The 41161-nt window shown below is 72.0% G+C and carries 45 protein-coding genes and 3 pseudogenes (1 of these 48 cut by a window edge); 21 read left to right on the top strand and 27 right to left on the bottom strand.

The window, feature by feature from the left end:
- The 3 genes from ACFQO7_RS04605 to ACFQO7_RS04615 all read right to left on the bottom strand — a co-directional run.
- Positions 1–416, bottom strand: the 5' end (the start) of a protein-coding gene (locus ACFQO7_RS04605; RefSeq protein ID WP_376805203.1) for a phosphotransferase family protein. 610 nt of this gene lie to the left of the window's left edge; 416 of the gene's 1026 nt are visible here — the first part of the coding sequence; its start codon is at positions 414–416; its stop codon lies beyond the left edge, outside the window.
- 67 nt (positions 417–483) lie between these two features.
- Positions 484–1479, bottom strand: coding sequence for an NADPH:quinone oxidoreductase family protein (locus ACFQO7_RS04610; RefSeq protein ID WP_376805204.1), 996 nt, complete (start codon positions 1477–1479; stop codon positions 484–486).
- Complete coding sequence (locus ACFQO7_RS04615) at positions 1479–1928, bottom strand: MaoC family dehydratase (protein WP_360527603.1); 450 nt, start codon at positions 1926–1928, stop codon at positions 1479–1481. Before ACFQO7_RS04615 ends, ACFQO7_RS04610 begins: the two co-directional genes overlap by 1 nt.
- A 109-nt stretch (positions 1929–2037) precedes the next feature.
- Here ACFQO7_RS04615 and ACFQO7_RS04620 point away from each other — a divergent pair, with 109 nt between their 5' ends.
- Positions 2038–2670 (top strand): TetR/AcrR family transcriptional regulator, encoded by a 633-nt coding sequence (locus ACFQO7_RS04620; protein ID WP_376805205.1) that lies wholly within the window; start codon positions 2038–2040, stop codon positions 2668–2670.
- A 108-nt stretch (positions 2671–2778) separates the two neighbouring features.
- Positions 2779–3048 carry a GlsB/YeaQ/YmgE family stress response membrane protein gene (locus ACFQO7_RS04625; protein ID WP_203699596.1) on the top strand — a complete coding sequence of 90 codons (270 nt, stop codon included), beginning with the start codon at positions 2779–2781 and terminating at the stop codon, positions 3046–3048.
- 86 nt (positions 3049–3134) lie between these two features.
- Here ACFQO7_RS04625 and ACFQO7_RS04630 read toward each other — a convergent pair whose 3' ends face one another.
- Entirely contained in the window at positions 3135–3332 is a 198-nt protein-coding gene (locus ACFQO7_RS04630) for a hypothetical protein (RefSeq protein ID WP_360527612.1), read from the bottom strand.
- Positions 3333–3596: 264 nt separating this feature from the next.
- Positions 3597–4022 carry an MmcQ/YjbR family DNA-binding protein gene (locus tag ACFQO7_RS04635; protein ID WP_361042600.1) on the bottom strand — a complete coding sequence of 142 codons (426 nt, stop codon included), beginning with the start codon at positions 4020–4022 and terminating at the stop codon, positions 3597–3599.
- A gap of 66 nt (positions 4023–4088) precedes the next feature.
- On the opposite strand from ACFQO7_RS04635, the gene ACFQO7_RS04640 reads away from it, so the two are divergent.
- Positions 4089–4472: a VOC family protein gene (locus ACFQO7_RS04640; protein ID WP_376805206.1), complete on the top strand. Its 384-nt coding sequence runs from the start codon at positions 4089–4091 to the stop codon at positions 4470–4472.
- 66 nt (positions 4473–4538) lie between these two features.
- Here the strand turns inward: ACFQO7_RS04640 and ACFQO7_RS04645 are convergent, their stop codons facing one another.
- From ACFQO7_RS04645 to ACFQO7_RS04655, 3 genes are all read right to left on the bottom strand, one after another.
- The gene (locus ACFQO7_RS04645; protein ID WP_376805207.1) at positions 4539–5111 is read right to left on the bottom strand and encodes a hypothetical protein; all 573 of its coding nucleotides are present in this window, start codon (positions 5109–5111) and stop codon (positions 4539–4541) included.
- A gap of 53 nt (positions 5112–5164) precedes the next feature.
- Positions 5165–5917, bottom strand: a complete 753-nt coding sequence (locus ACFQO7_RS04650) for an SDR family oxidoreductase (RefSeq protein WP_376805208.1) — start codon at positions 5915–5917, stop codon at positions 5165–5167.
- 150 nt (positions 5918–6067) lie between these two features.
- Positions 6068–8416 carry a family 20 glycosylhydrolase gene (locus ACFQO7_RS04655; RefSeq protein WP_376805209.1) on the bottom strand — a complete coding sequence of 783 codons (2349 nt, stop codon included), beginning with the start codon at positions 8414–8416 and terminating at the stop codon, positions 6068–6070.
- A gap of 218 nt (positions 8417–8634) precedes the next feature.
- Between ACFQO7_RS04655 and ACFQO7_RS04660 the strand changes: the two genes are divergently transcribed.
- Complete coding sequence (locus ACFQO7_RS04660; protein ID WP_376805210.1) at positions 8635–8832, top strand: hypothetical protein; 198 nt, start codon at positions 8635–8637, stop codon at positions 8830–8832.
- A gap of 7 nt (positions 8833–8839) precedes the next feature.
- Here the strand turns inward: ACFQO7_RS04660 and ACFQO7_RS04665 are convergent, their stop codons facing one another.
- A complete protein-coding gene (locus tag ACFQO7_RS04665) occupies positions 8840–9583 on the bottom strand; it encodes a maleate cis-trans isomerase family protein (RefSeq protein ID WP_376805211.1) in 744 nt (247 codons plus the stop codon).
- The gene (locus tag ACFQO7_RS04670; protein WP_376805212.1) at positions 9580–10125 is read right to left on the bottom strand and encodes a TetR family transcriptional regulator; all 546 of its coding nucleotides are present in this window, start codon (positions 10123–10125) and stop codon (positions 9580–9582) included. Before ACFQO7_RS04670 ends, ACFQO7_RS04665 begins: the two co-directional genes overlap by 4 nt.
- Before the next feature lie 81 nt (positions 10126–10206).
- Here ACFQO7_RS04670 and ACFQO7_RS04675 point away from each other — a divergent pair, with 81 nt between their 5' ends.
- The 8 genes from ACFQO7_RS04675 to ACFQO7_RS04710 all read left to right on the top strand — a co-directional run bounded on the left by ACFQO7_RS04675 (position 10207) and on the right by ACFQO7_RS04710 (position 18444).
- Positions 10207–11100, top strand: a complete 894-nt coding sequence (locus ACFQO7_RS04675) for a DUF4437 domain-containing protein (protein ID WP_376805213.1) — start codon at positions 10207–10209, stop codon at positions 11098–11100.
- Between the two features lie 96 nt (positions 11101–11196).
- Positions 11197–11853 carry an HAD family hydrolase gene (locus ACFQO7_RS04680; RefSeq protein WP_376805324.1) on the top strand — a complete coding sequence of 219 codons (657 nt, stop codon included), beginning with the start codon at positions 11197–11199 and terminating at the stop codon, positions 11851–11853.
- Between the two features lie 78 nt (positions 11854–11931).
- Complete coding sequence (locus ACFQO7_RS04685) at positions 11932–12702, top strand: CYTH domain-containing protein (RefSeq protein ID WP_376805214.1); 771 nt, start codon at positions 11932–11934, stop codon at positions 12700–12702.
- An 85-nt stretch (positions 12703–12787) separates the two neighbouring features.
- Positions 12788–13246 carry a hypothetical protein gene (locus tag ACFQO7_RS04690; RefSeq protein WP_376805215.1) on the top strand — a complete coding sequence of 153 codons (459 nt, stop codon included), beginning with the start codon at positions 12788–12790 and terminating at the stop codon, positions 13244–13246.
- 261 nt (positions 13247–13507) lie between these two features.
- Positions 13508–14860, top strand: coding sequence for a golvesin C-terminal-like domain-containing protein (locus tag ACFQO7_RS04695; protein WP_376805216.1), 1353 nt, complete (start codon positions 13508–13510; stop codon positions 14858–14860).
- A 96-nt stretch (positions 14861–14956) separates the two neighbouring features.
- Positions 14957–16201 carry a hypothetical protein gene (locus ACFQO7_RS04700; protein WP_376805217.1) on the top strand — a complete coding sequence of 415 codons (1245 nt, stop codon included), beginning with the start codon at positions 14957–14959 and terminating at the stop codon, positions 16199–16201.
- Positions 16202–16266: 65 nt separating this feature from the next.
- Complete coding sequence (locus ACFQO7_RS04705; RefSeq protein WP_376805218.1) at positions 16267–16839, top strand: hypothetical protein; 573 nt, start codon at positions 16267–16269, stop codon at positions 16837–16839.
- A gap of 57 nt (positions 16840–16896) precedes the next feature.
- Positions 16897–18444, top strand: a complete 1548-nt coding sequence (locus tag ACFQO7_RS04710) for a golvesin C-terminal-like domain-containing protein (RefSeq protein WP_376805219.1) — start codon at positions 16897–16899, stop codon at positions 18442–18444.
- Between the two features lie 28 nt (positions 18445–18472).
- On the opposite strand, the gene ACFQO7_RS04715 is transcribed toward ACFQO7_RS04710, so the two are convergent.
- From ACFQO7_RS04715 to ACFQO7_RS04730, 4 genes are all read right to left on the bottom strand, one after another.
- Positions 18473–19696 (bottom strand): RNA polymerase sigma factor, encoded by a 1224-nt coding sequence (locus ACFQO7_RS04715; protein WP_376805220.1) that lies wholly within the window; start codon positions 19694–19696, stop codon positions 18473–18475.
- The gene (locus ACFQO7_RS04720) at positions 19693–20025 is read right to left on the bottom strand and encodes a YciI family protein (RefSeq protein ID WP_376805221.1); all 333 of its coding nucleotides are present in this window, start codon (positions 20023–20025) and stop codon (positions 19693–19695) included. The genes ACFQO7_RS04715 and ACFQO7_RS04720 overlap by 4 nt, the downstream gene beginning before the upstream one ends.
- 87 nt (positions 20026–20112) lie before the next feature.
- Complete coding sequence (locus ACFQO7_RS04725) at positions 20113–20655, bottom strand: hypothetical protein (protein ID WP_376805222.1); 543 nt, start codon at positions 20653–20655, stop codon at positions 20113–20115.
- Positions 20656–20744: 89 nt separating this feature from the next.
- Complete coding sequence (locus ACFQO7_RS04730; RefSeq protein ID WP_376805223.1) at positions 20745–21725, bottom strand: ArsR/SmtB family transcription factor; 981 nt, start codon at positions 21723–21725, stop codon at positions 20745–20747.
- A 65-nt stretch (positions 21726–21790) separates the two neighbouring features.
- Between ACFQO7_RS04730 and ACFQO7_RS04735 the strand changes: the two genes are divergently transcribed.
- Positions 21791–22981, top strand: coding sequence for an MFS transporter (locus tag ACFQO7_RS04735; protein ID WP_376805224.1), 1191 nt, complete (start codon positions 21791–21793; stop codon positions 22979–22981).
- A 115-nt stretch (positions 22982–23096) separates the two neighbouring features.
- On the opposite strand, the gene ACFQO7_RS04740 is transcribed toward ACFQO7_RS04735, so the two are convergent.
- The 3 genes from ACFQO7_RS04740 to ACFQO7_RS04750 form a co-directional block, all read right to left on the bottom strand.
- Positions 23097–23756, bottom strand: a complete 660-nt coding sequence (locus tag ACFQO7_RS04740) for a DUF2306 domain-containing protein (RefSeq protein ID WP_376805225.1) — start codon at positions 23754–23756, stop codon at positions 23097–23099.
- A gap of 66 nt (positions 23757–23822) precedes the next feature.
- Complete coding sequence (locus ACFQO7_RS04745) at positions 23823–24491, bottom strand: response regulator (RefSeq protein ID WP_376805226.1); 669 nt, start codon at positions 24489–24491, stop codon at positions 23823–23825.
- Entirely contained in the window at positions 24488–25597 is a 1110-nt protein-coding gene (locus ACFQO7_RS04750; protein ID WP_376805227.1) for a sensor histidine kinase, read from the bottom strand. Before ACFQO7_RS04750 ends, ACFQO7_RS04745 begins: the two co-directional genes overlap by 4 nt.
- A gap of 93 nt (positions 25598–25690) precedes the next feature.
- On the opposite strand from ACFQO7_RS04750, the gene ACFQO7_RS04755 reads away from it, so the two are divergent.
- The 3 genes from ACFQO7_RS04755 (at position 25691) to ACFQO7_RS04765 (ending at position 29938) form a co-directional block, all read left to right on the top strand.
- Entirely contained in the window at positions 25691–27307 is a 1617-nt protein-coding gene (locus ACFQO7_RS04755; RefSeq protein ID WP_376805228.1) for an acyltransferase, read from the top strand.
- A 9-nt stretch (positions 27308–27316) separates the two neighbouring features.
- Entirely contained in the window at positions 27317–28432 is a 1116-nt protein-coding gene (locus tag ACFQO7_RS04760; RefSeq protein ID WP_376805229.1) for a DNA glycosylase AlkZ-like family protein, read from the top strand.
- A gap of 492 nt (positions 28433–28924) precedes the next feature.
- Positions 28925–29938, top strand: a complete 1014-nt coding sequence (locus ACFQO7_RS04765) for a hypothetical protein (RefSeq protein ID WP_376805325.1) — start codon at positions 28925–28927, stop codon at positions 29936–29938.
- Positions 29939–29972: 34 nt separating this feature from the next.
- On the opposite strand, the pseudogene ACFQO7_RS04770 reads toward ACFQO7_RS04765, so the two are convergent.
- From ACFQO7_RS04770 to ACFQO7_RS04790, 5 genes and pseudogenes are all read right to left on the bottom strand, one after another.
- Positions 29973–30221 (bottom strand): annotated as a pseudogene (locus tag ACFQO7_RS04770) (STAS domain-containing protein); the annotation flags it as partial.
- A gap of 1 nt (position 30222) precedes the next feature.
- Positions 30223–30546: a hypothetical protein gene (locus ACFQO7_RS04775; RefSeq protein ID WP_376805230.1), complete on the bottom strand. Its 324-nt coding sequence runs from the start codon at positions 30544–30546 to the stop codon at positions 30223–30225.
- Positions 30547–30722: 176 nt separating this feature from the next.
- Positions 30723–31145, bottom strand: a complete 423-nt coding sequence (locus ACFQO7_RS04780) for a hypothetical protein (RefSeq protein WP_376805231.1) — start codon at positions 31143–31145, stop codon at positions 30723–30725.
- A gap of 9 nt (positions 31146–31154) precedes the next feature.
- A complete protein-coding gene (locus tag ACFQO7_RS04785; RefSeq protein WP_376805232.1) occupies positions 31155–31754 on the bottom strand; it encodes a transcriptional regulator in 600 nt (199 codons plus the stop codon).
- Positions 31751–32080: a PEP-utilizing enzyme gene (locus ACFQO7_RS04790; protein ID WP_376805233.1), complete on the bottom strand. Its 330-nt coding sequence runs from the start codon at positions 32078–32080 to the stop codon at positions 31751–31753. Before ACFQO7_RS04790 ends, ACFQO7_RS04785 begins: the two co-directional genes overlap by 4 nt.
- Positions 32081–32224: 144 nt before the next feature.
- On the opposite strand from ACFQO7_RS04790, the gene ACFQO7_RS04795 reads away from it, so the two are divergent.
- Positions 32225–33007, top strand: coding sequence for a sterol desaturase family protein (locus ACFQO7_RS04795; protein ID WP_376805234.1), 783 nt, complete (start codon positions 32225–32227; stop codon positions 33005–33007).
- Positions 33008–33026: 19 nt separating this feature from the next.
- On the opposite strand, the gene ACFQO7_RS04800 is transcribed toward ACFQO7_RS04795, so the two are convergent.
- Together ACFQO7_RS04800 and ACFQO7_RS04805 are read right to left on the bottom strand one after the other, a co-directional pair.
- Positions 33027–34550, bottom strand: a complete 1524-nt coding sequence (locus tag ACFQO7_RS04800) for a catalase (protein WP_376805235.1) — start codon at positions 34548–34550, stop codon at positions 33027–33029.
- A 182-nt stretch (positions 34551–34732) separates the two neighbouring features.
- Positions 34733–35112, bottom strand: a pseudogene (locus tag ACFQO7_RS04805) (LysE/ArgO family amino acid transporter); the annotation flags it as partial.
- A 22-nt stretch (positions 35113–35134) separates the two neighbouring features.
- Here ACFQO7_RS04805 and ACFQO7_RS04810 point away from each other — a divergent pair.
- Positions 35135–35242: pseudogene (locus tag ACFQO7_RS04810) on the top strand (ArgP/LysG family DNA-binding transcriptional regulator); the annotation flags it as partial.
- A gap of 26 nt (positions 35243–35268) precedes the next feature.
- Positions 35269–35814 (top strand): SIMPL domain-containing protein, encoded by a 546-nt coding sequence (locus tag ACFQO7_RS04815; protein WP_376805326.1) that lies wholly within the window; start codon positions 35269–35271, stop codon positions 35812–35814.
- Between the two features lie 16 nt (positions 35815–35830).
- On the opposite strand, the gene ACFQO7_RS04820 is transcribed toward ACFQO7_RS04815, so the two are convergent.
- The gene (locus ACFQO7_RS04820; RefSeq protein ID WP_376805236.1) at positions 35831–36121 is read right to left on the bottom strand and encodes a hypothetical protein; all 291 of its coding nucleotides are present in this window, start codon (positions 36119–36121) and stop codon (positions 35831–35833) included.
- A 167-nt stretch (positions 36122–36288) separates the two neighbouring features.
- Between ACFQO7_RS04820 and ACFQO7_RS04825 the strand changes: the two genes are divergently transcribed.
- Positions 36289–36855 (top strand): dihydrofolate reductase family protein, encoded by a 567-nt coding sequence (locus ACFQO7_RS04825; RefSeq protein WP_376805237.1) that lies wholly within the window; start codon positions 36289–36291, stop codon positions 36853–36855.
- A gap of 35 nt (positions 36856–36890) precedes the next feature.
- Here ACFQO7_RS04825 and ACFQO7_RS04830 read toward each other — a convergent pair whose 3' ends face one another.
- Complete coding sequence (locus ACFQO7_RS04830) at positions 36891–37964, bottom strand: glycoside hydrolase family 19 protein (protein WP_376805238.1); 1074 nt, start codon at positions 37962–37964, stop codon at positions 36891–36893.
- Between the two features lie 207 nt (positions 37965–38171).
- Between ACFQO7_RS04830 and ACFQO7_RS04835 the strand changes: the two genes are divergently transcribed.
- Positions 38172–38774, top strand: a complete 603-nt coding sequence (locus ACFQO7_RS04835) for a GNAT family N-acetyltransferase (protein WP_376805239.1) — start codon at positions 38172–38174, stop codon at positions 38772–38774.
- 63 nt (positions 38775–38837) lie between these two features.
- On the opposite strand, the gene ACFQO7_RS04840 is transcribed toward ACFQO7_RS04835, so the two are convergent.
- On the bottom strand, positions 38838–41161 hold a 2324-nt coding region (locus ACFQO7_RS04840), incomplete at its 5' end, for an ATP-binding protein (protein WP_376805240.1).

The raw sequence follows: 41161 nt of genomic DNA on the forward strand, positions 1-41161 counted from the left end.
GCGAGCACGTCCATCAGCGCCAGCGACAGCGAGGCGACGCGCTCGGCCCCCAGCGTCGCGGTCTGCCCCGCGGTACGCCACACCGTCCCGTCCACGTGCTCCATCACGTAGAACGGCGCCCCGATCACCTCGGGGTCCTCGCACAGCGCGACGGTGCCCGGCACCGGCACCCGGGTCCCGCCCAGCGCCGAGATCACCCGGTACTCCCGGGACATGTCGTGGGCGGTGGACAGCACGTGCCCGAGCGGCGGGCGGCGGACCACCCAGCGCTGCGCGTCGTCGGCGACCCGGTAGGTCAGATTGGACTTACCGCCCGGGATCAGCTCGCCGGTCAGGTCCCCCCTGACCAGTCCCGGCCGCGCACGGTCCAGGAAGGACCGCAGTGCGGACAGGTCGAGACCTTTGGGATCCGTCACGCCGTCACCTCGCTGCGCTCGGCTCCGTCGTGACAGGCGGGGCCACTGGTTCGCTCGCTGCGCTCGCTCACGGTCGCACCACCAGGCGGCCGACGGTCTCGCCCGCGCCGAGGCGGGTCAGTCCGTCCACGGCCTCGGCGAGGCCGATTACGCCGCCGATCAGCGGCTGCACGACGCCGTCGGCGGCCAGGCCGCACAGCGTCTCGTGCGCCTGCACGACCAGCGCCGGATCGAGCTGCCGGTACAGGCCCCAGTGCACGCCGACGATCGAGTAGTTCTTCACCAGGGCGTGGTTGAGCCCCGGCGTCGGCACGGTGCCGCCGGCGAAGCCGACGACCAGGATGCGGCCCTCGAACGCGACGCACTTGGCCGAGCCCGTGTACGCGTCGCCGCCCACCGGGTCGAAGACCACGTCCGCGCCGCGGCCGCCGGTGGCCGCCTTCACCGCCGCGATGAAGTCCTGCTCGCGGCGGTCGATCACGAGGTCGGCCCCGAGCTTCGCGGCGACCTCGGCCTTCGCGGCCCCGCCGACGACCGCGATCACGGTCGCGCCCGCGGCCTTGCCGAGCTGGATCGCGGCACTGCCGACCCCGCCCGCGCCCGCGTGGATCAGCAGCGTCTCGCCCGGCTGCAGCCGCGCCCGGCGATGCAGGGAGAACCAGCCCGTCTGGTACGCGATGTGCATCGCCGAAGCCTGCACGTCGTCCAGCGCGGCCGGGGCGGGGAACGCGTCCGCGGCCTCGACCAGCGCATACTCGGCCAGCGCGCCGAAGGGAAGCGCGGTGGTGCCGATGATCCGGTCGCCCTCGGCGAACCCGGCGACCTCGGCCCCGACCGCGACGACCTCACCGCACAGCTCCACGCCGGGCGTGAACGGCAGCGGCGGGCGCACCTGGTACTGCCCCCGGACCAGCAGCACGTCCGGGAAGTTCAGCGCGGACGCGCGCACCCGTACCAGCAGCTGGTTCGCGCCCGGGGTGGGAACCGGGGTCTCGACCAGGCTCATCACGTCGGCCGGCTCGCCGTTGGCGGCGGCCTGCCAGGCCCGCATCGTCGCGGCCATCAGAGGTACATCCGCGACACGGTCTCGGCGACGCAGACCGGCTTGTCGCCGCCCTCGCGCTCGATGGTCACCTGCGAGGTCAGCTGCACGCCGCCCTCGACGTCGTCGACCGACAGCAGCTTCACCGTCGCCCGCACCCGCGAGCCGACCGGCACCGGCGCGGGGAAGCGCACCTTGTTGGTGCCGTAGTTGACGCCCATCTTCACGCCCGGCACCCGCAGCGCGTCACCGGCCAGGAACGGGATCAGCGACAGCGTCAGGTAGCCGTGCGCGATGGTGGTGCCGAACGGGCCCGCGGCGGCCCGGGCCGGGTCGGTGTGGATCCACTGCAGGTCGCCGGTGGCCTCGGCGAACATGTCGACCCGCTTCTGATCGATCTCCAACCATTCGCTGGTGTTGACGACGGTGCCGACGGCGGCACGCACGTCGTCCAGGGAGGCGAAGGCCATGATGTGAACCCTTCCACGGTGAAGGCTGGCGAACTAAGTAAGCGCTTGCTTAGGATGCCGGTATGGAAGGGTGCTGTCAACGCTTCACCCCGAACCGTGGAGGACCCCGATGAACACCGCCGCCGCCGACCTCGACGAGGTCGCGATGCTGGAACGGGCCTGGCACGACGTCAGCCCGGCGCCCGCCCGGCGGCTGCTCATCGCCGCCGTCCAGGCCTTCGCCGAACGCGGCTACCACGCCACCACCACCCGCGACATCGCCACCCGGGTCGGCATGAGCCCCGCCGGGGTGTACGTGCACTACCGCTCCAAGGAGGAGCTGCTGCACCGCATCTGCCTGGTCGGGCACCGGCACTCGCTGGTCGCCCTGCGCGCCGCCGCCGCCCGCAGCGACGACCCCGTGCGGCAGCTACGCGACGTCATCGGCGACTTCGCCGCCTGGCACGCCCTGTTCCACACCCCGGCCCGCGTCATCTCGTACGAGCTCAACGCCCTCGAACCGGCGCACCTCACCGAGATCACCGCGCTGCGGCACGAGATGGACCTGGTGGTCCGGGCGACCCTGGAACACGGCGTCGAGCAGGGCGTCTTCGACGTGCCCGACATCCCCGGCACCGGCCTGGCCCTGCTCTCCCTCACCGTCGACGTGGCCCGGTGGTACCGCACCTCCGGCCGCCGCGCCCCCGAGGACATCGGCGCCCTCTACGCCGACCTCGCCGTACGCATGGTCCAGGCCCGCTGACCCCGGCGGTCCCGGCCTCGCCGCTGCAAAGCAGACGGTGCGGTGGTTTGCCGGGCCGAGTGGGCGGGCAGACAGGCGGCAGTGGATGTCATGCGCAAAGGAGGAATCATGACTGTCGCCGGAATCATCTCGGCTCTCATCGTGGGTCTGATCATCGGCGCGCTCGGCCGGCTGGTCGTGCCGGGCCGTCAGGGCCTGCCGATCTGGCTGACCATCGTGGTGGGCATCGTCGCCGCACTGATCGGCACCGCGCTCGCGCAGGCCGTGGGCGTGGCCGTCACCGATGGCGTCGACTGGATCGAGCTGCTCTTCCAGGTGGGTCTGGCCGCGCTGGGTGTCGCGCTGCTCGCCGGTGTCCGCGGTCGCAGCACCGTGTAAGGCACAGCTGGGTGGACGCGGGGGCCGGGACGGCGATGTCCCGGCCCCCGCGTCGTGACAACCGAGTGCCGTCGAATCCTGCGAAGTCAGTCGCGGCTGGCGCGGCGGGAGGTGCGCTCGTGGTCGTCGGCGATCAGCACGGTGGCGACCAGGCCCGCGACGACGATGCTCAGGAACCAGGTGTCGTCATCGGACAGCCACGCGGTGAACGGCGCATACGCTGCCATCAGCAGGAACGCGGCCCACATGCCGCGCCGCTGCGCGCGGCTCAGAAATCCAGTCATCCGAAAAGGGTGCCATCGTCGTATTACGAGCACGGACACTCTTTCGGATGAATCTGCCCCCGAACAGGTTTACCGCCCCGGCTCGACGGCAACAGACGATGGCAACCCGGTCAGGCGTCGATAGCCGGAACGGCCCCGGTGAACCCGCTGTGGCTCAGGGGCGCGCGGCGTCGGCGTGGTCGAACGGCCGGACCAGGAGCCGCTCGGTGCGCAAGACGGTGGTGGACACCGGGGAAGAGTACGGCCACAGCCGCCGGTGATTGTTCAGGCCGGCGGGTTCTCGGCGAGCCACACGGACGCCCGGCGGGCCGAAGCGCGCGACAGCCACGCGTCCTGGACCAGCTCGGCCAGCTCCCGGCGGCTGATCTCACCGATCCGGCAGGCCCGCAGCAGCACCGACGGGTGGCCGTTGAAGTGCGCGGTGGTGAAGTACGGCGAGGACTCGTCCTGGACCATCGCCTGCTTGTCGGCGTCGGAGCCGACCCAGAAGACGATCACGTCGGGGTAGCGCTCGCCGGTGTCGGGGTCGACGGCGTCGGGCCGCGGATTGCGGAAGAAGATGAACGACTTGCCGCCCACCTGGTAGACGGGGTTCTCGCCGGTCCCGTACTCGACGGTCACGTGCGGCATGGCCAGGGCCAGCTCGTGCACGTCGTCGACCCGGGCGGGCCGCTCGTCAGCGTCGGACACGCCCTTGAGCATATGCCGCGGCCTGCCGGTTGGACGGCCGCACGACCGCGGCGACAGGATGGGAGGATGCGTTCTCGAACTGCCGGCATGTGGTGGGGCACCGCGATCGAAGCTCCCGACCCCGCGGCGCTGGCACGGTTCTACGCCGAGCTGCTCGGCTGGCCCATCGTCCACGAGGAGCCGGGCACGACGGTCGTCGCGCCGCCACAGGGAGCCGTCTACCTGGTGTTCCAGCAGGCCACCGACTACCGGGCACCGGTGTGGCCGCCGGTCGAGGGTGCGCAGCGGCCGATGATGCACTTCGACTTCCAGGTCGGCGACCTCGACTCCGCGGTCGCCGACGCGCTCGCGCTGGGCGCCTCGCTCGGCGCGGCGTCGCCGCGGGCGAACGTACGCGTGTTGCTCGACCCGGCCGGGCATCCGTTCTGCCTCTGCCTCGATGAGGGCTGACGGCGACGAGGGCGGTAGGCGTGCACGGACGTGACGGCGGGGCTGTCGGCGGGTGGTGCGGATGCGTCAGCGGTCGCCGTCCCCGTGGGCAGGCTCAGCCGCCGCGCGTCGTCGGCGGCGCAGGACGAGCGCCCATCCGGCCGCGGTCAGCAGCAGTGCCGTGCCGAGCGGCCAGGGAAAGCCGACCAGCAGCGTGAGCCAGCTGCCGACCGGGTCCGTGCGCTGCCAGGTCGTCTCGACCGTGTGCCCACCGTCCGGGCCGCCCGGATACATCGGCGGGGTCATCGGGGTGTAGACCAGGCCCACCGTGTCGCCGCCGAAGCGGTCGCCCAGCTCGTGGAACAGGGCAGCGCTCAACCGGGTGGTCTCGATCTGGACGCGGCCGTCCGTGCCCGTGTAGAGGGCGGTCCACCCACGGTATTCCGTGGCGATCAGTTCCTCCGTGATCGCGTCGAGCGCCGCGACGCGGGTGCCCGATGATGTCGGGCGCGCGTCGAGCAACGGGAGCGCCACCCCAGTCAGCGGCACGCCGGACCAGTGGCGCGGACCGAACCCGGCGGCAGCCGTCGACAGCACCAGCAACGGGGTCAGTACCGCCACGCAGAGCGCGGCGAGCACGGCGTCGCGAACGCGAGTCATGCACCGTAGACGCCAGTGGTGGGGTCGGCGGTTGCCGATAGGTCTCGCGCCGGTCAGGTCGCGTCCCGTTGCCCCAGCAGCCATTCGTCGAAGGTGGTCGGGGCGATGCGGGCGTTCTTCTCGGGCAGCAGCACGTCGCCGGCCATCTCGACGGTGAGCGCCGTCGACCAGGTGGGTACCAGTTTCACGGTGCGCCCGCGTGCCTCGTTGGTGCGCCGGGCCATGTCCACGAGGTCCTGCGGTTCGGGTCCGGCGACGTCCCGGTGCCGGCCCTGGGGCTCGTCGACGGCGACCTCGGCGAGCACGTCGGCGATGTCGGCGGGGGCGATCGGCTGCATCAGCAGGGGCGGGACCGGTGCGACCCCGTCCTTCTCGGTCCAGCCCACGACCGTCGCGGCGAAGTCGTGGAACTGCGTGGCCGGGACGATCGTCCACGGGACCGGACCGGTCTCGACGAGGCGTTCCTGCTCGCGTTTGCCGGCGTAGTGCGCGTTGCCCTCGATGCGGCCGACGCCGACGATCGAGAGCAGGACGTGGTGGCGGACTCCGGCGCGTTGCTCGGCGGCGAGCAGGTTGCCGGTGGTCGTGTGGAAGAAGTCCACTGTCTCGGTGCGGTCGCGCGCCGGTCCGTTGGTGGTGTCGATGACGGCTTCGACGCCGGTCAGCGCGTCGTCCAGTCCTTCGCCGGTCGACAGGTCGACACCGAGCGAGCGGCTTATTCGAACCACGTCGTGACCTGCGCGCTCCAGCGCGGCGACGGTGAGCGAGCCGATGTTCCCGGTGGCCCCGGCGACGGCGATACGCATGACGTCCGGTCCTCACCTCGTCGGAGACCTCATGGACATGGGCCATCGTATGACGGTGCGCTCGCCGCGTCCGGGATTCGCCCGCAGCAGCACGTCACCGGTCTGCGGCCCCGGTGACGCGCTGCTGGGGTGACGAGGTGCTCAGGCGGCTCAGGTGAGCGCGAAGCTGTCGATGTCGAAGAGGCTGCCGGTGCCGGTGAAGACGAGGTACTGCGGTCCGGAGCCGGTGCCGATGGTGGTGGTGACGTCGGTGTAGTTGCCCCAGCCGCCGGTGTTGGCGACGGTGACCGAGCCGAGCAGTGGGCCGGTGGCTGAGCCGGTGCGGATCTGGAGGGTGCCGCCGTTTCCGCCGGAGGAGACGCGTGCGGTGAAGCCGGTCTTGCCTGCGGGGTTGACGCCGGAGAATCCGATCCAGTCGCCGTTTTCGAGGTAGCCGACGCGGTTGCCGCCGTGGGCGTTGGCGTCGGCGACGATCTGCACCCCGGACTGCGAGGTGTACGACTCCGCCTCGACGCGGGTCGCCGGTGGCGCGGTGCCGGTCAGGGCGAAGCTGTCGATGTCGAAGAGGCTGCCGGTGCCGGTGAAGACGAGGTACAGCGGTCCGGAGCCGGTGCCGATGGTGGTGGTGACGTCGGTGTAGTTGCCCCAGCCGCCGGTGTTGGCGACGGTGACCGAGCCGAGCAGTGGGCCGGTGGCTGAGCCGGTGCGGATCTGGAGGGTGCCGCCGTTTCCGCCGGAGGAGACGCGTGCGGTGAAGCCGGTCTTGCCTGCGGGGTTGACGCCGGAGAATCCGATCCAGTCGCCGTTTTCGAGGTAGCCGACGCGGTTGCCGCCGTGGGCGTTGGCGTCGGCGACGATCTGCACACCCGACTGTGCGGTGTAGGACTCGGCCTCGATGCGGCCGGTCGCGGGCGGGGTCGTCCAGGGGACCTGCGGTGAGCGGTAGAAGTTGATGTTCTGAGCTGTCCAGCGGGGGCCCTGCGCGCCCAGGCGCGTCTTGAACGTGTCCCAGTTGCGGGCCGACTGCGGCGACCAGGCCAGCTCGGCGAGAGCGGGCAGGCGGGGGAAGGCCATGTACTCGATGTCGGCGAGTTTGGTGATGGTCTCGCTCCACAGCGGGGCTTCGACGCCGAGGATGGCGCCGGCCGGCACGCCGGGCAGCAGGGTGGCGGGGTCCCAGTTGTAGGCGGTCTGCACCTCGATCAGACCGGCCCAGGTGAGGCCGAGCGGGGTCTGGTTGGTGTACTTCATGTCGAGGTACGCCTTGTTGGCGGGCGACATCACGACCTTGGCGCCCTTGCTCACCGCGGCGCTCAGGTCGGCGTCGGAGGTGCTGGTGCCCCAGTACTGGGCGATCCGGCCGGGGGAGTGGTCGGCCTGGCCGACCTGGTGCCAGCCCATCACGGTCTTGCCGAGGGCGTCGACGTACGGCTGGACGCGGTTCATGAAGGTGCGGTAGTCGGCGTCGGAGGTGCTGTTGGCCTCGTCGCCGCCGAGGTGCAGGTAGGGGCCGGGGGTGAGGGCTGCCAGTTCGGTGAGGACCTGCTGCACGAAGGTGTAGGTGACCTCCTTGCCGACGCACAGCGAGCTGAACCCGACGCTGGTGCCGGTGTACAGCGGCGGGGCGGTGTCGTTGCAGTTGAGTTCGGCGTACGAGGCCTGGGCGGCGTTGACGTGCCCGGGCATGTCGATCTCCGGGACGATGGTGATGTGCCGGGCGGCGGCGTAGTTGACGAGGTCGGTGTACTGCGCCTTGGTGTAGTAGCCGCCCGCGCCGCCGCCGACCTGGGTGCTGCCGCCGACGGTGGCCAGGCGCGGCCAGGCGTCGATGACGATGCGCCAGCCCTGGTCGTCGGACAGGTGCAGGTGCAGCGTGTTGATTTTGTACTGGCTGATCTCGTCGAGATACCTCTTGACGACGTCGACGCCGAAGAAGTGCCGTGACACGTCGAGCATCGCTCCGCGGTAGCCGTAGCGCGGGTAGTCGACGATCCTGCCGCCGGCGACCTCCCATGGTCCGGGCTGGACGGTGCGCGCCTCGACGGCGGCGGGCAGCAGTTGCCGCAGGGTCTGCGCGCCGTGGAACAGCCCGGCCGGGGTCTGCGCCCGGATGGTGATCAGTGCCGCGGTCACGTCCAGCTGGTAGCCCTCGGTGCCGACGCTGGGGTCGGCGCCGGTCAGCAGCAGCGCGATGCCGCTGGTGGGGGTGCCGCTGGTGGTGGTGACGGGCAGCGCGTACCCGGTGGAGGGGCGCAGGAGGTCGGCGAGGTGGGTGCCGACGGCGGTGGCGGCCGGCGAGCCCGTCGGGGTCTGGATCGTGGCGGCGGCCGGCAGCGTGTAGGTGACGCCGGTGGCAGGCTGCACCGACACCGGTGCGGGCACGACGCTCTGGAGGCTCAGGGCGGCGGCGTGGGCCGCGGGGGCCTGGATGATGCCGACGAGCCCGGAGGCGGCGGCGACGGCGGAGACGAGCAGAACTTGCCGGACACGACGATGCACGACACCCTCCAACGGAACGGTAAAGTTACCTTCCAGTTAGACGGCAGGCTATGTCCGGCGGTCGGCGCTGTCAAGCAACGGTCGCGATGTCCGGATCGGCCGGTCGCACCTCGGCGACCCGACCGGACCTACCGGGCGATCGGTGATGTCTGACCGCAGTTCACCGGCTGGGGCCGCCCGGCCTGGCTGATCGAATAGCCTGGTCATGGGAGGTTCAGATGCGCCGGATCGTGCTGGTGGTGGTCCTGGCGTGGTTGGCCGCCGGGGTGATGGCGGGGGCGAAGCGCGACTACTTCACCGGCGGCGCCGCCGACTGCGACCAGGTCTCGACGATCGCGGCCACGATCCTGGCCGGCCCGTTCAACTACACGGGCGCGGACCCGACCGTCAGCTGTCAGGGTGCGGGTGGCGGCTGACGGCCGGTCAGTGCTCGCGTAGCAGCCGACCGCACCCGGTGACCTGGTCGGACAGCCCGTGCTCGCGCAGCGCGTGCCACAGCGTGGCCGCGTTGATGGCGATCACGGGTTTGTTCAGCTCGGCTTCGAGCCGGTCGGCCTGGGCGACGAAGGACAGGTTCGTGCCGACCTGGACGACCGCGTCGACGTCGGGCCCGTCGAGCGAGGCCACGACCTCGTCCAGCCGCTGCGCAGGGACCCGGGCGATGGCCATGGCGGTGGGGCAGCGCAGCCCGGTGATCGCGGTGACGTCGAAGCCCGCCTCGGTGAAGAATCGGCCGACCTCCTTGTCGGCGATCGGCTGGTACGGCGAGAAGACCGCGATCCGGCGGCAGCCCAGCTCGGTCAGCGCGGCCCGGCACGAGCTCGCCCCGGTGGTGACCGGCAGCCCGCTGCGGTCCCGCAGGCGCTGCTCGAAGGCGGCGTTTCCGGCCACGCCGCCCCAGAACGTCTCGGCGGACATGCCCATGACGAGCCGGTCGGGTTCGGCGGTGAGCACGTCGCGCACGGCGGTGTCGATCGACGCGCGGATCTGGCCCAGCAGCGCCTGGAAGTCCTCGTCGCCGCCCATGACGGGGTTGGGGATGTGCATGGAACCGGCCCGGTAGGCGATTCCGGTGACCCCGGCGGTCCAGTAGTCGTGCTCGACGACGGTGTTCGTGCTGGGCACGATCACCCCGAAGACCGCGCGGGGGCCCACGTTGTTGGTCATGCGTGGGCCAGCCGGGTGGCGAGCTCGTCGACGGTGCGGTGCGCCCGGGTGCGGGCCGTCGGCCGGTCCAGCAGCAGGGCGTCGACCAGCAGCGGGGACACGATCGCGGCGACCGCGTCGTCGCGCTGTGCGGTGGCGACCCCGGCGGCGCGCAGCACGTCGTGGAACGGGGCGAGCAGGTCGCCGACGTAGCGATGGCGCAGCTCGGCCTCGGCCGCGGCGGTCAGGGCCTGCAGCAGGGCCGCGACGGGCCGGTCGCGCAGGCGGTTGCACAGCAGGTCGACCTCGGCGTGCAGGTCGTGGGCCAGGTCGCCGGAGCGTTCGGCCGGGCCGAGCGGGGCCACGGCGATGAGGGCGGCGAGCACGTCGTGCGGGGTCGGCCAGTGCCGGTAGATCGTCGAGCGGGACACCCCGGTGACCGTGTGCAGCCGCTGCGGGGTCAGCGCGGCGGCTCCTTCGGCCAGCAGCAGTTGGAGCGCCGCGGTCAGCACGACCGTGGTCGTCTCCGTAGCCGGCCCCGCGGGGCGTCCGGTTCGCGTCATGGTCTTAACGATACACCTTGTCTCGGAAACGGGTAACCGCTACATTCCGTACTGGAAACAGTTCCGGGAAGGGAGACCACGGTGCGGCCCCACGTAGAACTCATCGACGAACGCGACCTGATTTGGCACATCGCCGAGTTCCAGCACGCGCAGGGCGCTGCCGAGCAGCGCAACCTCAGCTACGACGAGGAGGACGGCTCGGCGTCGCTGAAGGTCAGGTTCACCGGCGACTGGTCCCGGCCGGCCGGCATCCACCGCGCCGACACCGAGTGGTACGTCCTGTCGGGACAGGTGACCATCGGGGAGACGGTGCTCGGCCCCGAGGGCTACTGGACCGCGCCCGCGGGCGTGCTGACCCCGCCGCTGACCGTCGCCGCGGGCACCGAGATCCTGCTGTTCCGCGAGCACGGCGACTGGAGCTTCGAGCCCGCGGACAGCTCGCTCGACACGGTCCGCGCCGACCAGGAACTGATCGTCCTGGACACCGCGCAGATGCCGTGGATCGACGTCAAGGACGGCAGCCCGATGCGCTTCGACCTCGGCGGCACGCCCGTGCCCGGCCTCTACATCAAACTCCTGCACCGCGACGCGAAGACCGGCTTCTACACGCGCCTCATCAAGGCCAAGCCGGGCTGGCGCGAGGTGCCGATGGCCCACCACCCGTGCAGCGAGGAGGCGTACTGCCTGGACGGCGGGTTCGACTACAACTACGGCAAGATGTGGCCCGGCGCCTACTTCTGGCGGCCGCCGCTGATCCGCCACGGCGACTTCACCGCCGACGCCGAGACCGGCTGCACCTGGATCGTGCGCTCCGACAGCGACCTCGTCGACTGGTACACCGACAACGCCCGCGTGGTGATGCAGGGCGACGCCACGAACTGGGGCGAGGGCTACCCGCACAGCGCCGCGCCCCGCTTCGTCGAGCCCGTGCGCTCGCGCTCCATCGGACGGTGGGCCGACCCCAGCTACCAGTGACCGCGGCCGCCGGGTCGCGCCACAGTGATCACGAATGAGGCATTGACGGCCCATTCTATGATCCACTGTCGGCGCGACCCGGACGGAGGCACGTTGGTGATCGACGTGGTGTTCTTCGACGTCGGCGGAACGATCCTCGACGAGTCGTACGAGTTCCACACCTGGGCGGACTGGCTCGGCGTGCCACGGCACACCATGTCGGCGGTGCTCGGCGCGGTGATCGCCCGAGGGCTCGACTATCAGGAGACGTTCCGGGCCTTCCGGACCGACTTCGACATCGTGGCCGAACGCGAGCGCCGCGCGGCCGCCGGCGTGCCCGAATCGTTCGGGGAGGACGACCTCTACCCCGACGCGCGGTCGTGCCTGGCCGCCTTGAAGGACCAGGGCCTGCTCGTCGGCCTGGCGGGCAACCAGCCGGCCCAGGCCGAGACGCTCCTGCACGATCTCGGTCTGCCCGTGGACGTGATCGGCACGTCGGAGGGCTGGGGCGTGGCGAAACCGGCGCCGGCCTTCTTCGAGCACGTCGTACGCGCAGGCGGCGGCGACGCCTCGACGATCCTGTACGTCGGCGACCGGCCCGACAACGATGTGCGCCCGGCCGTGGCCGTGGGCCTGAAGACCTGCCTGATCCGGCGCGGCCCGTGGGGGCACATCCTCGACCTCCCGGCCGTGGCCGAGCAGGCCCTGTTCCGCATCGACGCGCTGGACGAGCCTCCGGGCCTGGTCGCGAAGCACAACGCGGCGCACGGATAGGCCCCGGGCGGTGCGCCGAAAGTGGGACCGGCCGGATGCGCGGTAACCGGGATCGGGGCGCGCTCGTTGCGATCACACGTGACCCCTGAAATCCGACTGCCCCTGAGTGGTCGTTACGCCGTCCCGGACGTCCCGGCGTACCTCGACGCGTGCGACACGGTCGAGCTGAAGGCCGTGCTGACCGAGGCGGAGGGCCGGGCGGCCGCGCGCTCGCTCGGCTTCGACCTCGCCGACGCGTCGACCCGGCACGTCTACTACCTGGACACGCCCGCTCTGGCGCTGGAGGCGGCCGGGGTGATCGTCCGGATCCGCCGGACGGGCGACGCCGGAGCCGACACGACGGTGCGTATCCGCCCGGCCGATCCGGCCGCGCTCGATCCGGAACTGCGCCGCCGCAAGGGCTTCAACGTGGAGCTGGACATGGCCTCCCACGGATTCGTCTGCTCGGCGTCGCTGAAGACGCGACTCGCCGGGGCTACCGTCGCCGCTGCCGTGTCCGGGCGTACCGCGCCGGGCGGGCTGTTCACGCCACGGCAGCGGCGGTTGTTCCAGGCGTACGCGCCCTGCGGGGTGAGCCTGGACGGGCTGTCGCTGTTCGGCCCCGTGCGGGTGCGGCGGCTGGCCGGCACGGCGCGCGGCTGGCAGCAGCCGCTGGCGCTGCAGCTGTGGGAGTTCCCGGCCGAACCGGTCCTGGAACTGTCGAGCAAAGTCGCCGCCTCGGATGCCGCGACGGCCGTGACGCGCTGGCCGACCTTCCTGGACCTGCACCGGGTGATCCCGAGACTCTTCCGGCACACGAAGTCGCAGACCGCGCTGCGCGTGTCGGCGTCGCGGCCCGCCTACGGCTGAGCCGCGACGGTCACGCCGGTGAGGCGCGCATGATCAACCGAAAGTGGGGGAGACGGGCCGGCCGGTGACCGGGCAGAATGCGCCGGTGCCCTCCGTCTCCGTACGCCGCTCGAAGCGCCTCACCCCGCTGCCCGCCCTCGGTCCGCTCTACCTCGTCCTGGTCGTGATCTGCGGGGCGCTGGTCGTCGAGGCGCTCGCCGCGGGTCGCTACGCCGAACCGCGGCTGATCCCGCTACTGATCATCTTCGGTGCCGCCTACGCGGGGACGCGCCAGGGCATCTACCTGGTGGGCGACCAGCTGGTGCTGCGGCTCGGGCTGGGCAGCTCGGTCGTCCCCCTGAACCGGGTGCGCGAGTTCACCCTGCGCCCGGAGCCCGGCAAGGCCGGTAAGCGGCTGCTCTGGGTGGAGCTGCTGGACGGCACCCAGATTCCCACCAGCGTCGGCGTCAGTCGCAACCTGTTCAGCCCCGTGGTCAGGATGCCGTTCGAGAAGCTGGTCGCGCTGGTGGAGCAGCTCGACACCCACCGCAGACAGGCGAGCTGAGCAACTGACGTAGCCGAACCGGGCCGGACGCCACGCGCGTCCGGCCCGGTTCGCCGCGTCCGGCGGGGAACCGCCCGCCTGCGCGGAGGCAAATCTTAGATGACAATCTATGAAGATATCTTTCCATCTAGACGCATCATTGGTTGAATAGCTTCGCTCGGCCCCCAGCGGCACGAGTGGGGCACGGCATGTTCCATCGACGTTCGTTCCTGCCGGTGCCTCGGTTCCGCTTCACCGACCGAGGAAGGAAGGAAGGAAGGAATGAGGATCACCAAGATCACCCGTGGGCTCGGCGCCACCCTCGCCGCGCTCATGGTCACGGTCTTGCCCGGCCCCGCGGTGCCGGCGCAGGCGCTGGCCGCGGAGACCTTCACCATCGTGATGCTGCCGGACACCCAGTACGCCTCCGAGTACTGGCCGGAGGTGTTCCGGGCGCAGATGCAGTGGGTGGCCGCCCAGCAGACCGCCCGGAACATCAAGTACGTGCTGCACGTCGGCGACGTGATCGACAACTCCGACCAGCTCGCCCAGTGGACCAACAGCAAGAGCGCGATGGGCCTGCCCACCGACGACGTGCCGTACATCATCGGGCCGGGCAACCACGACCTGGACCCGGGCACCGCTTCGACGACGCGCACCACGACCCGGTACAACACCCACTACCCGCGGTCGACCTTCACCCCGCTGCCGTCGTTCGGCGGGACCTACCCCGCCACCGCGAACGACAACACCTACCACACGTTCAGCGCCGGCGGCGTGGACTGGCTGGTCGTGGCGATGAAGTACGCGCCCAGCGCCGCCGAGATCACCTGGGCGAACTCGGTGGTGGCCGCGCACCCGAACCACAACTCCATCCTGGTCACCCACGCCTACCAGAACGGCGTCACCAAGGACAGCAACGGCAACAACCTGTGGACCAACCTGGTCAGCAAGCAGAAGAACTTCCGGTTCACCTTCTCCGGCCACTACGTCAACGCCGGGGTGATCACGCAGGCGGGGGTGAACGGCAACACCGTCCACCAGATCCAGGCCGACTACCAGAACTCCTCGCAGCGCGACCCGAACAGCTTCCTGCGCATCATGACGTTCGATCCGAACAACAAGACCCTGGACGTCAAGACGTACTCGCCGTTCCTCAACACGTACAAGACCGACGCGGCGAACCAGTTCGTGCTCAGCAACATCAACCTGATCCCGCCGGCGTGGAGCACCGTCGTCGACAACACGACCGCGGGCCGGTTCACCGCGAGCGCGAACTGGGGGACGTCGACCTACTCGACGCAGCGGTACGGCGCGGACTACCGCTTCGCCGACCCCCTGTCCGTCAGCGATCCCGCCTGGTACAAGGTGAACATCCCGGAGACGGGCACCTACCAGGTCGCGGTCTGGTATTCGGCGAACTCGGGCTACAACGACGCGACGCCGTACATCGTCGTGACGCCGAGCGGCAACCAGACCGTCCACGTCAACCAGCGCGCCAACGGCGGCAAATGGGTGTCCCTGGGCAACTTCACCCTGTCCGCCGGTGACGAGAACAAGGTGGGCGTCAGCCGCTGGACGGCGGGGACGGGATACGTCATCGCCGACGCAGTGAAGGTCACCCGCATCAGCTGAGTCAAGCGCAGTTCCGAGTGCGGAGGTGCGGCCGTCGGGCCGTGCCTCCGCCCTCCCGCCGACCGCGTGCGCCACCAACCGCCCGGAGTGTGTCTCGTGATCCCCGCTCTCCTGCTCGGTGCGGCCCTCGCCGCCCACCCGCTGACCCCGTTCTCGGTCGACCAGCGCGTCGAGGTGACGCTGCGCCAGGACCGCGTCGACGTCGTCGCCGTGCTCGAGGTCGGCGAGGTGGCGGCAAAGCAGCTCACGCCCGACTGCGCGGCCTTCGCCGCCGCCCTCGAAGCCCGCGCCGGATCGGCCCCTCTGCAGTGGACCGTCCAATCCAGCGAACTGAAGCGGCTCGGCGCGGCAGGCGTCGAAACCATCCGGCTCACCTGCCGGCTCTCGGCCCCGACCGAGGTCGGCGCTTCGGCGACCGTCGCGGTGACGAACCGGTACCTGACCGACCGGGTCGGCGCCAACCAGATCGTCATGGCCGGTGACGGCGTCGCCCTGCCGGAGAGCCTTCCACCGTACGAGCGCTCGGCGGAGCTGACCCTGCAGGCCGGAACCGAGGCGAGCCCCTCGGCGGCTGCCGCCGCGCCGCAGCAGGGCTGGCTGGAGCGCGGCGAGGCCTGGCTGGCCGGTGTGCTCGGTGACCCGTCCCCGGGCGTGCTGCTGCTGGCCGTGCTGATGGCCGCGCTGCTGGGCGCGGCGCACGCGGCGCTTCCCGGTCACGGCAAGACCGTGATGGCGCTGTACATGGCGGGACGGCAGGGGCGGCGGCGCGACGCGGTCATCGTCGGCGGCACCGTCACACTCACCCACACCGCCGGTGTGCTGGTCCTCGGCATCGCCACCACCGTGTTCGCCGGCCTGGCCGCCGAGTCGGTGCTCCAGTGGCTCGGCGTGGCCAGCGGCATCGTGATCACCGCCGTGGGAGCGGGCATCCTCGTCAACGCACTGCGCCACCGGCACGCCCATCACCATCACGGGCCGGACCACCACCACGATCACGGCCACGATCACGGCCACGGCCATCACCACCACCATCATCACCACAAAGGCCGCCGCGGCAGTCTCGCCGCCCTCGGGATCGCGGGTGGTCTCGTGCCCAGCCCCACGGCACTGGTGGTGCTGCTCGGCGCGGCGGCGCTCGGCCGCCTCTGGCTGGGCATCGTCCTGATCGTCGTCTACGGACTGGGCATGGCGGGGATGCTGACCGCCGCGGGGCTGTTGCTGCTGCGCGTACGCGATCGCTGGACCTGGCTCGGCCGGCTCACCGTGCCGGCGGAAGCGACGGCCTCGGTGATCATCGTGATGGGATTCGGCCTGGCCGCCCGAGCCGCGTTCGCCTTCTGAGCATGCCGCGCTCCGACCCGAACCCCGCCCCGCCCGGTTCACCGGGCGGCCAGAAAGGACCTGCCATGCGACCCGAAACGGTACGTCTGCTCGGCACCGCGGCCGCGGCTCTCGCCCTGGCGGCCGTGACCGCCTGCGGCCAGCTGCCACCCGCCGCGGCACCACTGCCGCCGGGCGCGACGGCGTCCGCGGGCACCGCCTCGCCGGGCCCCGAGCCGTCCACCGCAGCCTCCGCCGGGCCCACCGCACCTGCCGGGTCGGCCGCGCCCGCCGGAACGCCCGCCTCGAAAACCGTCCCGGCCTGCGACGCCGTGCTGAAGGCCCGCCAGGCCGCCGTCGCCGCGATCGCTCCCGTGGCAGCGGTCCTCGCTCAGCCCGGACGGCCCCACGACGTGCTCGCCAAGGCGACCAACGACCTGAACACGGCCTACACCGCCATGCACGTCGGGGTGGCCGGCGCAGCCGAACTCACCGCCGACCCGAAGCTCAAGGCGCAGATCTCCGCGTACCAGCTGGCGGTGGAGCAGGCGATCGTCGCCGTCGAAGGATCCGACGGCGATCAGTCGAAGCTGGCCGCCGTGATCGAGCTGCCCGCGACGCGCAGCGCCGAGAAAGCGGTCGTGGCCGCCTGCGCCTGACCGGCATACCGCGAAATCCCCTGCCAGCGAACCACACCCCTCCGACCGGGAGCCGCCATGCGCCGACCAGCCGTAACCGTCCTGCTCGCCACACTGCTCGCCTTCACAGGCCTGGGTGCGCCGCCCGCCCCGGCGCTGGCCGTCGCCAACGCTGCGGACGCCGGCACCTTGGCCGTCACCTCCCTCGCGCCCGGCCTCACCCTCACGAACACCTCCATCAGCGGCCCCAACCAGGTCAACATCTTGACCGCCGACCTCGCCGAACCGACGCTCAAACCCAGATACCTCAGTCCCGGCACCGTCGGCGCGACCGCCGCGCTGACCACGCAGGCCAACCGGGTCGGTGCGATCGCCGCCGTCAACGGCGACTTCTTCGACATCGGCGCGACCGGCGCGCCCCGCGGCGTCGGCGTCGACGGAGGTTCACTGCTGCACGGCCCGGCCTCCGGCTGGAACAACGTCGCGGCGCTGTACACGAACGGGGCGGGCAGCCGCGGCGGCCTGGCCCAGATCTTCCTCGACGCCACGGTCACCCTGCCCGGCGGCGCCCGGCTCACCGCCTCGAACCTGAACTCGCCGGACATCGCGGCCAACGGCATCGGCGTCTACAACCCGCTCTGGGGTGACGAGCCGCGCAGCCAGGTGCTCGACGGCGCGACCCGGTCCCGCGAGATCGAGGTGACCGCCGGCAAGGTGAGCAAGGTGAGCACCACCCCGGGCGGCAAGGTCGCCAACGGCACGGTCGCCGTGCTCGGCGTGAACACCGGCGCGGACGCCCTGGCCGGGCTCGCGGTCGGCGACGCGGTCACGGTGAACTACGCGCCCCGTGGCGGCGACGGAGCGGCCCAGGTCGCCATCGGCGGAAACCTGGTGCTGGTCAAGGACGGCGTGGCCACCACGGTCTCGCACCCGAAGAATCCGCGTACCGCGGTCGGGTTCTCCGCCGACGGCCTGAAGATGTGGCTGGTCGTGGTGGACGGCCGGTCCACGGCGAGCGTCGGCATGACCTATGTGGAGCTGGCCGCCTACATGAAGTCGCTGGGCGCCGACGACGCGATCAACCTCGACGGCGGCGGTTCGAGCACCCTGGTGGCGCGGATGCCCGGGGCCACCTCGGTGTCCGTGCGCAACACCCCGTCCGACGGCGCGCAGCGTGCGGTGCCCAACGGCATCGGCTTCGTCTCCACCGCGCAGGCGTGGACCACGACCGTGGACAACACGACCGCGGGCCGGTTCACGGCGAGCGCCAACTGGGGCACCTCGACGTACTCCAGTGAGCGGTTCGGGGCCGACTACCGGTTCGCCGATCCGGTGCTGGCCAGCGACTCCGCCTGGTACAAGGTCAACATTCCGCAGACGGCGGCGTACGAGGTCTCCGTCTGGTACCCGGCCAACGCCGGCTACAACGACTCGACGCCGTACATCGTGGCGACGACCAGCGGCAACCAGACGGTGCGGGTGAACCAGCGCGTCAACGGCGGGCGGTGGGTCTCGCTCGGCGTGTTCAACCTGGCCGCGGGCGACGCCAACGTCGTCGGCGTCAGCCGCTGGACCGCCGGCACCGGCTACGTGATCGCCGACGCGGTACGCATCACCCGCGCCTGACCGTCGCCGGCTGAGCGGAGCATCCCCGTCAGGACGCTCCGCTCAGCTGGTCGCGGCGGCGGACGAGGTAGGCCGCCTCGCCGCTGTTGCCGGCCAGCTCGACGGCCCGGTCGTACGCCGCGCGGGCCTGCTCGCTGCGGCCCAGGCGGCGCAGCAGCTCGGCGCGGGTGGCGTGGAAGACGTGGTAGCCCGCCAGCGGTAGGCGGTCGATCTCGGCGAGCGCGACCTGCGGGCCGTCGAGTTCGGCGACCGCGATCGCCCGGTTGAGCCGCACGATCGGCGACGAGTCCAGGCGGACCAGCTGGTCGTAGAGCGCGACGACCTGCGACCAATCGGTGTCGCGGATGTCCGGGGCGTCGGTGTGCACAGCGTTGATCGCCGCCAGGATCTGATAACGTCCCGGTGCCTGTCCGGCGGCCAGCCGGGTGCGGACCAGGGCATGCCCTTCGGTGATAAGCGCGCGATCCCACGCGGCGCGGTCCTGCTCGCCGAGGGCGACGAGGTCACCGCTCGCCGACACCCGCGCGGCCCGGCGGGCCTCGGTGAGCAGCATCAGTGCCAGAAGTCCGGTGGTCTCACCGTCATCGGGCATCAGGTCGCGGACCAGCCGGGTGAGCCGGATCGCCTCGGCGGTCAGCTCGGCGCGGATCGGCTCCTTTGCGGGGTTCGAGGCCAGATAGCCCTCATTGAAGATCAGGTAGAGGACGGCGAGGACGCCGCCGACCCGGGCGGGGAGATCGTCGCGCAGCGGCACGCCGTACGGGATGCGCGCCTCTTTGATCTTCGTCTTCGCGCGGGTGATCCGCCGGCTCATGGCGCTCTCCTCGACCAGGAACGCGCGGGCGATCTCAGGCACGGTGAGCCCGCCGACCATGCGCAGAGTCAGCGCGATCCGGGCCTCCATCGCCAGCGCCGGGTGGCAGCAGGTGAACACGAGACGCAGCCGGTCGTCGTCGATGGCGCCGAGCGGCTCAGGCGAGTCGAACAGCATCAGCGCCTCCCGGTGCCTCTCCTCGCGCCTGACCTCGCGCCGGAGCCGGTCGACGGCCCTGCGGTAGGCGGTCGTCGTCAGCCACGCGCCAGGGTTCGGTGGCACGCCGTCGACCGGCCAGCGTTCGACGGCGGTCGCGAACGCCTCGGCGGCCATCTCCTCGGCGACGTCGAGGTCGCCCAGACGCCTGGCCAGGGTCGCGACCAGCCGGGCCCACTCCTCGCGGTGGACCCGGCCGATCACCTCGTCGAGGTCGGTCATTCGCCGAGGAACGGCCGGAGTTCGACCTTCCGGTTGCAGCTCTTCGACCCCTGGGCCGCGAGCCGCAGCGCGACGTCGAGATGCGGTGCCTCGACGATCCAGAAGCCGATGATGTGCTCCTTCGACTCCAGGTACGGTCCGTCGGTGAACACCGGCTCCCCGTCCCGGCCGTCGACGACGGTCGCCGAAGCGGGCGAGGCGAGGCCGCCGGCGAACACCCAGTGGCCGTCGGCCTGGAGCTTCTCGTTGAAGACGTCGATCGCGGCCATCTCCTCCGCGGTGGCCAGGCCGCCCTTCTCGTCGAGCACTGACATCAGGTACTGCGCCATCGGGACCATCTCCTGTCGTGGTGTGGCCGCTCCCGCGAGCGGCCTCTCACCCCTGCTACGAACGAGACTGCTCGGGTCCGACACGCTTCATGGGTTTTTCTTCGAGAAGCTTCGGGCGTCTCGGATCCGGACGCGAACGTCCAGCATCCGGTGGCACAGCCCACTCAATCCATATGTGATCCACTGCAGCGGGTTCAGCAGGGGAAGCATCGACCGTCGGAAGCTGTCGACCTTCTCAAGGTATGCCTCCTGCTCCTCGACGGTCGCGATCTTGCGAGGCGGCGCGTAGCCGAAGATGCCGACCAGGTCCCAGGGCATGGCGGCCCGCCACCTGTGGTGCCGGTACACGGCGATGGCTCCGAGGCTGCTGCCGTAGAAGCCCGACGGTCTCGCGTTCCTCCTGGCGCCGTTGCAGCAGAGCAGGACGCCGGTCGGCTCCGTCTGCCGCCGGATCTGCTTCAAGCAGTCGTACAGATCCACGCCGAAGGCGTCGAATCTGACCCCTTCGGGACCGACGAGCGACAGCCGCCACGGCGCGTCGGGGCTCTGCGCGGCGAGGTCGTGTTCCACCCGCCATGTGGCGGACTTCCCATCGGCTGTGCGGACGCGGAGCGGACTGTACTCGATCATCAGCGAGACTCCGGTTTCACTCGAACCTCGATGGGGTGTACCTCGGCGACCCCGTACAGGATGGCGCACGGATGAGGGAGAGGCGAGGCTCAGAGAGACGCGGTGGCGGCGAGGGCGTCGCCGAGCGGGGTGCGCCGGTAGAGCACGGATCGGCCGGAGCGGGCGCGGTCGACCAGGCCCGCGCGCAGGAGCACCGCCAGGTGGTCGCCGACCGCGCCGGGCGCGAAGCCGAGTGAGCGCGCGAGCTGCGTGGTGCTTCCCGGCTCGGACAGCGCCTCCAGCAGGCGTGCCCGTGCCTTGCCGACCAGTGCGGCGAGCGCCTCGGCCGGTGGCGGGTCGGGTTCCCACAGCGCGGCGACGCCGCGGGCGGCGTAGATGATCGAAGGGTGCCAGGGCTGCTCGCTGTGGGCGGCCACGGCCGGCCAGATGAACACCGACGGCACCAGCAGCAGGCCCCGGCCCGCCACGTCGACGCGGGCGTCGAGCAGCCGGGGGATCTCGATGCCGCCGTCACGCCAGCGTACGCGGGGCAGCCCGTCGAACGCGGCAGCCCAGCCGGAGCGGCCGAGGTCGGCGGAGCGGTGGAGCACGTCGCGTTCGCAGATCACCCGCAGCCGGAGCCAGTCTGCGGCGAGCAGGTCGTGCCACGCCCGTTCCAGCACGTCGGCGAGCAGCCTGGTGACGGCCGGGTCGTGCAGGACGGCCAGCGCGGCCGGATCACGGCAGTCCCGCCGGGCGAGGCAGTCCCGGATGTCCCGGCGGGCAAGGGCGAGCGGGGTGGCGCGTACGGCGGCGAGGTCGTCGTCGATGGTCTGGGCCAGACCCGCCGGGGGTGGGGCCAGGAAGCCCGGTCCGCGGCGGGGGGAGTGCAGCGCCACCACGGCCCGCATCGCCGGGTCCGCAGCCAGCTGCTCGTACGCGGGCCGCAGCCGTGCCGCCCAGCCGGGCGGGAGCCGCTGCTCCCGGGACAGGCCGGCCAGGATGCGGATCAGGCTGTCCAGCTCGAACAGCGGGGAGATCGCGAACCGGCTGTGCAGCAGGTCGTCGGCGGTGACCTCGAACCGGAGCATGGCTCGACCTTACGTCGCCCGACGAAACATTCGCCGGTCGGCCGCCCGTCCGCGACGCTCAGCGCGTGATCGAGACTAAGCAGGCGACCTACCGGGATGTGCTGTCCGAGCCGGTGTTCCGCACCCTGTTCCTGACCCGGACGCTGTCCATCGCGGCCGGTTCGCTGCGCATCCTGGCCCTGTCCGTGCTCGTCTTCGACCGCACCGGCTCGCCCGTGCTGACCGCGCTGACGTTCGCGATCGGCTTCGTGCCGCAGGTCGTCGGCGGGACGCTGCTCGCGGCGCTGGCCGACCGGCTGCGGCCCCGGCCGCTGATCGTGACCGGGTTCCTGCTGGACGCGGCGGCTGCGGCGACGCTGGCGCTGCTGCCGCTGCCGGTCGGCGCGAGCCTGGCCCTGCTCGCGGCGGTGGCCGTGTTCGGCCCGGTGTTCAACGGGGCGTCCAACCGGTTGATCGCCGAGCAGCTGACCGGCGACGCGTACGTGCTGGGCCGCGCCCTGTCCAGTGTGGCCGCCGGTGGCGCCCAGCTGCTCGGGCTCGCGTTCGGCGGCGCGGTCGTCGCCGCGCTGTCGGCCGGCTGGGCGCTGCTCGGGGCGGCCGCGGGCGGCCTGGTCTCGGCGGTCTGGGTGCGGCTGCGGCTGCCCGACTTCGCGGCCCCGCCCGCTGCGGACGGCTCGGCGGTGGGACGCAGTTGGCAGGTCACGGCCCTGCTGCTGCGGGACCGTCCGGTGCGCCGCCTGCTGCTGGTGCAGTGGCTGCCGCCGGCGTTCATCGTGGGCGCGGAGGCGCTGGTGGTGCCGTACGCGGCCGAGCGGGGCCACGGGTCCGGCGCGGCCGGCCTGATCCTGGCGTGCGCGCCGCTCGGCATGGTCGTCGGCAACCTCGTCTACAGCCGCCTGCTCCGGCCGGTGACGCGGGAACGGCTGACCGCCGCGGTGATCAGCGGGCTGGGCGGGCCGCTGGTGCTGCTGGCCCTGCCGGTGCCGATCTCGGTCGCGATGGCCGTCATGTTCCTGGCCGGGGCGGCGTTCTGCTACTCGCTGGGCGTGCAGCGCCCGTTCCTGGACGCGCTGTCCCCGGAGGTTCGCGGGCAGGCGTTCGCGTTGCAGTTTACGGGCCTGATGACGATGCAGGGCGTCGGTCCCGTGCTGCTCGGCGTGCTCGCGGAGCGCACCTCGACCGGCCTGGCGATGGTCGTCGCCGGGGCCGGGGCGGCGGCGGTCGGCTGCTGGTGGTGGCTTCGTGCCAACCGATGAGCATGCATTGCCAACAGTCCGAACATCCATCGTGTCGGACCTCGTGTGTTAGGAAGGGCACCTGCTACATCGCATAGCGATGTGAAGGTGCCCTTCCTTTGCTTCAAGCGGGCAGTCAGCCTACGGGCACGGCCGCGGGTGCGGCGGTGCTGCGCGTGGGGCGGCGGGAGCGGTGGATGAACCACTCCGCGACCGCCAGGTTGATCAGCCAGCCGGCGGCCATGGCGGCGAACCTGCCCAGCATGTCGGGGGTGTCGCCGGTCAGCAGCCAGGGCACGTGGGTGAACGCCTGGGTGCCGGCGGCCAGGCCGATCGCGTAGCCGCGCATCATCCAGGCCCGGTGGGCGGTGAGGTCGCGCCGCCGCACGGCGAGGAAGCCGAGCACGATCGACACGGCCATGGCACTGCCGAACACCAGCCGCAGCAGCATCACCCCCAGGCCGTCGATCGGCGGCACGTCGTAGGCGACCGCCATCCAGACCCCGGACAGCGCGGCGACCAGGCCGCACGGGACGAGCACCCGCCCGGCGATCCGGTGCCACCCAGGCCGTCGCCGGCGCAGCACGGCGTCGAACTGGAACGCGCCGACCAGGCAGTACACCGTCGCGCCGACGATGTGCAGGACCACCGGCACCGGGTCGGCGAAGAACCGGGCGTTGCCGTCGTCGATCGGGGCTCCGGCGGCGAGTTCGGTCACCCGGAACGCCCCGGCCACGACCGGGATCAGGCTCAGGGCGACCAGGGAGTACGGGACGAGGCGAGCGCGAATGGTCACGGGTCGATGGTGCGGCCGCGCCGGGCACGGATCATCGCCCGTCAGGCTCGCGAAGGGAGGCTCGGCTCATCCCTTGGTACTAGGACCCGCCCGGCCCGTCTCGTATGCCCAGATCGCCGCTTCCACCCGGTTGCGCACCCCGAGCTTGGTCATCAGGCTGCCGACGTGTGTCTTCACCGTGCTGAGGCTGATGAACAGGTCGGCGGCGATCTCGGTGTTGGTGCGCCCGGCGGCCAGCTCCCGCAGCACCTGCTCCTCCCGGTCGGTCAGCGGCTCCAGCGGCTGCCGGCGCGGCAACGCGGGGTCGTGCCGGGCGAACGCGTTCAGCAGCCGGGTGGTGACACTCGGGGCGATCAGCGCGTCGCCCCGGGCGGCGGCGTGCACGGCCTGGCTGAGCAGAGCGGGCCCGGCGTCCTTGAACAGGAAGCCGCGGGCGCCGGCGCGCAGCGCGCCGTAGACGTATTCGTCGAGGTCGAAGGTGGTGATGACGACGACCGCCGTCGGCTGGGCGACCCCGGGTCCGGCGAGCCGCCGGGTCGCGGCGATCCCGTCGAGCACCGGCATGCGCACGTCGAGCAGGCACACGTCGGGGCGCAGCCGCTCGGCCAGCCGCACCGCCTCCAGCCCGTCGGCGGCGGTGGCGACCACGTCGATGCCCGGCTGCGCGTCGAGGATCATCGCCAGCCCGGTGCGCACCAGCTCCTGGTCGTCGGCGACCAGCACCCGGACGCTCATCGGGCCAGCGGCAGTTCGACCGCCACGGTCCAGCCGCCGGCCGGATCAGGCCCGGCCCGCAGCACCCCGTCCAGCAGCCGCGCCCGCTCGTCCATGCCCGTCAACCCGTACCCCCTGCCGGTGTCCCTGGCCGGTGCGCCGTCGTCGCCGACCCGCAACCGCACCACGTCTTCGTCCACACTGACCCGCACCTCGACCCGGGTCGCCTGCCGCGCGTGCCGCTGCGCGTTGGTCACCGACTCCTGCGCCATCCGGAACAGCGCGCCGCCCAGCGCGGTGGGCAGCGCCGACAGATCACCGTCCACGCGCACCTGCACCGGGAGACCGGCACCGGCCGGGCGGGCCAGCCCGCGCAGGTCACCGGCGCCCTGGTCGGGCGTGTACTCGGCCGGTTCGCCCTCGCGCAGCACCCGGACCATGGCGCGCATCTCCGCCAGCGCCCGCGACGCCTCCGCCTCGATCACCCGCAGCGCCTCGATCGCCGCCTCGGGCCGGGTCGGCGCGATCGCCAGCCCGGCCTGGGCGCGGATCGCCATCGCCGACACGTGGTGCGCGACGGTGTCGTGCAGGTCACGGGCCAGCCGCTCCCGCTCCAGCAGCCGCACCTGGTCCAGCTCGCGGGCGCGGGCCCGCACCCGGTAGCGCCGCGCCAGCCCGGCCGCGGCCACCGCCGACACGACGGCCAGGCCGCCCAGCGAGTCGGCGGCGCCGGTGCTCCCGGCCAGCGCCGACAGCCCCAGGCAGCCGAGCACCGCGACCGCGGCGAGCACGATCTCGCGCCCCGAACCCCACCGCGCCACCGAGTACGGCAGCAGCAGCAGGTAGATCATCGTGTACGTCTCGGGCACGGCGTCCCGGGTGAGCAGCGGCACGAGTGCGCCCACGCCGAACGACAGCAGCACCATCGCCAGCGGCCACCGGCGGCGCCACACCAGGGTCGCCGTGAATCCGGCGCTGAGCAGCAGCGAGGCGATCGGAAGCGCGGGGCGGAGCAGGCCCTCGACCGCGGTGAGCACGACCAGCGCGGCGGCGAGCAGGTAGTCGCGCCGGCCGTGGCGCGGGACGGGCGCGGGACGCGGCTCGCGCCAGAAGGACAGTCCGAGCACGACCCGATGCTACGGGTCGCCGCGGCGCGATCCGTTGGCCTGAACGGCTTCCACCGTCGCCACGAGACGGCGAAATACGAGATGATCTCCGCCATGAGCGAGTTCGACTTCTGCCCGTGGCTGTTCGCCGACAACGCCACCCAGGACGAACGCGAGGCGCAAATGGCCTTCCAACACGGGCTGGCCGGATTGCGGACCGCGGGCGACAGGTCGTTCGTGTCCCCGCTCGCCGCGATCCACCAGGCCGATCTCACGGTCGGCGCGAATTCCTACATCGCCGCGCACGTCTACCTCACCGGCGAGGTCGAGCTCGGCGACAACACCAGCCTCAACCCGTACGCGGTGGTACGCGGCCCGGTGCGCCTCGGGTCCGGGGTGCGCGTCGGCGCGCACGCCTCGCTGGTCGGCTTCAACCACTCCACCGAACCCGGGACGCCGATTCATCAGCAGCCCGTCGTGGCCAAGGGGATCGTCGTCGGCGACGACGTGTGGATCGGCTCGAACGCGATCGTGCTCGACGGCGTCACCGTCGGCGCGCACAGCATCATCGGCGCGGGCTCGGTCGTCACCAAGAACGTCCCCGCCTGGTCGGTGATGGTCGGTAACCCGGCCCGCCGCATCCGCGACCGCCGTGACCAGGCCCGCCCCGACAGTCTGGCGGCGAAGCTGGCCGGCTTCGCGGCACAGTCCCGTGATCAGGCTGAGCGGCTGCTCGACCGGTGCTGGACGGGGGAGACGTTCACCGACCAGCCCTCGGCCGCGCCCACCGTGCGCGCCGTGTGCGACGCGGTCGAGATCGCCGACCTGCTGCTGGACGCGCCCCCACCGCAGCTTGGCCGGGACGAGCTGGTCCGTCGGCTCGCCGCGCTCCAGGATCCGGCCACCGGGCTCATTCCCGAGCTGGGCGAGACCGGGCGGCCCAGGCTCGACAGCGGCTCGGCGTACCACGTGCTGTCGGTGGGGTATGCCCTGGACCTGCTCGGCGCGCGGCTGCCGCACCCGGTCGAGGCCGTGCGCCTGGACCCGGCCCGGCTGGTGGCGGAGCTGGACGGGCTGCCGTGGGCGCGGCAGGCCTGGAGCGCGGGGGACTGGGTCGACATCCTCGCCACCGGCCTGCACTGGAACCGTCGGCTGTTCGACCCGGACGAGCCGGTGGAGGCGCTGTTCGGCTGGCTGCTGACGCGGCAGGACGCCTTCTCCGGGCTGTGGGGCGGCCCGAGCGCGGCGCAGGGCTGGCGGCAGCCGGTCAACGGCTACTACCGGCTCACCCGCGGCACGTTCGCGCAGTTCGGGCTGCCGGTGCCGCGTCCGGAGCAGACGATCGACACCGTGCTGGCCCACGCCCGCGACGACCGGTTCTTCGGCGACGGGCGCGGCACCGCCTGCGACGTGCTCGATGTGATCCACCCGTTGTGGCTGTGCGGGCGGCAGACCCGCCACCGGCGGGCCGAGGTGCAGGCCTGGGCCCGCGACCGGCTCGCCGCGACGCTCACACGCTGGCACGCCGGCGCGGGATTCGCGTTCAGCCCCGCGCCGACCACCGGCACCGAACACCTGCCGGGCCTGCAGGGCACGGAGATGTGGCTGGCGATCGTCTGGCTGCTCGCGGACGTGCTGGGGGAGAGCGGTGCGCTGGGCTACCGCCCGCGCGGGGTCCACCGGCCCGAACCCGCGCCCGAGTCCGGGAGCGGTGTCGGTGCCGTGGCCTAGTCTCGGCGGGTGCGGATCCACGAGCTCACCCGCGCCCAGGCGCGCGCCATCGCCGTACGCGCCCAGCTGCTCGACCGGCCCCGGCCGCCGTCACTGCTCGACGTCGTACGGCAGCTGACCCTGCTGCAGGCCGACCAGACCGCGGCCGTCGCGCCGAACGCGGACCTGGTGCTGTGGTCGCGCCTCGGCTCGGCGTACCGGCCCGCCGACCTGGAGGCCGCGGTCGGCAACCAATCCCTGCTGGAGGTGCAGGGCATGATCCGGCCTGCGGAGGACCTGGCGCTGTACCGTGCGGACATGGCGGACTGGCCCGGCCGCGGCGAGCTGCCGGACTGGCAGGAGTACCGGCGCGACTGGGTCGAGGCCAACCGCGGCTGCCGACTGGACATCCTGCGCCGGCTGCGTTCGGACGGCCCGCTGCCGGCGCGCGAGCTGCCGGACTCGTGCGAGCTGCGGTGGCCGTCGAGCGGTTGGAGCAACGACCGCAACGTGCTCAAGATGCTGGAGCTGATGGAGGCGCGTGGCGAGGTCGCCGTGGCGGGACGCGACGGCCGCGAGCGCCTGTGGGACCTGGCCGAGCGCATCTTCCCCGACGACCATGTGGTCCCGGCCGCTGAGGCCGCGCTGATCCGCTCGCAGCGGCGGCTGCGTTCGCTGGGAGTCGCCCGTGCCCGCGGGGCGCAGCAGGCCGCCGAGCCGGTCGACGTGGCCGACGCCGGTGAGCCTGCCGTGGTCGAAGGGCTCCGGGGCCGGTGGCGGGTCGATCCCGCGCAGGTGGAGGCATTGGAGCGGCCGTTCGCCGGACGGGCGGTGCTGCTGTCGCCGCTGGACCGGCTGGTGTTCGACCGCAAGCGCATGGCGGAGCTGTTCGAGTTCGAGTACCAGCTGGAGATGTACAAACCCGCCGCCAAGCGCCGGTGGGGCTACTGGGCGATGCCGATCCTGTACGGCGACCGCCTGGTCGGCAAGCTCGACGCCACCGCCGACCGGCGGGCCGGGGTGCTGCGGGTGGATGCGGTGCACCGGGACGTGCCGTTCACGAAGGCGATGACGGCGGCGGTCGACCGGGAGATCGCGGAACTGGCGGCCTGGCTGGGGCTGAACCTGGATATGCCCGGCGATTGACGGGCAGACAGCGGCCGGCGGTCGCTCACCCCCGTTAGCGACCGCCGGCCTTCACTGTCCGGGTGAACGCCGTCCCCCAACGGCATCTGTCCACCCATCCCCCTGTGCACTTCGCTCGGCGCCGCCAACCGGAAACGGATTCCCGGCCGGGCCGGCCCGCTGGGACCCTGGGGCCTTCATCGAGCGTCGCGCCACTGGTGCAAACGTTATGCCGCCTGACCTGCGGTCGTCCAGGGTGCCACCAAGATTTTTTCACGCAATGTAGTCACATATCTACGGTGAGTGGCCTGATGAGGTCGGTGAGCGCCCCGGTCGGAGGCACAGGAGTGACCGGTGGGCCCATTGATGCCCGCGTTACCCCCGTGCACCGGACCGCCGGGGGGTGACCCCCGCACAGACCCGGGGGTCGGCCGCATGGTTCGGCGCCACCGGTTCCACGAGGCTCGTGGCGTGGAAGATTCCAGGAACATCCTCACCTCGGCCGTCGGCGCGATGCGCGGCTGGCACCGCCCGCTGACGGCCAACGCCGCGGCCATGTTCGCCCTGGCCCTGGCGAGTGCCGTGGGTCTGTTCGCCGACGACCGTCTGCTGCTGGGTGAGTCGGTGTGGCTGAAACCGCTGAAGTTCGGCTTCGCCATGGGGGTGTACGGCCTCACGCTGGCCTGGCTGCTCAGCAGGCTGCGCGAGGGCAGGCGCCTCGGCTGGTGGTTGGGCACCGTCTTCGCCGTCGCCGGGCTGCTCGATGTCGGCGCGGTCGTCTACGCCGCCGCCCACGGCACCGTCAGCCACTTCAACGCCAACGCCGACCCGGTCGCCCGGACCGTGCGGACGGCGTTCAACATCGGCGTCCTGCCGCTCCTGCTGACCACGCTGGTCATCGCGGTCCTGGTGCTGATCCAGCGCACCGGCGACCGCGCGCTGACCGTCGCGCTGCGGGCCGGGCTCGGACTCGCCGTCGCCGGCATGGTCGTCGCCGTCTGGCTCAGCAACGGGGCCGGGCCCCGTACGGTGGCCGACGCCGACGGCCACCCGGTGGCGATGACCGGCGGCCACGGCATCGGCGACCCCGACGGCAACGGCATGGCCGTCACCCACTGGAGCACGACCGGCGGCGACCTGCGTGTGCCGCACTTCGTCGGCCTGCACGGCATCCAGGTCCTGCTGCTCGTCGCGGCCGTGCTGGGCCTGCTCGCCGCCCGCCGCGGCCGGTTGCGCGACGAACGGGTCCGCGCCCGGCTCACGGGCGTCGCCGCCCTCGGTTACACGGGTGTGTTCGCGCTGCTCACCTGGCAGGCCGCGCGGGGCCAGTCGGTGGTCCACCCCGACGGGCAGACGGTGCTGGCTTTCGCGGTGCTGGCGTCGCTCATCGTGGTGGCTGTGCCGGTGGCCGTGAGCCCTCGGTGGTCTGCGGCAGGTTCAGCCGCAGGTCGTCGTCGTACGTCCACGCCGCCACCGGCTCGTCCAGTTCAAGAGCTTCCCCGGTCAGCAGTTCCAGGACGCCGGTGACTGCCAGCACCCGCTGGACCAGGCCGGTGACTCCGACGACGCGGAAGCCGACGCCCGAACTGACCGCCCGCTCCCGGGCGGTCAGCAGGACGTGCAACCCGGTCGAATCCATGAACGAGACCCGGGAAAGGTCCACGACGACCTTCGTGATGCCTGGCTCGTGGATCGTCGCGGACAGCGTGTCCTGCAGCTCGTCGCGGACCGTCAGATCGATCTCGCCGGCAACGGCCACGACCGCCTCGCCCGGGTCGTGGCCGTGCACGTCGACGTCGGCGGCGCCCACGTCAACTCTCCTCCGTCTCTGAGGGCACCGGCTCCAGCCCGGTCGCCGCCGCGACCTTGGCGACGTCCTGGGGCCCGTAGGCCGTGCGCACGCCCGAAACCGACATGCCGGCCGCCGAGGCCAGTTCGCCGAGTGTGTACGGGTGCGGATACACGAACTGGCGACCGTACGCCAGCAGCAGGCGGATCTCCTCGTCGGCGCGCATCCGCCGGGCGTGCGCGTCGGCCAGCGCCGACAGCACCGCGTCGCTGCTGGCGGCCACGAGCGGGTCCGGGACCGCTGCCAGCACGGCCTTCACATCGGCGATCACCCTGCGTGTACTCACGTGACGAGATTCGCACGATCCTGCGATGGTCGCAAGGCACGACGGTCCTTGGAAGTCAGGTCGTTCGTCGGCGAATCGGTTGTGGAGCAACGATGTGGGCGCGAACCGCGACCGGCTCCGCACTCCGCCCTGTTAAACGGTAAACAATCACAACAGTCAATCCGCCGACCGCTCGATCAGTCCGACTGGGCGGTCACCCGATAATTGATCTCGACCTGGTCGTGGGAGTAGATCGGCGTCCGGAACGTCAACCGCAGCCAGCGGTGCTCGCCGCCGCGCGGGTCGTCGGCGACCTCGATGCGCTCGTCGCACGCGCCGACGTGGACCGCGCCGATGTTGCCGGTGCTGCGGAACCGGCGCACGCTCAGCTCCACCGCCAGCACCTGCGGCGGCTGCGGGTACGGCAGGCTGTCCGGCAGGAACACCGCGAACTCCTGCAAGTCCTCCAGGCGCACCGCGCCACGGAAACCGGCGCGCCGGGCCAGGCAGAGGTGTCCGCTGTAGACGGTCGAGCGCACGGGCCGGCCGGTCGTGGGGTCGACGCCGTCGAAGAACAGGCGCGGGCCGGGCACGACGGCGCGCAGCTCCAGGAAGTCCACGCCGGAAGACTATCGGGCGATGCCCAGCGACGCGATGAGGTCCTCGTGCAGCTCGAACCAGACGCGGTGGCACGACTCGACGTCCATGCCGGTGATCCAGGCCGGATCGTCGGCGGCCCGCGCGAGCGCCTCGGTGAAGCGCTGGTGGTATCCGCCGAACCGGGTCAGGTGCTCGGTAAGCCGTCCTTCGAGCGGGTGCAGCCGCTGCGCGAGGTCGGCGAGCTGCCCGAGCAGGTCGCCGGGCACTGCCTTCTGGGGGCTGTCCATGGATCCGAGCTGCCAGTCCGTGAACGTCCGGGTCGCCTGCGCGTTGAGCGGGAGGAAGTCGTCGTGCATCGCGGCGACGGCGTCGCGGGCATGGTGGGCGACGAGCTCCGCCCGCAGGTCGGCCTCGTTGTGGCGGCGGCCGGCCTCGGTGAGCGACCAGCCGGTCAGCCCGGCGAACGAGGCGCGGGTGACCCTGCCGTACGCCTCGGCGTCGAGCAGGTCCTCCTGGGTCTGCGCGGCGTCGAGATCGAAGCGGGCGGCCACGGCATCGGTCCCGGCGAACCCCTTGAGCCGTACGGCGTGCAGCACCAGCAGTTCGGCGGGCGACGTGTGGGCCGTCAACGCGTCACCCCCGTGACCGTGCCCAGCGCGCCGTCGACGAGGACCTGTGCTCCGTCCGCCAGCAAGGCCATCGCGTCGGCGGCTCCGACGACGGCGGGGATGCGGCACTCGCGGGCGACGATCGCGGCGTGGCTGAGCAGCCCGCCGGTCTCGGTGACGACGGCGGCGGCGACGTGGAACAGGGGTGTCCAGGCCGGGTCCGTGGTCCGGCAGACGAGCACGTCGCCGGGCCGCAGGCGGCCGAAGTCGTCTACGGAGCGCACCAGCCTCGCCGGTCCCAGCGCCCGGCCGGGGCTCGCGGGCACGCCGGTGACCGCGCCGGTCACGAGCCGTCCTCGCGGAGCCGGGCTGCGTCGGCGGTCTGCGCCCCGGTCGATGATCGACTCATGCGGCCAGCATCGCCTGGGACGCAGTGGCTGTCAACAATCCAGGGGAGCGCGCGATGCGTCCGCGGCTCGTATCCTCCTGGCATGCATGAGGTCGCCGCGTACCTTCGAGACCTGCCGATGTGGGCGGCGGCGCTGCTGTTCATCGCCGAGAACGCGCTGATCCTGCTGGCCGGCGTCGGCCTGGGCACAGCCGTGCTGCGGCTCTCGCGCGCGGTGCGGCTGATGCCGGACACGGGGCGCGCCGAGCTGCTGCAGCTGTGGCTGGCCGCCGGAGCGGTCGTGCTCAACACCGCGGTCACGCTGGCCGGGTGGAAGCTGTGGACCCTCGGCATGATCGAGCTCGACCTCGACACGACCTGGTGGATCGCCGCCGACCTGCTGGTGCTGCTGCTCATCATGGACTTCGCGTCGTATGTGGGCCACGCCCTGGCCCACCTGCCGCTGCTCTATCCGCTGGGGCACCGGCTGCACCACCGGTTCGTCGACGCCCGGCCGATCACCCTGTTCGCGCTGCACCCCGGTGAGGTGATCGCCTTCGGGGCGCTGTGGCTGCTGGTGCTCGCCGCAGGGTCGTTCAGCGTGTGGGCGCTGGCGGGATACACCGTGGTGAACCTGGTCTTCGGCGTCTTCGGCCACCTAGGCGTGGAGCCGCTGCCGGTACGCTGGCGCCGTTCCCGGTTCTTCGCGATCGTGGCGACGCCGACCATGCACACCATGCACCACGTCAACCCTGCCCGTAACCTCGGCTTCTACACGACGCTGTGGGACCGGCTGTTCCGGACCCTGGACGACGACTACGACCGCCGCCGGACGGGACTGGCCGCATCGCCCCGCCCGGCTTCGGTGACCTCACGCCTGTCGTAGGCGATCGGCACCATCGTCTTCAGGCCTTCTGCTGCATGCTCGTCCGAGCCGGATTGGCCTGCTTGGCAGCCTTCGGATCCCGTTCACCCTGCTTGGCCCGCACGCCGGTCTCGACACGGTCGCCGAGATCCTTGTCGACGTTGTGCCAGTATTGGAACGCCCGCTCCAGCACCGGCTCGCTGACTCCGTTGAGCAGGTGACCGACGATGTTGTCGACGAGCCGCTGCCGGGCGTCGTCGTCGAGCACCTCGCGGACCATCGTGCCGGCCTGCCCCCAGTCGTCGTCGTCCGGACGCAGGGTGTACGCCGCGCGGACCATCTCGCCGTCGCTGTACCAGAGCCCGCCGTCGTCGGTCAGCTCCGGCTGCGCCTGCGGCCCGCCGTAGGAGTTGGGCGCGTACACCGGGTCGCTGACGTTGACGACCCGCATCGCGCCGTCCTTGGAGTAGCTGTGCACCGGGACCTTCGGCGCGTTGACCGGGATCTGCTTGTAGTTCACGCCCAGCCTGGCCCGGTGCGCGTCGGCGTAACTGAACCCGCGGGCGAGCAGCATCTTGTCCGGCGACAGCCCCGTCCCGGCGACCAGGTTGTTGGGCTCGAACGCGGCCTGCTCGATCTCGGTGTGGTAATCGGTGACGTTGCGGTTCAGGGTCATCCGGCCGACCTCGTGCAGCGGGTAGTCGCCGTGCGGCCATACCTTGGTCAGGTCGAACGGGTTGAACCGGTAGGTCTTGGCGTCCTCGAACGGCATGATCTGCACGTGCAGGGTCCAGCTCGGGAACTGCCCGGCGGCGATGTGCTCGTACAGGTCCCGCTGGTGGTAGTCGGTGTCCGCGGACGCCATCTGGTCGCCCTCGTCCTGGGTGAAGAACTCGATGCCCTGGTCGGTCTTGAAGTGGTACTTGACCCAGAACCGCTCGCCCTGCGCGTTGATCCACATATAGGTGTGGCTGCTGTAGCCGTTCATGTGCCGCCAGCTGCGCGGGATGCCGCGGTCGCCCATCAGCCAGGTGACCTGGTGCGCCGACTCCGGTGACAGCGTCCAGAAGTCCCACTGCATGTCGTGGTCGCGCAGATTGTTGTCCGCCCGCCGCTTCTGGGAGCGGATGAAGTGCTGGAACTTGAGCGGGTCCCGGATGAAGAAGACCGGGGTGTTGTTGCCGACGATGTCCAGGTTGCCCTCGCCGGTGTAGAACTTGACCGCGAACCCCCGCGGGTCGCGCCAGGTGTCGGGGCTGCCGCGCTCGCCGGCGACGGTGGAGAACCGGATGAGCACGTCGGTCTTCGCGCCCGGCTGGAACACCGCCGCCCGGGTGTGGGCGCTGTGGTCCTGGGTCACCTCGAAGGTGCCGAACGCCCCGCCGCCCTTGGCGTGCGGCTGGCGCTCCGGGATGCGCTCGCGGTTGAAGTTGGCCATCTGCTCCAGCAGGTAGTGGTCCTGCAGCAGCAGCGGACCGTCCGGGCCCACGCTCAGCGAGTGCTCGTCGCTGGCGACAGGGATGCCGGCATCGGTCGTCGTGGGACGCGGGTCTGGTGACGTCATCGGCGCGTTCCTCTCCTCATGGGCCGCCCCCGCCACGCGGTGCGCGAACCTTGTGGCCGGCCCCGTCGCGCCGGCTCGGCGCACGACTGTCCCGGCGATCTTCCTGGCTCTCGCTTACCCATTTTGCCCTGGATGATGCACACTCGCGGCCGCACGACGACATCGCCGTCCAGGCCCGCGGTTCATCCGGCGAGCAGGCCGACCGCGATGAGCGTCATGGTCACCGCGATCACCCCGTCGAGCACCCGCCAGGTCGCCGGCCTGGCCAGTGCCGGGGGCCAGGCGGCGCGCGCCCGCGCCGAGCGCGGCGAACCAGACGACGCTGGCCGCCACCGCCCCCTGCGGCGAACAGCCACCGGCTCGGGTCGCGCACGGCGAGGCCGCCGAGCAGCAGCATCGTGTCCAGGTACACGTGCGGGTTGAGGAACGTGAACGCCAGGCAGGTGAGCAGCGTGGCCCGCAGGGGCGTGGCCGCTCCGTCACGCGGGTCGAGGCGGCCGGGCCGCAGCGCGCGCCGGGCAGCCAGCAGGGCGCTGCCGGAGCCGGTCGCCGACACGGACCACTACCGCCAACTGGTGCCCGGCCGCAGGCCCGACGTCCCGCTGTACTGGCAGCACTGGCGGCTGGAGTCGGACGCCCTCGCCGCGCTCACCTCGGCGGTCCAGGCGGCCGCCGCCACCGCCCTGCGTTGAGGGACGGCCGTGATCGCCGGGCGGCCTTGCGGGTCTCCCGGGTGGAGCCGGAGCCGCAGGCCGCGTTCGAAGCCGTCGACGGGAAGGTCCGCGCGGTCCGGGAGGTGCTGCGTGGACACGGCGTGCCGGATTCCGCCGTGGACGGCTCACGCCTCGACCTGAAGAGTGCGTGGGAGTGGGGCGACGGCGAGCAGCGCTTCCTGGGCTACCGGTGCAGCGCCTCGTTCTCGGTCTCGACCACGAACCTCGACTCGGTGCAGGTGCTGCTCGTCGACCTGGTGCGCGCCGGCGCGTCCGAGATCGACTCGGTGGAGTTCGACGTCAGCGCGAAGAAGCAGCTGCGCGACGAGGCCAGGGCGGGGGCGGTCGAGGCGGCACGGGCGAAGGCGGCAGCGTACGCGGCCGCCGCGGGTGTCCAGGTCGGCCTGCTCCTGCACCTGGAGGACGTGGACCTGAACGCGCCTGAGCTGGAGCGCGGCGGCAGCGTGGGTTTCGACGCTGCCGAAGGGTCGCTCGCGCCCGGCCACGTGGTCGTGTCGGCTGCAGTGATCATGGGCTTCGCCATAGCGTGATCACGCCCGCGAGCGGTCAGCGGTCCCCGGCTGATGCGTCGTCGAAGCGGGCGGCGAGGGTGAGGAACTCGTCGCCCCAGCCGCTGGACAGGGCCACCTCCTGAATGGGGCCGGTCGGGGCGAACAGCACCGACAGCGCGAACGGCACCCGGCCCTCGGCGTGCACGTGGGCGATCAGGTCGTCGATCTCGGCCAGCGCGGCATCGGCGTCCACGAAGGACGACCACGAGAAGTCGTTGTCCGGCCGGGCCAGCCATGCCCGCACCTCACCCAGCACGATCACCAGCGCTGCGACGTCGACACCCATCCGCCGAGTGTGCCCGTCCCGTCAAGGTCGTTCGACTTGCCCGGCACATGTGGGTATGGCGGGTCAAGATACGCCCAGGTGCCGGGCAAATCCGTCGATCATGGTGCGGCGTCAGTCCGGGGGTGGCGTCGGACCGCGGCTTTAAGATGGTCGGCGAGGAGGCCGTCATGGGCAAGATCATGATGATGATGTCGGTGTCCGTCGACGGCTTCTTCGCGGATCCGGACGGCGGGCTCGACTGGCACCTGGTCGACGAGGAGCTGCATCAGCACTTCAACGCGCTGCTCGCCCCGATGGGCGCGTTCTTCGACGGCCGTGTCACCTACCAGCTGATGGCCGACTACTGGCCGACCGCCGACCAGGACCCGGCCGCCGCCGGGCCCGAGGTGGAGTTCGCCCGGATCTGGCGCGACATGCCGAAGTACGTCTTCTCCCGCACCCTCGACCAGGCCGGCTGGAACACCACCGTGCTGCGCGAGGTCGTGCCGGACGAGATCCGCGAGATCGCCGCGCGGGTCGGCGGGGACATCGCGCTCGGCGGGGCCGTGCTCGGGGCGACGTTCCTCGAACACGACCTGGTCGACGAGCTGCGGCTCTACGTGCACCCGGTCGTCCTGGGTCGCGGCCGTCCGCTGTTCCAGCCGTCGGACCGGCGGCACGACCTGCGCCTGCAACGGACCCGCACCTTCGGCAACGGCGTCGTCCTGCTGCACTACGTGCGCCGCGACGGCTGATGGGCGGCGCCCCGACGAGGCGCCGCCCGCTGCGGTCAGCAGTACAGGTTGGCACCGGCGGTGGTGCCGAGGATCTGGACGAACTGCTGGTACTTGGTGACCCGGCTCTGGACCTGGGCCGGGTTGCCGCCGTTGCACTCGATGGACCCGTTGATGCTGCGGATCGTCTGGCCGAAGCCCGCGCCGTTGACCATGGCGTTGTGCGCGGTCATCGTGCCGGGGCCGTTCTGGGTCATCCAGTACCACAGGCCGGTGCGCCAGGCGACCGACGCGTCCTGCTGCACCAGCCACGGGTTGGTCAGCAGCGGCAGGCCGAGCGCGTCACCGGCGGCCTTGTAGTTGAAGTTCCAACTCAGCTGGATCGGGCCGCGGCCGTAGTAGGCGGCCTGCCCGGCCGGGCAGCCGTAGGGCTGGCCGGCGTCGCAGTAGTGCGGGTAGTTGGCCGTGTTCTGCTCGACGATGTGGACCAGCCCGCCGGTCTCGTGGCTGACGTTGGCGAGGAACGCGGCGGCCTCCTGGCGGCGGACGGTGTCGCTGCCGGTGGTGGCGAAGGACGGGAAGGCGCTCAGCGCGGCGATCAGGCCCTGGTAGGTGTAGAAGGAGTTGCGGCCCGGGAACATCTGGTTGAAGGCCGCCTCGGAGACGACGAAACCGCCCGGGTTGGTCGGCGGCGTCGACGGAGGCGTTCCGCTGCAGGTGTACGGGTCCCAGTACCAGGTGCTGATCGTCGGGTCGTAGCCCGGGTTGTCGTGCTCGGCGATGTAGTACAGCCCGTTGGTGTAGCGCACGATGCTGCCGGTGGTGTACCAGGTGCCCGCGGCCCAGTTGGGGTGGTTGCACGTGCCGCCGGGCGGGGGTGTGGTGCCGCCGGTGCAGGTGCCCTGGTCGGACCAGACCTCGGCGACGCCGGGCGTCTCGTTCTGGGTCCACCAGCGGGCCAGCCAGTTGCGGCCGTTGTGGGAGGCGGTCATGCCTCCGGTGTAGACGGCCGACGACTGCCACGCGCTGACGCAGTTGGCGGCCGAAGCGGACGCCGACGGCAGGATGACGGCGAGCGCGGCGACGACCGCCAGCACTCCGGCCAGCGCCAGCGAACGTTGTCGTGACATGGGGACTCCTCTCCGCGGCGCGGTGCCGGCGGCTCGTGAGGGACCTGGGGGCGAGCACTCGCGACGAAGAGTATCAATAAATAAAGCTTCCTAACAGTCGTGCGCCGTGCCGTTCTGCCCGGGTCGATACGGGTCCGGCCGGGCAGGGAGCGGAACTCGGTGGCAAATGGGGTGCGCGTGCACGCGTCCGTGCGGGAGGGTCGCGGTGTGCTGCCTGATCTCGCCGCTCTCGCCCTCGATCCCACCCCGCTGGCGCGCCGGTTGACCCTGGCGGGCACCTCGTTCGCCTTCCGGGCCTTGCGCGCCGAGGACATGGCGGCGCTGACATCGTTCCTCGCCGGACTGTCCGACACCAGCCGGCGGTTCTGGCACGGCCACGACGACCATGCCGGCGAGGCCGCCGGATGGATCGAGGCCATCGGCCGGTACGACAAGCTGCGGCTCGTCGTCCATCGAAGCGGCCGGACCGACCGGCTCGACGCCGTGGTCGACCTCAGCTTCTCGCTGCCGCCCGACTTTGAGCTCGCCCGGTACGCGCGCCACGGCACCGTGCTGGATCCGGCGAGGACCGTCCGGTTCGGGCCGTGCGTCGCCGACGCCTGGCACGGAAGCGGCCTCGCCGCGGCGCTGCTGCCGCCGACCTGGGCGGCGGTGCGTCTGCTCGACCGCGACCGCGTCGTGCTGCTCGGCGGCGTGCACACGGACAACCACCGCGCCCTCGGGCTTTACCGCCGCTACGGCTTCGTCGAAGCGGGCACGTTCACCACCTCCGCCGGACCGGCCGTCGACATGCTCCTCGACCTGCCCTGACGCGACCCCCCCGGGGACCTGCCCGCGTCGGCTGAGGCGGGCGGTCGTCGCCGCGGTGGCGGCTCAGGCGGGTCGTGGCGTGCTCAGGGCGCGGACCTGCTCGGCCGCGGTGGCGCCCAGGTCGTCGCGGATCGCCGCGGCCTGCTCGAAGGCCCGCTCGGCCGCGTCCACGTCGCCCGCGGTCCGGTGCGCCTGGCCCAGATGGATGAGGATCACCGCCTCCAGCCCCCGGTTGCCCACCGTCCGGTAGATCGCCAGGGCGCGCTGGAAGCCGTCGATCGCCTCGGCGACCAGTCCGCTGTGGTGCAGCGCATGGCCGAGCGAGTCCCAGGCGTCGGCCTCGCTGTTCACGTCGCCCAGCGACCGGCAGACCGCGATCGCCTCCCGGCACGGCTCGATCGCCAGCCGGTGCTCGCCCAGCTGCGTGTACGCCCAGCCGATGTTGTTCAGGGCGCGCGCCTGCCCAAGCTCGTACCCGGCCCGGCGGTACAGGTCGAGTGCCAGCCGGCTGTGTTCGAGCGCCGCCTCGTGCTCGCGCTGCCGGTCGTGCAGCGCGCCGATGTTCAGGTGGATCGCGCCCTGCCCGACCACGTCGCCCAGCTCCTGGTAGATCCGCAGGGCGTCGTGGTAGTGCGCCATCGCCTCGTCCGCACGGCCGGCGGCGTTCAGGCCGCGCCCGACGCCGCGGTGGGTGCGTGCCTGCACGACCCGGTCACCCAGCCGGTACGCCGCGGCCAGGGCGAGATCCTGCGCCTCGCGCCAGTCGTAGTGGTGGCCCTGCCAGTTCAGGTAGGACACCAGGCTCCACGACAGCTGCCAGGTGTGGGTGTCGAAACCCTCGGCATGGGCCAGCCGCACCGCGGCCAGCACCGCGTGGTGCTCGGCGTGCAGCCAGGCGACCGCCGTGTCGCGCTCGGTGAACGTGCGCGCGGTGACGCCGTCGGCGGGCCGGTCCAGCGCGACCGCCTCCCGCGCGGGATCGACCAGGACCGCCGCGGCGACGGCGCTGTGCAGGTAGAAGTCGAGCAGCCGCCGCAGTGCCGGCGTGCGCTCGGGCCCGTCGTGGCGCTCGGCCAGCTCGACGGCGAACGCGCGGAGCAGATCGTGCAGGGCGTACCGGCCGGGATGCGGCACGGCGACGAGGCTGGCCCGGTCGAGCTCGCGCAGCAGCGGACGGACCTGTTCCACCGGGGCTCCGACGAGGGCGGCGGCCGCGTCGTCGCCGATGTCGGGACCGGGGTGCAGGCCGAGCCGCCGCAGCAGCCGTGCCGCCGGTTCGCTGAGGGCGCGGTAGGACCACGACAGCACCGAGCGGATGTCGGATGCGGCGTCCTCACCGGTGAACGGGGCCAGGCCGTCGCCGCTGGCGCGCAGCTGCGCCGCGACCGTGCCGAGCGGCGTACGCGGGTCCTCGGCGGCGCGCGCCGCGGCGATGGACAGCGCCAGCGGCAGGTGCGCGCACCGCTCGACGATGTCGTCGGCCGCCGCGGGGTCGTCGGCTATCCGGGCCGGTCCGATGCGGTTGGCCAGCAGCTGCCGGGCCTCGTCGGCGTCGAGCAGGCCGAGGGCGAGGGTCGCCGCGCCGTCGGTGACCGCGAGCCCGGACAGCCGGTTGCGGCTGGTGATCAGGGCCAGCGAACCGGCGGAGGCGGGCAGCAGCGGGCGGACCTGTTCGGCGTCGGCGGCGTTGTCGAGCACCACCAGCATGCGCCGCCCCGCCATCAGGCTGCGGTACAGGCCGACCTGCGCGTCGTGGCTGTCGGGAAGTTCCCGGGCGGGCATCGACAGGCCCTGCAGCAGTTCGCGTACGGCAACCTCGGCGGGCAGTGCCGGCTGCCGCGGGTCGAAGCCGCGCAGGTTGAGGAACAGCTGGCCGTCGGGGAAGCGCCCGGTGACCCCGTGCGCCCAGTGCACGGCCAGCGCGGTCTTGCCGACCCCGGCGGTGCCGGACACGACCACGCTGCGCGGCCCGGACGCGTCGAGCAGGTGGTCGAGGTGTGCCAGGTCGAGCGCGCGTCCGGCGAACCCCGGCACCGGTGCGGGAAGCTGCGCCGGCACGACGTGCCCCGCCGGCGTGGCCGCGACGGCGACCGCGGACGGCGGCGACGGGTCCAGCGCCGGGTCGCGCCGCAGGATGGCGGCCTCCAGGTCGGTGACCTCACGACCCGGGTCGAGCCCGTGCTCGTCGCGCAGCAGCCGGCGCAGATCGCGGGCCGCGCCGAGCGCGTCGGCCTGCCGCCCGGCCCGGTACAGGGCGAGCATGAGGCGGCTGACCAGCCGCTCCCGGATGGGGTGGGCGGCGGTCCAGGTGAGCAGCTCGGGGACGAGGTCGGTGTGCCGGCCCAGGGCCAGCTCGACATCGGCGAGCAGCTCGTACGCCAGCGCCT

Source organism: Catellatospora aurea (assembly GCF_042663325.1).
GTDB lineage: Bacteria > Actinomycetota > Actinomycetes > Mycobacteriales > Micromonosporaceae > Catellatospora > Catellatospora aurea.

What these genes read in the sequence shown, in the direction of transcription:
- ACFQO7_RS04795 (WP_376805234.1), top strand. Translation starts at nt 32,225, where the DNA reads ATGCATGAGGTCGCCGCGTACCTTCGAGACCTGCCGATGTGGGCGGCG.
- ACFQO7_RS04615 (WP_360527603.1), bottom strand. Translation starts at nt 1,928, where the DNA reads ATGGCCTTCGCCTCCCTGGACGACGTGCGTGCCGCCGTCGGCACCGTC.
- ACFQO7_RS04640 (WP_376805206.1), top strand. Translation starts at nt 4,089, where the DNA reads ATGCGTTCTCGAACTGCCGGCATGTGGTGGGGCACCGCGATCGAAGCT.
- ACFQO7_RS04820 (WP_376805236.1), bottom strand. Translation starts at nt 36,121, where the DNA reads ATGGGTGTCGACGTCGCAGCGCTGGTGATCGTGCTGGGTGAGGTGCGG.
- ACFQO7_RS04710 (WP_376805219.1), top strand. Translation starts at nt 16,897, where the DNA reads ATGCGCCGACCAGCCGTAACCGTCCTGCTCGCCACACTGCTCGCCTTC.
- ACFQO7_RS04670 (WP_376805212.1), bottom strand. Translation starts at nt 10,125, where the DNA reads ATGACGCGAACCGGACGCCCCGCGGGGCCGGCTACGGAGACGACCACG.
- ACFQO7_RS04830 (WP_376805238.1), bottom strand. Translation starts at nt 37,964, where the DNA reads ATGTCACGACAACGTTCGCTGGCGCTGGCCGGAGTGCTGGCGGTCGTC.
- ACFQO7_RS04720 (WP_376805221.1), bottom strand. Translation starts at nt 20,025, where the DNA reads ATGGCGCAGTACCTGATGTCAGTGCTCGACGAGAAGGGCGGCCTGGCC.
- ACFQO7_RS04725 (WP_376805222.1), bottom strand. Translation starts at nt 20,655, where the DNA reads ATGATCGAGTACAGTCCGCTCCGCGTCCGCACAGCCGATGGGAAGTCC.
- ACFQO7_RS04660 (WP_376805210.1), top strand. Translation starts at nt 8,635, where the DNA reads ATGCGCCGGATCGTGCTGGTGGTGGTCCTGGCGTGGTTGGCCGCCGGG.
- ACFQO7_RS04625 (WP_203699596.1), top strand. Translation starts at nt 2,779, where the DNA reads ATGACTGTCGCCGGAATCATCTCGGCTCTCATCGTGGGTCTGATCATC.
- ACFQO7_RS04715 (WP_376805220.1), bottom strand. Translation starts at nt 19,696, where the DNA reads ATGACCGACCTCGACGAGGTGATCGGCCGGGTCCACCGCGAGGAGTGG.
- ACFQO7_RS04665 (WP_376805211.1), bottom strand. Translation starts at nt 9,583, where the DNA reads ATGACCAACAACGTGGGCCCCCGCGCGGTCTTCGGGGTGATCGTGCCC.
- ACFQO7_RS04730 (WP_376805223.1), bottom strand. Translation starts at nt 21,725, where the DNA reads ATGCTCCGGTTCGAGGTCACCGCCGACGACCTGCTGCACAGCCGGTTC.
- ACFQO7_RS04825 (WP_376805237.1), top strand. Translation starts at nt 36,289, where the DNA reads ATGGGCAAGATCATGATGATGATGTCGGTGTCCGTCGACGGCTTCTTC.
- ACFQO7_RS04755 (WP_376805228.1), top strand. Translation starts at nt 25,691, where the DNA reads ATGAGCGAGTTCGACTTCTGCCCGTGGCTGTTCGCCGACAACGCCACC.
- ACFQO7_RS04645 (WP_376805207.1), bottom strand. Translation starts at nt 5,111, where the DNA reads ATGACTCGCGTTCGCGACGCCGTGCTCGCCGCGCTCTGCGTGGCGGTA.
- ACFQO7_RS04745 (WP_376805226.1), bottom strand. Translation starts at nt 24,491, where the DNA reads ATGAGCGTCCGGGTGCTGGTCGCCGACGACCAGGAGCTGGTGCGCACC.
- ACFQO7_RS04765 (WP_376805325.1), top strand. Translation starts at nt 28,925, where the DNA reads ATGCGCGGCTGGCACCGCCCGCTGACGGCCAACGCCGCGGCCATGTTC.
- ACFQO7_RS04630 (WP_360527612.1), bottom strand. Translation starts at nt 3,332, where the DNA reads ATGACTGGATTTCTGAGCCGCGCGCAGCGGCGCGGCATGTGGGCCGCG.
- ACFQO7_RS04650 (WP_376805208.1), bottom strand. Translation starts at nt 5,917, where the DNA reads ATGCGTATCGCCGTCGCCGGGGCCACCGGGAACATCGGCTCGCTCACC.
- ACFQO7_RS04610 (WP_376805204.1), bottom strand. Translation starts at nt 1,479, where the DNA reads ATGGCCGCGACGATGCGGGCCTGGCAGGCCGCCGCCAACGGCGAGCCG.
- ACFQO7_RS04800 (WP_376805235.1), bottom strand. Translation starts at nt 34,550, where the DNA reads ATGACGTCACCAGACCCGCGTCCCACGACGACCGATGCCGGCATCCCT.
- ACFQO7_RS04695 (WP_376805216.1), top strand. Translation starts at nt 13,508, where the DNA reads ATGAGGATCACCAAGATCACCCGTGGGCTCGGCGCCACCCTCGCCGCG.
- ACFQO7_RS04620 (WP_376805205.1), top strand. Translation starts at nt 2,038, where the DNA reads ATGAACACCGCCGCCGCCGACCTCGACGAGGTCGCGATGCTGGAACGG.
- ACFQO7_RS04705 (WP_376805218.1), top strand. Translation starts at nt 16,267, where the DNA reads ATGCGACCCGAAACGGTACGTCTGCTCGGCACCGCGGCCGCGGCTCTC.